Source organism: Cumulibacter manganitolerans, from assembly GCF_009602465.1.
Lineage (GTDB): Bacteria > Actinomycetota > Actinomycetes > Mycobacteriales > Antricoccaceae > Cumulibacter > Cumulibacter manganitolerans.
Genome location: NZ_WBKP01000018.1, coordinates 1 through 54,846 on the forward strand (window position 1 = coordinate 1; position 54,846 = coordinate 54,846).

The following is a 54,846-nucleotide window of genomic DNA, read 5'->3' on the forward strand; positions in this document are numbered from 1 at the left end:
GCACGGGGACGAACGCGGCGATCGTCGAGGCGTCGCACCGCGCGGCGTGCGCCAGCAGCCCGGCTTCGGCCCGCGCCAGCTCGGACGGCGTGCGGGCGCGCCGGCGCGCGGCGTACTCGGCCCGCAGTACCGCCTTCACCTCCCGCGACCGGTCCTTCATGGCGATCCCCCAGGTGACCGTGGCTTCTACGGCGTGCCAGCACGCCGGTACTCAGTAGGGTGAACGGTAGCGATCACTTCTCACGGACGGGACATTCGATGAGCTCTCCCCACAGCACGGCGCGTGAGCGCGCGCACGCCTACAAGGTAGTGATCCCGGCCGCCGGCCTGGGCACCCGGTTCCTGCCCGCGACGAAGGCGATCCCCAAGGAGCTGCTGCCGATCGTCGACACCCCCGCGCTGCAGTACATCGTGGAGGAGGCGGTGGACGCCGGCCTCAAGCAGGTGCTCGTCATCGTCGGCCGCGGCAAGGAGGCGATCATCGACCACTTCGATCACGCCCCCGAGCTGGAGGCCGCCCTCGAGAAGAAGGGCGACAGCGACCGGCTCAAGTCGGTCCAGCGCTCGGCCGAGCTCGCCGACGTGCACTACATCCGCCAGGGCGAGCCGCGCGGTCTCGGGCACGCGGTCAACTGCGCCGCCCCGTACGTCGGCCAGGAGGTGTTCGCGGTGATGCTCGGCGACGACCTCATCGATGCCCGCGACGACCTGCTCGGCCCCATGCTCGAGGTGCAGCAGGCGTTCGGCGGCTGCGTCGTCGCGCTCATGGAGGTGCCGCACGACCAGGTCTCGATGTACGGCTGCGCCGCGGTCGAGGCGGTGCAGGCGCCCGCCATCTCGGCGCCGCGGTCGATCGGGGACGTCGTGCGCATCACCGACCTGGTGGAGAAGCCCACGCCGGAGGACGCGCCGTCCAACCTCGCGATCATCGGCCGCTACGTGCTGTCGCCGGAGATCTTCGACGCCCTCGACCGCACGCCGCCGGGGCGCGGCGGCGAGGTGCAGCTCACCGACGCGATGAAGCTGCTGGCCTCCGAGGGGCACCCGATCCACGGCGTGGTCTTCACCGGCCGGCGCTACGACACCGGCGACCGAGGCGACTACCTGCGGGCGGTCGTGCGGCTCGCCGCGGAGCGCGAGGACCTCGGCCCGTCGTTCGTCGAGTGGCTCGGTGAGTTCCTGCACGAGTTCCAGACCGAGCGCTCCGTCTCGTCCTGACGGTCCCGCAAATCCGGGAGAATCCGGGCGGTCTACCGCATGATGGACCCCAGCTCACCCAACGTCACGGAGGCACCACCTAGTGCGCACAGTGGAAGAACACGTCGACGCGATCCTGTCGTCGCTGCCGACCCTCGAGTCGATCGAGCTGGCGATCCTCGATGCGCAGGGCCTGCTGTGCGGTGAGGAGGTGGTCTCGCAGACCTCCCTGCCGGCGTTCGACCACTCGGCGATCGACGGCTACGCCGTGCGGCTGGCCGACGTGCAGGCGGCGCGCCCCGACGACGCCGTGCAGCTGGCCGTGGTGGCCGAGGCCGAGCCCGGTGCCCGCGAGGCCCGCAGCCTGTCCGCCGGCACGGCGGTGCGGATCTATCCGGGGGCGATGCTGCCCGGCGGCGCCGACGCCGTCGTCCCGCTGGCCTGGACCGACCGCGGCGTCGCCCGCGTCGACATCCGCAAGGCGCCGCCCAGGGGCGCGTACATCCGCCGCGCGGGCGAGGACGTCATGCCGGGGGACACCGCCGTCTCGGTCGGTACCCCGATCGGGCCGGCGCAGGTCGGCCTGCTCGCGGCGGTCGGGCGCACCCGCGTCCAGGCCCGGCCGCGCCCCCGGGTGACGGTGCTGTCGATCGGCTCCGAGCTCGTCGACGTAGGCACCGTTCCGTCGCCCGGCGAGCTCATCGACGTCAACTCGTTCGCGCTCGCGGCGGCCGCCCGCGACGCGGGCGCGGCGGTGTACCGGGCCAGCGCCGTCCCGGCCGACAAGTCGCGGCTGATGTCGACCCTCGAGTCGCAGCTGCTGCGCACCGACCTGCTCGTGCTCTCCGGAGGGTTCGCGTCGAGCTCGTTCGACGTGGTGTCCGAATGCCTCTCCGAGCTCGGGTCGGTGGAGTACACCCGGGTCGCGATGCAGCCGGGCATGCCGCAGGGCTTCGGCGTGATCGGCGAGCGCGAGGTGCCGGTGCTGTGCTTCCCGAACGACCCGGTCAGCGCGCTGGTGTCGTTCGAGGTGTTCGCGCGGCCCGCGATCCGGTTCCTGCTAGGCAAGAAGCGGCTGTTCCGGCCGATGACCAAGGCCCGCTCGACCGAGCCGCTCGACAGCCCCGCCGGCCGCAAGCAGTTCCGCCGGGGGCTGCTGATGCGCCACCCCGAGGGCGGGTACGTCGTATCGCCGGTCGGCGGCGCGGGCGCGCACCTGCTGTTCTCGATGGCGCAGGCCAACTGCCTCATCGTGATCCCGGAGGATCAGACGCAGGTCACCGAGGGTGCCGACGTCTCCGTCATGCCCCTGGTCCTTGGCTCCTGAGCCGCGCGGCGCCGCGCGGCCGCCCTGGCGGGTGACGCTGCGGCACGGCGCCGTCACGATCCGGCCGCTGGCCTACGGCGACCGCAGCGCCTGGCGCGCCGTCCGGCTGCGCAACCGCGAATGGTTGCGCCCCTGGGAGCCGACGTCCGCCGAGAGCTGGGAGGCGCGCAGCTCGCGGCTGGCGTTCCTGCGGATGCGCCGCGACAGCGGCATCGCCGCCCACGAGCGACGGCTGCTGCCGTTCGCCATCCTGCACGGCTCGGCCTTCGTCGGCCAGGTCAACCTCGGACCGATCCAGTGGGGTCCCGTGCGGTCGGCGGACGTCGGGTACTGGGTCGACCGCCAGCGTGCTGGGCAGGGCATCACCCCGATCGCCGTGGCGCTGGCGATCCAGCACGCGTTCGACATCGGCCTGCACCGGGTGCACGCGGCCATCGCGCCGGAGAACGCCGCCTCGATCCGGGTCGCGGAGAAGCTGGGCATGCGCCTCGAGGGCCGCTACGTCCGCTACCTGGACATCAACGGGTCCTGGCGCGACCACCTCGGCTACGCGCTGACCGCCGACGACGACCTGACGGCGCTGCGCGGCCTGCTTGAGACGTAGCGGCGAGGCCGCTCGCGGCACGAATGTGCACGAATCGTTACGCCACGCGGCGCGCCTGTCCCGGCCGGCCGGCGGACTCGGAGAGACTGTCCCCAGTCGTGACGGATGTGACTGGAGGTGACTCGTGGGATCTGGGGTTTTCCTGGCCGCCGTGGTGGTGGCCTGGTTCGTGGTCCTGGTGCCCATGGTCCTCACTCGCCGCGACAGCGCGCTGGAATCGGTCATCCGAGAGAACGACACCTCGTCAGCGCGCGTGCTGCGACGTACGTCCACGGCATCCGGCCAGCGGAAAAGGAGCTTCTCGATGAGTGCACGCGAGTCTTCCCCCTCGCACGATCTCGACGACATGGTCGACACGGCCGTGCACGAGCGGATCGTCGACGCCGACCCGGCGGACGACCGGCCCCACTACGACGACGAGCCCCGCGCGGCCCGCGGCCCGCGCCGCACCGACGCCGCGCGCCAGCGGATCCTGCAGCGCCGCCGGCAGACGGTGATCGGCCTCGGCGCGTTCTTCGTGCTGGCGCTCGCGCTGGCGGTGTTCGCCGGTTCGTGGACGTGGGTGATCGCCGGCGCCGCGGGCGTCGCCGTCGCCGCCTACCTGGTGCACCTGCGCAACGAGGCACGCCGCGAGGAGGAGCGCCGGCTCACGCGGGAGATCCGCGCCAACCGCGCGCCCGCGGACAGCCGCGCCCGCCGTGAGACCCGCTCGCAGTCCAGCCTCGCCGGGAACGCCTTCGTGGCCTCCGGCATCATCGAGCCGGACGTCGTGCTGCTCGACGACGAAGACCCCGAGTTCTACGACCTCGCCGACGCGCCCGTCGCCGACTCGGTCGACCTCTCCGGACGCCGCTCGCACTCGGAGTACCAGGACTCGCCCGACTACTACGACTGGGACGACGAGTACGACGCCTACGGCGTGCACGGTGCCGCGAGCACCGACGACGACCACTTCCGGCGGGCCGTCTAGCAGCACGGCATGCGCGGGGCGCTGCTGCTGGCCTGCGGGTCGCTGCTGCTCGCCGGTTGCACCGCCGCGGCGCCGCCGAGCCCGGCGACGGACGCGTGGCAGGTCGAGGTGGTCGCCGACGGCCTCGAGCACCCGTGGGGTCTGGCCCTGCGCTCGGCGGCAAGGTGCTGCGCATCGATCCGGTGAGCGGCGCGCCACCGCCGGACAACCCGTTCGCCGGCAGCGCGGATCCGGCGACCCGCCTGGTGTACACCTACGGCCACCGCAACGTGCAGGGCCTCGCCGTCCAGCCGGGCACCGGCGCGCTCTACTCCGCCGAGCACGGGCCGGACGTCGACGACGAGGTCAACCTCCTGCGGCCCGGCGCCAACTACGGCTGGGATCCCGTCGGATCGGGGACGTACGACGAGTCACGGCCGATGACCGACACCGCCATCGACGGCGCGGTGCCCGCGGTGTGGTCCAGCGGGTCGCCCACCCTCGCCACGTCGGGCTGCGCGTTCCTGGACGGACCCGCCTGGGGCCCGCACGAGGGCGAGCTGGCGATCGCCGCGCTGAAGGCGTCCGCGCTCTACCTGCTGCGGCTCCCGGACGGCGGCGGCCCCGCGAGCCTCACGAAGGCCGCGGTGCTCGACGGCGACTACGGCCGGCTGCGCACCGTCGAGCCCGGCGGGGACGGCGTCCTGTACGTGACGACCTCGAACGGCGACGACGACAAGATCCTCCGCGTCACCGTGTGAGGCGGGGGACTATCGGTCCCAGCCCGGCCAGGCGGCGCGCAGCCGCTTCTTGTCGATCTTGCCGACGCTGGTCACCGGCAGCTCCTCGGTCTGCACGACCGCCTTCGGCAGCTCGTACTTCGCCAGCTTGTCGCGAGCGCCGTCGATGATCGACCTCTCGTCGATGCTGACCCCCTCGGCGGCGACGACGTACGCGACCACCGCTTCGCCCCAGTCGGGGTGCTCGACGCCGACCACTGCGACCTGGGTGACGCCGTCCTGCGCCGAGATGGCGTTCTCGACCGCCGTGCTGTAGACGTTCATGCCGCCGCTGATGATCATGTCGTTCTTGCGGTCGACCAGGTACACGTAGCCGTCGGCGTCCATCGTGCCCATGTCGCCGGTGTGCAGCCACCCGCCGCGCAGCGTCTTGGCCGTCGCCTCGTCGCGGTTGTGGTAGCCGACCATCTGGTAGGGCGAGCGCAGCACGATCTCCCCGGGCTCGCCGACCGGCACGTCCGCGTCGTTCTCGTCGACGATCCGCACCTGGACCAGGGCGGTCGAGCGCCCGCACGAGCGCAGCAGGTGGGCCTTCTGCGGATCGGTCGAGTGGTCGGTCTTGCCGAGCCGGGTGATCCAGTTGGGGCACTCGGTCTGCCCGTACAGCTGCAGGAACACCGGGCCCAGCAGCTGCATGCCCTGCGCGAGGCGGTCGACGGTGATCGGCGCCGCGCCGTACAGGATCGTGCGCAGCGACGACAGGTCGCGCTGCTCCGCCGCGACCCGATCCAGCATGCGGTAGATCATCGTCGGCACCATGAACAGGAACGAGGCGCCGTCCTTCTCGATGCGGTCGAGGACGACGTCGAGGTCGAAGCCCCGCTCGATGTACGCGAACGTGCCGCCGAGCATCGACGCGTTGAGCAGGAAGCCGGCCGCGTGCGGCAGCGGGGAGGTGACCAGCAGGACCTCGTCCTCGGCGAGCGCCATCGCGGGCAGGTGCGCGAGCAGGCAGATGCCGATCGTGTACTGGGTGTGGATGGCGCCCTTGGGCTGGCCCGTCGTGCCCCCGGTGTAGGCGATCCGGGCGATGGTCGACGGCTCGACCCGGACGTCGGGAAGCCCGTCGCCGGCCGCGGCGAGCACGTCCGACCAGAGCTCCGCGCCCTCGGGGGCGGGCTGGTCGTCGGCGACCAGGACGACGCGGGCGAGCTCGCCGCCCTCGGCGAGCACCTCCATCGCGGGGCCGACCTGTGAGCGCGTCGCGAGGGCGGTCTTGGCGTTGCTGTCGCGCAGGATGTAGCGGCGCTCGTCGTCGCTGAGCATGTCGTTCAGCGCGACGAGGGCGGCGCCGGCCCGCAGGATGCCCTGCTCGGCGATGATGTACTCCGCGCAGTTCGACATCATCAGCGCGACCCGGTCACCCGGCCGGATGCCTTGCGCGATGAGGGCGTTCGCCACCCGGTTGGCCTGCGCGGCGATCTCCCCGTACGTCCACGTCCGGCCGTCGGCGGCGAGCGCCGGCTTGCCGGCGAACTTGCTGAAGGCGTTGAGCACCAGGTCTCGCTGCATCACCTGGATCGGCGTGGAATCGGGCATGGAGATCTCCTGGTCGCGACGGGCACGGACCGGCTGAGGCGGGCCGCGCGGTGGTGTACGGAGCCTATGCGGCGCGCCCCGGTGCGACAATTCGACCCCGGGTGCGGCGTTTCCCGTTGTGTTGTTGCGGCTCGGGCGACGTCGCCCGAAGCGGTCACAACACAACGGGGACGGCGGGGGAGACGTAGGGTCCAACGAGGGAGCGGTCGAGATCGGGAGGTCGTGCATGGGCAGGGTCGTGGTCGTCGGAAGCGGACCGAACGGGCTGAGCGCGGCGGTGCGCCTCGCGCGCGCCGGGCACGAGGTCCGGGTGCTGGAGATGAGCGAGCGGATCGGCGGGGGCACGCGGACGTCCGAGCTGACGCTCCCGGGCCTGCTGCACGACGACTGCTCGGCCTTCCACCCGACCGGCGTGCTGTCGCCGGCGTTCGAGGACCTGTCCCTCGAGGACTTCGGGCTGCGCTGGCTGTGGCCGGAGATCGAGATGGCGCACCCGCTGGACGACGGGTCGGCGGGCCTGCTGTACCGCGACATCGACCGCACGGCCGAGGCGCTCGGCGCCGACGGCGCGGCGTGGAAGCAGGTGTTCGGGCCGATCGCGCGGCACTTCGGCAAGGTCGCCGACGACGCGCTGAAGCCGGTCGTCAGCCTGCCGCGGCACCCGTTCACGCTGACCGGTTTCGGCCTGCGCGCGGCGTGGCCGGCGACCGTGCTCGCGCGTCGGTTCTCGACCCCGCAGGCGAAGGGGCTGTTCGCCGGTGTCGCCGCCCATCAGCTCGGCCGCCTGGGCGGACCGCTGACCAGCGCCATCGCGGTCATGCTGATCGCGGCCGGGCACGCCGACGGCTGGCCGGTGGCCGAGGGCGGGTCGCGGGCGATCACCGACGCGCTCGCCGCGGCGCTCGCGTCGTACGGCGGGACGATCGAGACCGGCCACGAGGTCACCGACTTCGCCGAGGTCGCCGGCGCGGACGCCGTGCTGCTCAGCACGACGCCGCAGGCCGCCGCCCGCATCGTCGGCGACCGGCTGCCCCGCCGGGTCGCGCGGGCGTACCGCCGCTACCGCTACGGCCCGGGCGTGCACCGCGTCGAGATGGCCATCCGCGGCGACGTCCCGTGGACGAATCCCGAGTGCGGCAAGGCCGGCACCGTGCACCTCGGCGGCACGATCGACGAGATCGTCGCGGCCGAGCGGGACATCGTCCGGGGGCGGCTGCCGCGCCGCCCGTTCGTGCTGGTGGGCCAGCAGTACCTCGCCGATCCGAGCCGTTCGCGCGACGGCATCAACCCGCTGTGGGCCTACGCGCACGTGCCGTTCGGCTCGAGGGACGCCACCGAGGAGCTGATGGGGCAGCTCGAGCGGTTCGCACCCGGCGTGTCGAGCCAGATCGTCGCGACCCACGTCCGCGACACGGCGGCGATGGAGACCTACAACCCCAACTACGTCGGCGGCGACATCGCCGCGGGGGCCAACGACGCCCGCCAGGTGATCTTCCGGCCGCGGCCGGCGGCGAATCCCTACGAGACGGGAGTGCCCGGCGTCTACCTCTGCTCCTCGGCGACCCCGCCCAGCGCCGGCGTGCACGGGATGTGCGGGTGGAACGCGGCCGCCGCGGCCCTGGAGTACCTGGCGCGCTGATCCTCGCGGGGCCCGCCGCAGCTGTTCGGCTCGTCGTCCGACACACGTCGCCCCGCCGACATGTCAGGTTCAGGTCAGGTCGGTGGGCTGGTTCTCATGGACATTCACGCAACCCCGCCGAGGCGCCGCCGCGCGCTCGCGGTCACGATCCTCATGGCCACCGCCCTCGCCGCGCTGCTGCTGCCGTCGGCCGCGACCGCCGCGCCGCCCGCGCCGAAGAAGGGCGGCGAGACCGCGACGGCCGCGCCGCTCGTGATCGGCCACCGCGGTGCGTCCGGCTACCGTCCGGAGCACACGCTCGCCTCCTACGAGCTCGCCGCCCGGATGGGGGCGGACTACATCGAGCCGGACCTGGTCTCGACGAAGGACGGCGTCCTCGTCGCGCGCCACGAGAACGAGATCAGCGGCACGACGAACGTCGCCGACCACCCCGAGTTCGCCGCGCGGCAGACGACGAAGGTGATCGACGGCAAGCCGATCACCGGCTGGTTCACCGAGGACTTCACCCTCGCCGAGCTCAAGACGCTGCGCGCGAAGGAGCGGCTGCCCAAGGAGCGCCAGGAGAACACGGTCTACGACGGCCAGTTCGAGGTGCCCACCTTCCAGGAGGTGCTGCAGCTGCGCGCGGCGCTGAGCAAGGAGCTCGGGCGCGAGATCGGCGTGTACCCCGAGACGAAGCACCCGACGTACTTCAAGTCGGTCGGGCTGCCGCTGGAGCCGCTCGTCGTGGCCGCGCTGGAGAAGGCCGGCCTCAACAAGGCGAAGGCGCCGGTGTTCGTGCAGTCCTTCGAGCTGACCAACCTGCAGGAGCTGCGCACCCAGCTCGGGCTGAAGACGAAGACGGTGTTCCTCACCGGCGCGAAGGGCGCGCCGTACGACCTGGTGGCCGCGGGGGACCCGCGCACGTACGCCGACCTGACGACGCCCACGGGGCTGGCCGGCATGAGGGCGTTCGTCGACGGGCTGGGCCCGGACAAGTCGCAGGTGATCCCGCGCAACGCCGACGGCACCCTCAGCACGCCGACGTCGTTCGTCGCGGACGCGCACGCCGCGGGCCTGACGGTGCACCCGTACACGTTCCGCGCCGAGAACACGTTCCTGCCGCTGGACTACCGCAATGGGGCGAACCCCTACGACTACGGCCGGATCATCGACGAGATGAAGGCCTACCTCGCGACGGGCATCGACGGGCTGTTCACCGACAACCCGGACATCGGCGTGCTGGCGCGCGACCAGTTCGTCGCCGGAAAGTAGCCCCCGCACGATGCGGACGGCCCGCGTCCCGGTCGTCCGGGGCGCGGGCCGTCGCGTGCCGGCTCAGCGGTTGCGGTAGCGCGGCGGCCGCTTCTCCAGGAACGCCGCGGTGGCCTCCCGGCGGTCCTCGGTCATCGCGGTGAGGATCTGCTGGCGGTTCTCCAGCTCGACCGATGCGTGGAACGACGGCGTCTCGAGGGCCAGCCACATGCCCTGCTTGGTCAGCTCGACGGAGAACGGCGGGTTGCTCATGATCTCGCGCGCCTTGGCCAGCGCGACGTCCATCAGCTCGGCGCCGTCCACGATGCGGTAGAGCAGCCCGATCCGCTCGGCCTCCTCCGCGTCGAACCGCCGCCCGGTGAGCATCAGCTCGTGGGCGCGGCCGGCGCCGACGATCCGCGGCAGCAGCCACGAGGTGCCGATGTCGCAGGCCGAGAAGCCCGCCTTGATGAACGCCACGCTGAACACCGCGTCGGCGGCCGCGATGCGGATGTCGCTGGCCAGGACGACGGCCAGCCCGCCGCCGGCCGCGGGCCCGTTGATCGCGGCGATGACCGGCTTGCTGAGGTTGCGGATCTTCTCGGCCGCCGAGGCGATCTCGCGCTGCCGGGCCAGTCCGCCGCGGACCGGGCCGTAGCCGTCGTCGAAGCCGTCGTCGTACCCGTCCAGGTCGAGGCCGGCGCAGAACGCCCGCCCGGCACCGGTGATGACGACGACGCGGACGTCGTCCGCCCGGTCGGCGTAGTCCAGCGCGGCGTGCAGGTCGGTGAGCAGCTCGTGCGTCATCGTGTTCAGCCGCTCGGGGCGGTTGAGCCGCAGCAGCCGCACACCCTCCTCGGGCGACTCGACGAGGACCGTGCCGCCGGCGCTCACAGCGACACCGTCCCGGTGGGGCCCGCGATGGTCGCGCGCAGGCGAGGCTCGTCTGCGGTCACGGCGACGACGTCGATGCCCAGGTCCCGGTAGAGACCGTTCACCGCGTCGGCGTCGGGGGAGCCGACCTCGAGGTCGAGCAGCTCGGCGTGCGGGATTCCCGAGGACGCCGGATGCACCGAGTCGCCCCAGTCGATCAGGAACGGCGCCAGGCCGCCGTACGGCAGGTCGTCGGACTTGGCGAGAGTCCAGTGCAGCTCGTTGCCCTCGTTGTCGACCCGCGACATCGGGGTGAGCTTGCCGTGGTCGGCGTTGTGGCGGCGCGACTTCACCAGCGCACCGTCGATGTCGCCGGGGTGGATGCACCACGCGACGAGGCGGTCCTCGCGCAGCCGGTCGAGGTGGAAGGCGGTCGGGTGTCCGTCGGCCGCCGGGTTCTCGCCGTCCAGCGCGATGATCTCGAGGTACGACGTCGGCGACAGGCCGAGCAGGTAGTTGCGGGTGCCGTGGCCGAGGTGCCGGCCGCCCTCGACGGGGCGCACGCCGATCTGCTGCTCGATGTCGTCGACGGCCTTCTGCAGATCCAGGACGCCGTACACGAGGTGGTCGATCCGGCTGTGGGGGTCGATGTCTGTCATACGGGCATCCTGCCATTGGGGATTTCGGCCCTGGTGACCTGCGTCATGTCCGGATAGGTTCGAGGAACCGACCCGCTCACCACGGAGGCTGCCATGCCCATCGAGAACCCCTTCTACAGCCCGGAGGCGCAGGGCCCGTACGAGCTGCACTCCCTCGGCCGGTTCGAGCTCGAGGACGGCGGTGTGATCCCGGACCTGCAGCTCGCGGTCGCCACCTACGGCACGCTGAACGAGGACAAGAGCAACGCGATCCTGATCCCCACGTGGTTCTCCGGCACCCATCAGACCTGGGAGCTGGTCTACATCGGCTCCGGGCGCGCGCTGGATCCCGACAAGTACTTCATCGTCGTCGTGAACCAGATCGGCAACGGGCTGTCGACGTCCCCGCACAACACCGACGACCCGGCGATCGCGATGTCGAAGTTCCCCGACGTGCGCATCGGGGACGACGTCCGCGCGCAGGAGCAGCTGCTGCGCGAGAAGTTCGGGATCGAGCGGCTCGCCCTCGTCGTCGGGGGCTCGATGGGGGCGCAGCAGACCTGGGAGTGGGCGGTGCGGTTTCCCGACAAGGTGCTGCGCGCCGCGCCCATCGCCGGCACCGCCCAGAACACCCCGCACGACTTCCTGTTCACGCAGACCCTCATGGACACCATCACCTGCGACCCGGGGTGGAACGGCGGCGAGTACTCCTCGCCGGTGGACGTCGCCGCCGGCCTCGGCCGGCACGCCGACATCTGGGCGGTGATGGGCCTGACGACCGACTTCTGGAAGACCGAGTTCTGGCGTGGCGTCCCGCCGATCATGGAGGGGCAGAGCTGGAGCACGTTCGAGGAGTTCCAGGAGCAGTTCATGCGGACGCTGTTCCGGATGATGGACCCGAACGCGCTGCTGTCGATGGGCTGGAAGTGGCAGCGCGGGGACGTCGCGCGCAACGCCCGCGGCGATCTCGCGGCCGCGCTCGGGCGGATCACCGCGAAGATGTTCGTCATGCCGATCGACAGCGACATGTTCTTCCCGCCGCTGGACTGCGAGGCCGAGCAGCGGCTCACCCCCGGCAGCGAGCTGCGGGTGCTGCACAGCATCGCCGGTCACTTCGCGCTGTTCGGGTTCGAGGAGTCCTACATCGCGGAGGTGGACCAGCACCTGAGCGAGCTGCTCGCCGCCGACGTCGGCGCGTAGACCGGTCCGTGGGAGACGGGCCGACCGCCGTCCGCGCCCCGCCGAACGGGTGGTATTCTCGTTTGTCGCAAGGGGCTATGGCGCAGTTGGTAGCGCGTCTCGTTCGCAATGAGAAGGTCAGGGGTTCGAATCCCCTTAGCTCCACTCGAGAAACAATTGAGACAGTTGCTCGTGAGAACGGACCACCGGGGGATGCCCGGTGGTCCGTTTGCGTATGCGGAACGGCGTGCATTCCCGCGATGCAGCGTTCTTGCTGCATCGCGGGACTGCTACCGGACAGTCCACGGGCGGGCGGTGGCTCAGCGGTGGCCGGACGTCGGGTGCTGCAGCCGGTTGCGCGCCGCCAGCGCCAGGTGCGTGCCCCACGCGGACGCCCTCTCGAGCTCGCCGTCGGCGAGTGGCCCGGCCGAGTCGGTGACGTAGAACGACGTCGCCGGGGAGGCGATGTCGTAGCCGAGGCGCCGCAGCCGGCGTTCGGCCGCCCGGGCCGCCGAGCCCGGTAGGTGCGGCTTGCGGATCCGCGTGTCGAAGGCGGCGGCGAGCGTCGGCCGCGCGGGCGCGCCGGCATCGCCGAGCCAGTCGCGGATGCCGATCGCCGCCGCATGCCCGGCGTCCGCGCCCTGCTGCGCCGCGCTGGCCCGGGTGCGTGCGCGCGTCATCCCGAACGCGTGCGTCGGGCCGCCGACCAGCAGCAGCCGTACCTCGTCCGCCAGCAGCGCAGGGGCCGCCGCGACGTCGACCACCTCCGTCTCGATGCTGGGCGAGAGCCCTTGGGCGATCGCGTCGCCCACGGCGCGGGTGTCGCCCCACATGGACTCGACGATGATCAGTGCGCGCATGACGCGGTCCTTCCTCTCTGTGCCGGCTCGTTCCCTCGGCGGCGGGTTACTTGTGCAGGACGACCTTCAGGGCGCCGTTGTCGCCGGCGTGCGCGAACGTGTCGTACGCGTCGGTGAGCTCGGTGAGCTCGAAGCGGTGGGTGGCGAGTCGGTCGGTCGGCAGCTGGCCGGACCGCACCAGCCGGAGGAGGGTGGGCGTCGACCAGGTGTCGACCAGCCCCGTCGTGAGGGTGAGGTCGCGGGACCACAGCTCCTCGAGGTGCAGGGTGGCCGGTCGCCCGTGCACGCCGATGTTGGCCAGGTGCCCGCCGGGCCGGACGAGGCGCGCGCACATCTCGAAGGTCTCCGGCAGCCCGACGGCCTCGATCGTCACGTCGGCGCCCAGGTCGTCGGTAAGCACGCCGACGAGCTCGGCCGGGTCGTCGGTGTCCGGGTTGATGGCGACGTCGGCGCCGAACTGCCGAGCCGCCGTCAGCCGCGCGTCGGACCGGTCGACGACCACGACCCGCCCGGGGCTGTACAGCCGCGCGGTGAGGACCGTCGCGAGCCCGATCGGCCCCGCGCCGACGACCACCACGGTGTCCCCGGGGCGGACCGCGCCGTTGACCACACCCAGCTCGTACGACGTCGGCAGGATGTCCGAGAGCATCAGCACGGCCTCGTCGTCCAGCACCGTCGGGATCGGGTACAGCGAGGTGTCGGCGAACGGCACCCGCACGTACTCGGCCTGGGTGCCGTCGATCTTGTTCCCGAGGATCCAGCCGCCGCCCCCCAGGCACTGGCCGTAGCGGCGCTCGCGGCAGAACCGGCACCGCGCGCACGCGGAGATGCAGGACACGAGGACCCGGGTGCCCGGCGTGATGGTGGTGACCGCCGAGCCGACGGCCTCCACCGTGCCGACCGCCTCGTGCCCGAGCACCCGGCCCGCCACCACCGAGGGCAGGTCGCCGGCCAGGATGTGCAGGTCGGTGCCGCAGATCGTCGTCGTGTCCACGCCGACGATCGCGTCCGTGTCCTCGACCAGCACCGGGTCGGGGACGTCGTCCCAGCTCACCTCGCCGGGACCGTTGTAGCGCAGCGCTTTCATGGTGGCTCCAGGGGGGATGGCCCGAGCGGCGGTCAGGAGGCCGGCAGCGGGACGACGGCCACGGGGCAGCCGGCGTGGTGCAGGACGCCCTGGCTCACCGACCCGAGCAGCGTGCCCGGCAGCGCGTGGTGCCCGCGGTTGCCGACGACGAGCAGGTACTGGGCGGCGGAGATGGCGACCAGCCCGCTGACGGGATGATCACGCACCACCTCGGCGTGCACCGGGACGTCGGGGTACTCCTCGCGCCAACCGGCCATCGCCTCGGACAGCCACGCCTCGACCTGGGTGGGGACCGGCGCCGCGGGGCGCCACAGCGCCTGGGCGAGGGGATCGAGGTGCCAGCACAGCACCGCCGTCAACGGCAGCGACCGGCGGCTGGCGAAGTCGAACGCGTAGGCGAGCGCCGTCTCCGACGGTGCTCGGCCGTCGACGCCCACGACGACGCCGGCCTGCTCCTCGACCAGGCCCGCGGGGCCCCGTAGGACGACGACCGGGCAGGACGCGCGCGCCGCCACGGTGGCGCCCACCGAGCCCAGGACGATCGAGCCCACCGCGCCCATCCGCCGCGAGCCGAGCACGATGGTCCGCGCCTGCGCCGACTCGCGCAGCAGCACCTCGACCGGGCTCTCGCCGTCGTACAGCTGGGTGCGGACCGGCACGCCGGGAGCCCGGGCCGCCACCCGCCCGGCCGCGGCCTCCAGCGTCTTCGTCGCGATGTCGGTCGCGCGTTCCGAGTCGCGGGCCGACACCGGCAGCGGCGCCGCGCCGTAGAGCTGCGTCGCGAAGTAGGTGCGCGTCGGGTCGACGACGTACACCAGCCGCAGCAGCACCCCGCGCGACTGCGCCTCGGTGGTCGCCCAGTCGAGCACCGCGCCCTGCTCGGGGGAGCCGTCGAGGCCCACCAGGATCGGCAAGTGGTCGTTGCTCATGACGTCGTCCTCTCGCGTGGCACCGGAGGCGGTCGCTCCTGACCTCAGCGTCCCGAGCGCGGCGTGGTCGCGGCAGGGCCGAAGGGCCCGATACGGCGGGTACGCCGGGTACGCCGTCCGACTGCGGCACGGCGCGCCCGGTCGCGCCGCCGCGGCGCTGGCAACGCTCGCGTGGGCGGTTCATACTCGAGGTGTGGGATCGACGGCGGGGCCGGCCGGCAGCGAGGAGCTCGACCGGCCGCAGGCCTGGGAGCGGATCCGCGAGTGCCGCTACGGACGGCTCGCGGTGATCGTGCACGACACCCCGGAGATCTTTCCGGTGACGCACGTCGTCGACCACGGGACGGTGGTCTTCCGGACGGCGGTCGGCACCAAGTTGTCGGCGTGCGTCGGCCACCCCGTCGCGTTCGAGGTCGACGGGGTCGACCTCGACAGGCGGCTGGCCTGGAGCGTGGTGGTGAAGGGCCGGGCCCGCGAGATCCGTGGCACGGAGGAGATGATCGAGGCGTTGTCGTTGCCGTTGTCGCCGATCCATCCGGCGGCCAAGCCGCGGTTCGTCCGGATCGATCCGAGCGCCATCACCGGGCGGCAGTTCGCGATCGCGGCGGGCTAGCGCGGCAGGATCTCCCGTCCGGACAGGTCGTGCGGGCGGATCGCGACCCAGAACGAGGCGTCGGACGGCGGTAGCCACGCCGCGGGCGCCATCCGGTCCAGACGCTCGCACTCGGCGCGGTCGTCGACGATCGCGAAGGTGCCCTGCGCCAGGACGCTCCAGCCGGTCGCCGAGTCCGCGTCGAAGCCGTCGATCTCGAAGGCGGCCTGGCTGGACAGCTCCGCAGCCCAGTACTTGGCGCCCCAGCTGGTGCGGAACAGGATCGTCGTGCCGTCGACGACCGGGTTCACCGGCAGGATGACGATCTCGCCGTCGCTGACGAACGCGACCCGTCCGACGGTGGCCTCGCGGAGCTTGGCCGTGCACTCCTCGAGACCCATCCGGCGCAGCCCACGGTGGTCCGTCGACGCGGCGGACGGGGTGGGGTCGTTCGTGGTGGCCATGGCTCACAGTGTGGGCCGAGGGGGTCGGTGCGCGATGCTGCCGAACGGCTCCGCCGAGGGGGCAGAACGGCCGCGGAGTCCCGGGCACTTGGTCCCCGGTTTGTCGCGGGATCGGGAGACCCGGCGACCCGGGCGACCCGACGGTCTAACCTGATGCAGTGACATCCGACACAGTCGACGGCGATCGGGGGCCGGTCGCGTCCCCGGTGGGGTTCGACGCCGGCCCGCGGCTCGAGCTCGACCAGCTGCTCCGCCAGCTGATGGACCGTGCCCAGGATGTGATGTCCGCACAGGACCGGCTGCGCGAGCTGCTGGCCGCCGACCAGCTGATCATCGCCGACCTCGAGCTGCCCACCGTGCTGCGGCACATCGTCCAGGCCGCGTGCCGGTTGGTGAACGCGCGGTACGGAGCGCTCGGCGTCCTCGCGCCCGCCGGCGGGCTGTCGGAGTTCATCACGGTCGGCGTCGACGACGAGACGATCGCGCAGATCGGTCCGCTGCCCTCAGGGAAGGGCCTGCTGGGCGCGCTCATCGACGATCCGCACTCGATCCGGCTCCGGGACATGTCCGAGGACCCGCGCTCGGTGGGCTTCCCGCCCGGGCACCCGCCGATGCGCAGCTTCCTGGGCGTCCCGGTCCGGGTCCGCGACGAGGTGTTCGGCAATCTCTACCTGACCGAGGCGGCGAGTGGCGAGTTCTCGGCGGAGGACGAGGAGCTCGTCACGGCGCTGGCCGCCACGGCGGGCATGGCGATTGAGAACGCGCGGCTGTACGCGCAGGCCCAGCGCCGCCAGCGGTGGCTGCAGGCGGCGACCCAGATCACCCGGCAGCTGCTGTCGGAGGAGGGGGAGGAACCGCTGGCGGTCATCGCCCGCGAGACCCGCCACATGGCCGATGCGGACCTCGTCACGGTGGTGCTGCCGACCGGCGAGGGCAACCGGCTCATGGTCGAGGTCGCCTCCGGCACCCAGGCGGAGACCCTGGCCGGGCACACCTATCCGGTGGAGAACACCTTCGCCGGCGAAGCCTTCGAGACCGGGCGACCGGTCCTCGTCCGGGACGCGGCCGATCACCCCCAGCGCCACCTGCACCTGTCGAAGGTGCTGCCCGCCGGCCCGGTGATGATCCTGCCCCTGGTGGGCACCCAGCGGATGCGCGGCGCGCTGGCCGTCGGCCGTCGGCGGGGACGTCCGCCGTTCGAGGAGGCCGACCTGGAGATGGCGACGGCGTTCGCCAATCACGCCGCCATCGCCCTCGAGCTGGCGGACGCGCGCGACCATCAGAAGCGCCTCCTGCTCCTGGAGGACCGTGACCGGATCGCCCGGGACCTGCACGACCACGTCATCCAGCAGCTGTTCTCGGCCGGGCTGACGGTGCAGAGCGTGCTGGCCGGCCGGCACGACGGGATGCACCGCGACCGGCTCGCGAGCGTGGTCTCGAGCATCGACGACACCATCCGCCAGATCCGCACGACGATCTTCCAGCTGCGCGGCCAGCTAGGGCCGCAGGTCGGCACCGCCCGCAGCCGGATCCTCGGTGTCGTCGCCGAGCTGACGCCGGTCCTCGGCTTCCGGCCTCGTGTGCAGTTCTCCGGTCCGGTCGAGTCGGTCGTTCCCGAGCTGGTCGTCGACGACCTGGCGGCCGTCGTCCGCGAGGCGCTCACCAACGTGGCCAAGCACTCCGGCGCCGGGCAGGCGGCCGTCCTGCTCGGCGCGGACGGCGACCAGCTCACCCTCGAGGTCGTCGACGACGGGGCCGGACTGGGCAGCGCCACGCGCCGCAGCGGCATCGCCAACCTCGAGAAGCGCGCGCGCCGGCACCGCGGGACGCTGCGGCTCACCGACGCGTCGGCGCGCTATCCGACCTCGTCCGCCAGAAGAGGAGTGCACTTGTCATGGACGATCCCACTGAACCAGCCGGCGACGGCGCACCTCGCTCGATAGGCGTCTTCCTGCTGGACGACCACGAGATCGTCCGACGCGGCATCGCCGACCTCATCGGTGCCGCGGAGGACATCTCGATCGTCGGCGAGGCGAGCACCGCCACCGAGGCGGTGCGCCGGATCCCGGCGGTGCGCCCGGACGTCGCCGTCCTGGACGCCCGGCTGCCCGACGGCAGCGGGATCGACGTCTGCCGCGAGATCCGGTCCATCGCCCCCGAGGTGCGCTGCCTCATCCTCACGTCGTACGACGACGACGACGCCGTGTTCGCGGCCATCATGGCCGGCGCCTCCGGCTACCTGCTGAAGGAGGTCCGCGGCTCGAGCCTGGTCGACGCGGTGCGTCAGGTGGCGGCCGGCAAGTCGCTGCTCGACCCCAAGGTCACCGAGACGCTGCTCAACCGGCTGCGCACCGCCGAGCCGGAGGACAAGCGGCTGGCCTCGTTGACCGATCGGGAGCGCGAGATCCTCGGGCTGATCAGCGAGGGCCTGACGAACCGGCAGATCGGCGAGCGGCTGTTCCTCGCCGAGAAGACGATCAAGAACTATGTCTCCTCGCTGCTGGCGAAGCTCGGGATGGAGCGGCGCACCCAGGCCGCGGTCTACGGCGCCGACCACCACGTCCGCTAGCTCACGCGCCGTCGATCAGATCCGCGACGGCCCGCTCGACCGCCGCGAGGTGCTTGTCGGGGTCCTTCACTCGTCGCGCGAGGGTCGGTGCGATGGTCACGCCGGCCTCGTACTGATCGATCACCCGCGGGTCGATGTAGGACTTGCGGGCGATGGTCGGGGTGTTGCCCAGGTACGCCGACACCTCCTCGACCGCGGCCTTGATCGCCCGGTTGCGGGAGGCCTTCGTGTCCCCGGGCTCGTCGCTCTCCGCCAGCGCGGTCGCGGCGATGACGGTGGCGTGCCAGGTGCGGAAGTCCTTCGCCGTGAGATCCTCGGCGACCATCTGCGCGATGTACTCGTTGACCGCCGCCGCGTCGAGATCGGCCCACCGGGCGGCGCCCCGGTAGGCCAGCAGCCGGTTCGAGCCGCCGCGCCGGCGGCGCATCAGGTTCAGTGACTCGATGACCACCGGGTCGCTGATCACGATCGAGTGCTCGATGCCGGACTTGCCGACGAACGAGAACAGCAGGTCGTTGCCGCGCCGCCGCACGTGGCGGCGCTCCAGGGTGGTCAGCCCGAACGAGCCGTTGGCGTCGGCGTACGCGTCGCTGCCGATCCGGAAGTAGCCGAGGTCCAGCAGCCGGGTCGCGGTGGCCGCCGCCCGCGACAGCGGCATGCCGTCGGTGGTCAGGTCCTCGATCATCCGGCTGCGCGCCCGCGCGAGGCGGCGGCCGGCGTCCTTGACGCGGTCGAACTTCAGCTCGTCACGTTGCGTGCGCCAGGCCGGGTGGTACAGGTACTGCCGCCGGCCCGCCGCGTCAGTGCCGATCGCCTGGATGTGCCCGTTCGGGTACGGGCTGATCCAGACGTCCCGCCAGGCCGGGGGGATCGCCAACGACTTGACCCGCTCGACGTCCTCCGGCGGCAGCGGCCGGCCGTGCTGGTCGCGGTAGGAGAACCCCTTGCCCGCGCGCCGGCGGCTCCAGCCGGGCGTCCGCGGGTCAACCCGTCGCAGTCTCATGGGGCGACTCTAGAGCGCCGTGGCCGCGGCGGGCCCGACGACCGCCGCGGCGGCGCTGCGGTGCAGCCGTCCGGTCACTCCGGCGGACGGAGCGCGTAGCGCTGGACGACGTTGCCGACGCTCGTCTGCTGGGCGCCCAGGAGGGTCAGCCGGGTCAGCGGCACCGTGCCGTCGAAGAGCCGGCGTCCCTCTCCGGCGATCACGGGGTGCGTGGTCAGCACGAGCTCGTCGACGAGCCCGCCGACGAACAGTGAACGAATCGTGTCGATGCCTCCGGCCACGGAGATCTCGCCGTCCGCGTCGGAGTCCCGCAGCCGCCGCACGTAGCCGAACGGGTCGCCGCCTGCCACCACGCTGTTCCACGGCAGCTCCCCGGCCAGCGTGCTGGAGACGACGTGCTTGCGCACGGCGTTGATCCACCCGCCGAACGGATCGTCGGCGCCCGGCCAGTAGTCCTTCCATTCCTCCCACAGCCTGCGGCCGATCACCACATCGGTCGCCGGCGCGATGGTGTCGTCCATCAGCCGGCCCTCCTCGGGGCCGAACGCGTCGAACTGCCACAGGTGCGGGCTCTCCACCACGTCGTCGACGGAGTGGAACAGGTGGGCGGTGACCTTGCGGCTCATGATGGTGCCTTCCCTCGGGTGCTGGTCTCAGAGGTGTAGACCGAGCCGGAGCCGTGAAGTCATCGCGGCGGGTCGCCGCCCGGCCGCGACAGGGCGTAGATCACGTGCCGGCCGTCGTGCGCGGCCGTGTCCGGCTCCATGACGAACACGCCGGGTATGCGGGTGAAGCCGGCGCGCTGCAGCGCGCGCCAGGACCGGGTGTTGTCCGCGTGCACCGGCACGAGAATCCGCGACGCCCCGGCGTCGGTGGACCACACCTCGTCGCACGCGGCGCGGATCATCGCGGTGCCCAGGCCGCGGCCGACGGCGTCCGTCTCGCCGATGAGGTAGTCCATGCTCCACGACCCCGGCGGCAGGTCGACGTTCGCCGCGGCGAACGTCTCGACATAGTCGGTGTAGTCGTCGATGCGGTACCGGAAGATCAACCCGATCGGCTTCGCGTCCACCTCGAAGATCCGGTAGACGGTTGCGCCGTCCTCCCGCACCTCCTGCTCGATGTCGGCGAGCTCCCCGGCCGGGTCGTCGCTCCACCACTCGGCCACCCGCGGGTCGCGCATCCACCTCTCCACCATCGGAAGGTCGTCGAGGGTGAGCGGGCGCAGACCGACCGAACGATCTCGCATGCCTCCTCCTTCCAGGTCGCGGCAGCACGGCGTGACCTCACACTATTCCCCGAGGGGCGAGGCGCGGGCGATCGTCCGCCGTCACCTCGCGAAGCTCTTGGGATCGTCGGTCCGGCCGCTTACGCTGAGGTCACGCCGCCGTCGCCGCCCGAGGAGATCGCTGATGAAAGCCTGCCAGTACGTCGAGATCGGCCGCCCGCCGCAGGTCGTCGAGGTCGACAAGCCGACCCCGGGGCCCGGCGAGGTGCTGCTGCGGGTCACCGCCTCCGGCGCCTGCCACTCCGACGAGTTCATCATGTCGCTGCCGGAGAGCCGGTACGTGTACGGCCTCCCGCTCACCCTCGGGCACGAGGGCGCCGGCGTGGTCGCCGAGCTCGGCGAGGGCGCGACCGGCGTCGAGATCGGCGAATCGGTCGCGGTGTACGGGCCGTGGGGATGCGGCGTGTGCCACGCCTGCGCGCAGGGCAAGGAGAACTACTGCCGGTACGCCGCCGAGCGCGGCATCCGCCCACCCGGGCTCGGCGCGCCCGGCTCGATGGCCGAGTACATGATCGTCGACAGCCCGCGGCACCTCGTCCCCCTGGGCGACCTCGACCCGGTGGCCACCGTCGCCCTCACCGATGCCGGGCTCACGCCGTACCACGCCATCAAGCCCACGCTGCCCAAGCTGCTCCCCGGCACCGTGGCCGTGGTCATCGGCGCCGGCGGCCTGGGGCACATGGGCGTGCAGATCCTCAAGGCGCTCACCGCGGCGACGGTGATCGCCCTCGACCCCAAGGAACCCGCCCGGCAGCTGGCGCTGGACGTCGGCGCGGACCACGCGCTGCCGTCGGACGAGTCGTCCATCGAGCAGATCCGGTCTCTCTCGGGAGGCCGGGGCGCGACCGCGGTCTTCGACTTCGTGGGCATCGAGACGACCACGGCGCTCGCGGCGAGGATGGTGCACCCCGAGTCGGACATCGTGGTGGTCGGCGTCGGGGCGGGCGCCGTCCCGGTCGGCTTCTTCACCCTCCCCTTCGAGGTGCGGGTGTGGGCGCCGTACTGGGGCTCGCGCAGCGAGCTCGAGGAGGTCCTCGAGCTGGCGCGGTCCGGGGCGATCCACGTCGAGACCGAGACGTTCGGCCTCGACGACGCGCCCACCGTGTACGAGCGGATGCACGCCGGGACGATTCGCGGGCGCGGCATCGTCGTGCCGTAACGGGCGCTGCGGCGCCCGGCGCGGCGTCGCCGGGTTTGCCGCGAGGGTCGCCGGGATGCTAGGACCGAGGTGCCCGATCACCTAGCTGAGAATGAGGACCGCATGCCCGTCACCCCGTCGTTTCGGATGGACAACAAGATCGCCGTCGTGACGGGAGGGAGTCGGGGCCTCGGCCGCGAGATGGCGTTCGCCTTCGCCGAGAACGGCGCGAGCGTCGTGGTGGCGAGCCGCAAGGCCGAGAGCTGCCGCGAGACCGCCGCGGAGATCACGGCCGCGACCGGCGCCCGCGCGATCGGGGTCGGCTGCCACGTCGGCAGCTGGACGGACTGCGACCGCCTCGTGGAGACCGTGCTCGAGGAGTTCGGCCGGGTCGACGTCCTGGTCAACAACGCCGGCATGTCCCCGCTGTACGACCGGCTCTCGGGGATCTCCGAGGAGCTCTACGACAAGGTGCTCGACGTAAACCTCAAGGGACCGTTCCGCCTCGCGTCGCTGCTCGGTGAGCGGATGGCCGAGGGGGACGGCGGCGCCATCATCAACGTCTCGAGCACCGGCGCGGTGGCGCCTCGCGGCGACATCGTCCCCTACGCGATGGCCAAGGCCGGGCTCAACGCGATGACCCTCGGGCTGGCCCGGGCGTTCGCGCCGACGGTCCGGGTCAACGGCATCATGCCGGGCCCGTTCCTGACCGACATCTCGCACGCCTGGGACATGGAGGCCTTCAACGAGCGGGCCCGCACGAGCATCCCGCTGCAGCGCGGCGGCGAGCCCAACGAGATCGTCGGCGCCGCGCTCTACCTGGCCAGCGACGCGTCGTCGTACACCACGGGGACGATCATCAAGGTCGACGGCGGGTCCGCGTACGGCGCACACTGACCCCGGCGCGGTACCGGTCGGCCCGCCGGTCACGAGCAACCCTCCCGCGGGTGTCGAGAACGGCGGGCCGGCTCCGTCCCGGTAGTGGATGGGGCCACCGGGGCCGCACCGAGCGAGGAGAACCACGATGACCAAGTACCTGATGCTCAAGCACTACCAGGGCGGGCGGCCGTGCCTGAACGACGTCCCGATGGACCAGTGGGCGCCCGGGGAGTTCGACCGGCACGTGCAGTACATGCGCGACCTGGCCGACAGGCTGACCGCCTCCGGCGAGTTCGTGAGCGCCGACGCGCTCGCGCCGGACGGCGAGTGGGTGCGGTGGGACGGCGACGGCAAGCCGCCGGTGACGGACGGCCCGTTCGCGGAGACGAAGGACCTGATCGCCGGCTGGATGATGATCGACGTGGACAGCCTCGAGCGGGCCCGGGAGATCGCCGCGGAGCTGTCGGCGGCGCCCGGCGCGGGCGGCAAGCCGCTGGGGGAGTGGCTCGAGCTGCGCCCGCTGATGGACGCCCCGCCGACGGTGACGGAGTGAGGCGGTGGAGCAGGCCGCGCTGCGCGAGCTGATCCCCGCGGTGCTCGGCGTCCTCGTCCGGCGCGGCGCGGATTTCGCGTCGGCCGAGGATGCCGTGCAGGCGGCGCTCGTGCGCGCGCTGGAGACCTGGGACGGCGATCCGCCGCGCGACCCGAGGGCGTGGCTGGTGACCGTGGCGTGGCGGCGGTTCCTGGACCAGGTGCGCAGCGACGACGCGCGCCGATCGCGCGAGGAGCGCGTGGCGGCCGAGCCGGCGGCCGGGCCCGTGCGCGACGCGGACGACACTCTTCAGCTGTACTTCCGATGTGCGCACCCGGCGCTGACACGCAGCGCCGCCACGGCACTGACGCTGCGTGCGCTCGGCGGTCTGACGACCCAGCAGATCGCCGAGGCGTACCTCGTGCCGCAGGCGACCGTCGCGCAGCGCATCAGCCGGGCCAAGCGCCGGATCGCCGATCTGCCGCTCGACGGCGCGAGCGATCTGTCGACGGTCCTGGAGGTGCTGTACCTGCTGTTCAACGAGGGCTACAGCGGGCAGATCGACCTCGCGCAGGAGGCGATCCGGCTGGCCCGCCAGCTCGCCGCGCTCACCGACGCGCCGGAGGTCGGCGGCCTGCTGGCGCTCATGCTGCTGCACCACGCCCGCCGGCCCTCGCGCACCGGCGCGGACGGCCGGCTGATCCCGCTCGCCGAGCAGGACCGGTCGCGGTGGAGCACCGCCGCCATCGCCGAGGGCGTGCGCATCCTGCAGTCGGCGCTGGCGCGCGATCGCCTCGGGCCGTACCAGGCGCAGGCGGCGATCGCGGCTCTGCACGCCGACGCGCCGACGGCCGCCGAGACCGACTGGGTGCAGATCGTCGGCTGGTACGACGAGCTGCTCGCCCTCACCGGATCGCCCGTCGTCCGCCTCAACCGCGCGGTGGCCGTCGGCGAGGCGGACGGCGCCCGCGCGGGACTGGCGGCGCTGGCCGAGGTCGACCCGGCGGTGCCCCGGCACACCGCCGTCGCGGCGTACCTGCAGGAGATGGCCGGCGACACCGCCCGAGCGCGGGCGCTCTACGTCGAGGCGGCCCGCCGGGCGACCAACCGGGCGGAGCGGGACCACCTGACCCGCCAGGCCATCCGGCTGCGCGCCGCCCGAGGCTGAACGCTGCACGGTTGCGCGCGGCCGGAGGCTGAGGCCCACAGGCCGAGGCTGGCGGTGACCCACCGACCATGACGGCCCCCGACGTCTCGACGTCGCTCGTTCCTCGCTCGCTCGACGACCGTGGGGGCACCTCCCCCGCTCGCGGCTCGCGGTGTGCTCTCCCACGGTCGTCGAGCGAGCCGGAGCCGCTAGGCGCAGGCGACGTCGAGACGCAGCGCCATCCCGTGGGGACGTCTCTCCCGCTCGCCGCCGCGGGGGTGCCCTCCCGCGATTGCGCTGGAGCGAGCGCGGGGTGCTCTCCCACGGTCGTCGAGCGAGCCGGAGCCGCTAGGCGCAGGCGACGTCGAGACGTCGGGAGATCGAGGCGTCGAGATGGATCGCCAGTGGGTCAGCCGAGGCCGGCGGTGACCTCGATGTTGCCGCGGGTGGCCTTGGAGTACGGGCAGAACTGGTGCGCCTTGGCCACGAGCTCCTCGGCCTTCGCCCGCTCCACGCCGGGGATCGAGGCGGTGATCTCGACGGCGAGACCGAAGCCGGTGTCGGTCTTGCCGAAGGTCACGTCGGCCGTCACGGTCGACTCGCTGGTGTCGATGCCCTCCTGCCGGGCCACGGCGTTCAGCGCCCCGCTGAAGCACGCCGCGTAGCCGGCCGCGAACAGCGTCTCGGGATTGGCTTTCGGGTTCCTGGTCGACCCCGGCTTGCCCAGCGGCAGGTCGACGACGCCGTCCTCGCTGCGCACGGTGCCTTGGCGACCGCCCTTTGCGGTGGCCGCGATCGTGTACGCCACTTCGGTGACTTTCTCGAGGGGCATGCGATTGCCTTCCTGGTCGATGCCGGTCCCGCGGGCGCCGACCGGTCGTCGTCCACGGTAGCCAGCCCGCGGGCGGCATGAGTGAGGGATCATTGATCTCGCCATGAACACTCCTGAGCAGCACCTGCCGGCGCGGGACGCGGACGCGCCGCTGTGCGCCGGTGCCCACGCCGACCCGCTGGTCCGCGCGCCCGCGCACCGCCACGCGCACGGCGTGAGCAGCGCGGCCGACCGCCGCTACCTCACCTGGGCACTGCTGCTGCTGGGCGCCTTCATGATCGCCGAGGTGATCGTCGCGATCGTCTCGGGATCCCTGGCGCTGCTGTCGGACGCCGGCCACATGCTCTCGGACGTCGGCGCCATCGCGGTGGCGCTCGGGGCGATGCGGCTGGCCGCGCGACCGGCGTCCGGGGCCTGGACCTTCGGCTGGAAACGGGCGGAGATCCTGTCGGCAGCCGGCAACGGCATCACCCTGCTGGTGGTCGCCGGCATCATCGCGGTGGAGGCGGTCCGCCGGCTGATCAGGCCGCCGGAGGTACACGGCTCGGCGGTGCTCGTCGTCGCGCTGATCGGCATCGCGATCAATCTCCTGGTCGCCTGGCTGCTCGCCCGCGCGAACCGGTCGAGCCTGAACGTCGAGGGCGCCTACCAGCACATCATCACCGACCTCTACGGGTTCATCGCGACCCTCGTCGCGGGCGTGGTGATGCTGGTGACCGGGTGGACGCGCGCCGACTCGCTCGCCTCCCTCGTCGTGGTGGCGCTCATGCTGCACGCCGGGTGGCGGTTGCTGCGCGACTCCGGGCGGGTGCTGCTGGAGGGCGCTCCGCCGGGCACCAGCCCCGAGGAGATCCGCGCGCACCTGCTGCAGGTCGAGCACGTCCACGACGTCCACGACCTGCACGTGTGGACCGTGACCTCCGACCTGCCGACCCTGTCGGCGCACGTCGTCGTCGACGACTCGTGCTTCAGCGACGGCCACGCGCCGCGGCTGCTCGACGAGGTCCAGGCCTGCCTGCGCGGCCACTTCGACGTCGAGCACTCGACCTTCCAGCTGGAGCCGGCCAGCCACGCCGCCCACGAGGACGGCGTGCACGGCCTCGGCTAGCAGCGGAAGCGGGCTTCGGTGCCGAAAGCGGGGAAGCTTCCCCGCTCTGGCCCACGAAGCCCGCTTTCCGGCGGCCGAGGTCGACCTCACGTTTCCGCCGCGCGCCGCGTCTACCGTGTGATGACGATGAACGAACCCTTCGAGACCGCCGTACGGCGGCACGCGGCCACGGTGCTGCGGGTCTGCCGCGCAGTGCTGGGGCCCGGGGCGGACGCCGAGGACGCCTGGTCCGAGACGTTCCTGGCCGCGCTGCAGGCGTGGCCGACGCTGCCGGCCGGCACGAACGTCGAGGCCTGGCTGGTCCGCGTGGCGCAGCGCAAGGCGATCGACGTGACCCGCGGGCAGGCGCGCCGGCCGGCGCCGACCGACGTGCCGCCGGAGGCGGAGTCCAGCCTCGGCATCCCCGGCGTCGATGGGGAGGTCTGGCAGGCGGTCGCCCGGCTGCCCGAGCGCCAGCGGCTCGCCGTCGCCTACCACTTCCTCGGCGGGCTGCCGCACGCCGAGACGGCCGAGCTGATCGGCGGCACCCCCGAGGCCGTACGGCGGGCCGCCGCCGACGGCATCAAGACCCTCCGGCGCCGGTACCAGCCCGACGTCCCCACGGAAGGAGCGATCCGATGACCGCAGACCAGCAGTACGCCGAGACCCCCACGAGCGGGCCCGCGCAGATGTTCCCCGTCGACGAGGACGACGTCGCCCGGCTGCGGACGCGGCTCGCCGGAGCGGCGCAGCAGGCCGGCCTGCTCGACGTCGCCTACCGCACGATCGACAGCCCGCTCGGCCCGCTGCTGCTGGCGGCGACCGAGCACGGCCTGGTGCGGGTCGCCTTCGAGCGTGAAGGGTTCGCCGACGTCCTGCAGGCCCTCGCGACGCGGCTCAGCCCGCGCGTCCTCGAGGCGCCGCGCCGGCTGGACGCCGCCGCCGCCCAGCTCGAGGACTACTTCGCGGGCCGGCGCCGCTCCTTCGACCTGCCGCTGGACCACGCGATGTCGACCGGCTTCCGCCGGACCGTCCAGCGTTACCTGCCGCGGATCGGCTACGGCCGCACCGAGTCCTACAAGGAGGTCGCCGAGCACGTCGGGAACGCCCGGGCGGTCCGGGCGGTGGGCACCGCCTGCGCGACCAACCCGCTGCCGGTGGTCGTGCCGTGCCACCGCGTCGTCCGCAGCGACGGCGGCCTCGGCGGCTACCTCGGCGGCGTCGAGGCGAAGACGCTGCTGCTCGAGCTGGAGCGGGCGGCCTGAGATGGACGGCCTGTTCGGCGACGACGTGCTGCGCCGTCCCGCGGTCGAGCTCCCCGACGGGGCCCACCACGTGCCGCGCTGGCTCACCCTCGAGCAGCAGCGCTGGATCGTGGCCCGCTTCCGGGAGTGGAGCGCCGGCCCGGTTCCGCTGCGCGCCGCGAAGGTCCGCGGGCACGAGATGAGCGTGCGGACGGTCTGCCTCGGCTGGCACTGGCGGCCGTACGCGTACACCCGCGAGGCGGTGGACGTCAACGGCAACCGGGTGCTCGACCTCCCCGAGTGGATGGTCCACCTCGGGCGCACGGCGCTCGTGGCCGCCACCGGCGACGCGCACGCCGGGGACGAGTACACCCCGGACACCGCGCTGGTGAACTTCTACGACGCCCAGGCCCGCATGGGCATGCACCAGGACAAGGACGAGCGCTCCCTCGCGCCGGTGGTCTCGATCTCCATCGGCGACACCTGTCGCTTCCGATTCGGCAACACCGAGAACCGGGGACGTCCGTACGATGACATCGACCTCGTCTCCGGAGACCTGTTCGTGTTCGGCGGCCCGGCCCGGCTGGCCTACCATGGCGTCCCGAAGATCTACCCGGGCACCGCGCCCGAGGGCTGCGGCCTCGAGTCCGGGCGGATCAACATCACGCTGCGGGTCACCGGCCTGACCGGCTGAGCGCGCGCTCGAGCGAGGCGCCGCCGACGTACGAACGAGGGATGCGATGACCAGCGAGCAGCAACCCGGCAGCCCGCCCCAGCCGGGTGGGGTGGTCGTGGGCGAGGACGGCCTGGCTCGCCCGGCGTGGGCCAGCGTGGATCCGCTGCTGCGGGAGTACTACGACACCGAATGGGGCATGCCGGTGCGCGACGAGCGGGGCATGTACGAGCGGATCAGCCTCGAGGCGTTCCAGGCCGGCCTGTCGTGGGCGACGATCCTGCGCAAGCGCGAGGCGTTCCGGGCGGCCTTCGCCGGCTTCGACCCCGAGACCGTGGCGGCGTTCACCGAGGACGACGTGCAGCGGCTCATGGACGACGCCTCGATCGTGCGCAACCGCGCGAAGATCCGGGCCGCGATCACCAATGCGAGCGCCACGATCCGGCTGCGAGCGAAGGGCGGCCTGGTGGACTTCGTGTGGTCGTTCCGGCCCGAGCGCACCCCGATGCCGCGCACGTACGCCGACGTCCCGACCACCTCGGCGGAGTCGGTGGCGCTGTCGAAGGCGCTGCGCAAGGAGGGGTTCGCATTCGTCGGCCCGACGACCATGTACGCGCTCATGGAGGCCGTCGGCATCGTCGACACGCACCTGCTGGGGTCCCATCGGCGGGCGACGTCCGGGGTGTGGCCCGCCTGATGACCCGCGTTGGCAGCGAGCCGCGCGCCGGCCGGGCCTGGCTCGTCCCCGGCGCCGCGATGTTCGCGATCGGCTGGGGCGGCAACCAGTTCACCCCGCTGCTCGCGCCGTACCGCGAGCGCTACGGCTACTCGCAGGTCGACGTCGACGTCTTCCTCGGCGCGTACGTCGTGGGCCTCGTGCCCGGCCTGCTGATCGCCGCGGCGTGGTCGGACGCGCGCGGCCGGCACCCGGTGCTGCTGGCCGGGCTGCTCAGCGGGATGCTCGGCAGCCTCCTCCTGGCCTTCGGCGGCCCGCTCGGATACGCCGGTATCTTCGCCGGGCGAGCGCTGAGCGGCATCGCGGTCGGCATCGCGATGGCGGTCGGCACGGCGTGGGTCGTCGAGCTGTCACCCGGATCCTCCGGCGCCGCCCGGTCCACCATCGCGCTGACCGGCGGTCTGGCGATGGGGCCCGCCGCCGGTGGCCTGCTCGCGCAGTTCGCGCAGCCGCCGCTCGTCTGGCCGTACGTCGTCCACCTGCTGGTGTGCCTGCCGGCGCTCGCCCGGCTGCTGACGGGGCGGTACGCCGAGACCCGGGTCGCCCGCGACGGACCGCTGCGGTTACGGCACCGGCTGCGGGTGCCCGCGGCGCGGCATCGCCGGTTCCTGCGCGTGGTGCTCCCGATGGCGCCGTGGATCTTCGGCTCAGCCGGCATCGCCTACGCGATCGTGCCCCAGCAGGTGCAGGGCGCGCTCGGCTCGGCGGCGCTGCTGTTCACCGCCGGCCTCACCGTCGCCACCCTCGGCACCGGCGTGCTGGTGCAGCCGATCGCGCGCCGCCTCGACGACGCCTCCACCGCCCGCGCCGTGGTGGTGTCGATGGTGCTGATGGCGATCGGCGTCGCCCTGGCGGCGCTGACCGCCGTGGCGCACTCGCCGTGGCTCGCCGTGCCGGTCGCGCTCACTCTCGGCGCGGCGTACGGCATCGCCGTGGTGTCCGGGCTGCTGGAGATCCAGCGCATGGCCGAGCCCGACCAGATCGCCGGCCTGACCGGCGTCTACTACGCGATCGCGTACGTCGGGTTCCTGCTGCCGGCGGTGCTGGCCGCGCTGAGCAGCAGGTTCGGCTATCCGGCGATGCTCGGCGTCCTCGCGCTGGTCGCCGTCGGGTGCGCGGCGATCTGCGCGAGCGGCTGGTCGCGGCACCTCCCGGAGGCCGTTCGGCCGTCCTGAGCCGCGCTCGGTCCGTACGATGGGAGACCCTCTTCCTCCGCCGAGCGCGCCGTCCGGCCGCCGGCGCGCGGGCGGGGGTGATGACTGCAGGACCCGAACGAGACGAGGAACATGGCCGTAGGTGGCACCCTGGACCGATCGTCCTTCCAGCGCTGGCTGGCGCGTCAGATCGGCGCCAAGTCGGTGGCGGCGCTGGCGCTGAAGGCGGCATTGGCGGCGGCGATCGCCTGGTCGCTCATCCGTCCCTTCGGCGGCGTGGCCGACCAGTACGCGTACTACGCCCCGCTCGGCGCGGTGGTCGTGGTGTCGTCGAACCTTGCGGAGTCCGTGCACTCCTCGGTGGCGACGGTGGCCGCGATCGCGCTCGGCACCACGCTGGCCCTGGGAGTGCGGGAGCTGCCGGTGCCCGGCGTGGTGTCGCTGGCCATCGTGGTCGGCGTGGGCACCGTCCTGGGCGCCTGGCGCCGGCTGGGCGCGATGTCTGGGTGGGTGCCGATCGCCGGGTTGTTCACTCTCGTCGTGGGCGGCGCCGATCCGGAGCGGTACATGTTCGCCTACCTCGGGCTGACCGGCTTCGGCGCGCTCATCGGCGTGCTGGTCAACCTCATCGCGCCGCCGCTGCCGCTGTCGGCGACGCGCGAGATGCACGAGGCGCTGCGTGGCATCCTCGCCGACCGGCTGGACTGGATCGCCGAGCAGTTCGAGGGCGACGAGCTGCCGGTCGGCGACGAGTGGACCATGGGGCGCGATGCGACGGAGGAGGATCGGCGCCGGGCCGAGGACCTCATCTCGCGCACCATGCAGCTGTCGCGGGTCAACTGGCGGGCCCGCAGGTGGCGGGACACGGCACATCGCCAGGAGCTGCAGGGCCAGGCCCTGGGGCGCCTGGTGTTCCTCGTGGACAACCTGGTCGATCTGCTGGCCCGGATGGAGAAGGCGCACGAGAAGATCGCGCTCGGCCCGAAGCTGCGCATGGGCACCGCCGAGGCGGTGCGCGCCACCGCGGCGGCCGTCCGGTCCATCGAGGGCGCGCAGGCCGAGCGCGAGCTGCTGGACGAGGCCGAGCGGGCGACCGAGGCGCTGGCCGCGGCGATCCGGGAGAGCTCGGCGGAGGACGGCGACGACCGGTTCGTGGCCGGCAACCTGGTGGTGACCCTGCGCCGGGTCCAGGTGATGCTGGAGCCGTCGTGAGGCTGGTGCATCCGGCGTACGACGGGCGCCCGCAGCTCGCCGACGTGCTCGCCTTCCCGCCGCGCGAGCAACCGGCGGCACGGGCCTGGGTGCGCGCGGTGTTCGTCGCGAGCCTCGACGGAGCGGCCACGCTGCACGGGCGCGCCGGAGGGCTCGGCAACGACGCCGACCGGCGGCTGTTCGCCCTGCACCGCAGCCTCGCGGACGTCGTCCTGGTGGGCGCGGGGACGGTCCGCGTCGAGGGCTACGGCCCGGCCGAGCAGGACGCCGAGTGGGCGGAGCTGCGCCGCGGCCGGCCCGCGGCGCCGCCGATCGCCGTCGTCTCGCAGCATCTCGACCTCGATCCGCGCGCGCCGCTGCTGAGCGGCGCACCGGCGGACGCCCGCACCATCGTGATCACCTGCGAGGCCGCTCCCGCGGGCCGGCGTGCCGAGCTCGCGTCGGTCGCCGACGTGATCGTCGCGGGCGGTGAGCAGGTCGACCTCGCCGCCGCCGTGCAGGCGCTCGCGGCCCGCGGCCTGAGCCGCATCACCTGCGAGGGCGGTCCCACCCTGCTGGCCCACCTCTCGGCCGCCGGGACGCTGGACGAGCTGTGCCTGACGCTCAGCCCGGTGCTGCTCGCCGGTCGAGCGCTGCGGATCACCGACGGACCGATCCTGCAGCCGCCGCTGGCGCTGGCGCTGCGCTCGGTCCTCGAGGACGACGGCTACCTGTTCCTGCAGTACACCGCCGCCTGATCTGGGTTACCCCGTGGGTGCCGACGTCGATGCCGGGTGCCTCCGCCCGGTAGCGATGGCGCCGAACAGCTCGATGCTGAGGGTGAGAAGGTGGCGGTGCGGCGTGCGTCGACGGCCCGGTCGGCCGCCGCGAGCGCGTCCGCGGCGGGACGATCACTCACCGATCTGCCGGAGGGCGTCGAGAACGGGCTCGGTGGTGCGGCCCAGCGCGGCCCCGAGCTCGTCGAGGCGCCCCTCGTCCGGGACGCCCGACCACTCGTCCATGAAGGTCTTCTTGAACTCCAGCGCCAGCACGCAACCGATCCCGGGGTAGCGCTCGTGCACCCAGCGGGCGAGGTGGGCTCCCGTGAACCGCACGTTCTCGCGGACGTCGAGCGGCCCACTGCCGGTCGGCGCGCTCGACAGGCTCCCGATGAACGCCTCGACCGCCGGCGACCAGTAGTCGCGATCGAGCGACCCGGTGCCGACGTTGACCTCCGGGTTGTCCTCGGCCGGCGCCGACGGGCGGTCCACGCCGTCTCGGCGATGGTTGTACGAGTGCACGTCGTACAGCACGAACGGGCCACGCGCGGCCACCCGGTCCAGGCGCGCGGCCAGCCGCGCGTAGAAGCCGTCGTACGCGGCGAGCGACCCGTCCACGAGCCGCTGGGCCAGCGGCGTGTGCCGCCACACCTCGAGCCCCCAGCAGTCATCGGGGGTGCGGTAGACCGCCTCGTCGCGGCCGCGGTTGAGGTCGACCTCGAAGCGCGAGCGGTGCACGAGCACCCGGTCCGGCACCCGCCGGGCGATGCGGGCCGTGAACGGGTCCTCCTCGCGCAGCCGCACGTCCTCGTCCAGGCTCATCGCCCGCGCGATCGGGCCGCTCAGCTCGTGCCCGTCGTGGATCGCGGTCGCGACGACCTGGCTGCGCCAGTCGCCGACGAAATCGCACACGGGCTCATCGAGGTGCCGTTGATTCATACCCCAGACATATCAACCCACCGCGTTCGACGTCCGTGAAATATCGAATAGTCGACCGTGGGCTCACTCACCCCACACGTCGATCACCCGTGCGGTGCGCGCACGTAGGCTCGAACGGTGCACAACTTCGACGCCGCGATGGCTCTCCAGGCGGTCGGCGACCGGCGGCTGCGTGGGCGCACCACGGAGCCGTACGCCAACATGGTCGGCCCGTTCGGCGGCGTGACCGCGGCCGTGCTGCTGCGGGCGATCGAGCGGCAGGACGACCGGCTCGGCGACCCGGTGACGTTGAGCGTGAACTTCGTCGCCGCGGTGGCCCCGGGCGAGTTCGAGGTCGTCCCGCGCTGCGTGCGCACCAACCGCTCCACGCAGCACTGGTACGTCGAGATGCAGCAGGACGGCCAGGTCGTCGCGAGCGCGACCGCCGCCGCGGCACGTTTCGATCGGGGCTTCTTCGACCAGTCGGCGCGGCTGTGGGGCTCCGGGGACGTGCTGCTGGCCTCGAGCCATCAGATCGTCTACTACAAGGGCTGAGGAGGCTCCCATGTGCGGAATCGTGGCGATCTACGACCCGACGCCCGGAGCGGACCACGCGGCGACCGGCGAGCGCATGCTGACCCGCATCCGGCACCGGGGACCGGACGGCGTCGGCAGCCGGCAGGTCGGGCCGACCTGGCTCGGTCACGTGCGACTGGCCATCGTCGATCTCGCGGAAGGCGACCAGCCGCTGGAGGGGCCCTCCGGGTCGTGGATCGTGGCCAACGGCGAGATCTACAACCACGAGGAGGTTCGCGCGAGCACCGACTACCCGTTCGTGACCGACTCCGACAGCGAGGCCGCGCTCGCCGCCGCCCTCAGCGGCGAGATCGACGCCCTCGGGCACCTGCGCGGCATGTTCGGGTTCACCGTCGCCGACGAGAACGGCGCGGTGCAGGTCGTCCGCGATCCGCTCGGCGTGAAGCCGCTCTACTGGGCCGTCCGCGACGGGGCCGCGTACTTCGCCTCCGAGCTGGGCGCGTTCGATGCGGACCTGCGCGGGGCGGTCCGGGAGTTCCCGCCCGGTTTCCGGTGGACCCCCGCCGACGGGCTGGTCAGGTTCCGCGAGCTGCACGTGGACGGCCCGGAGATCACCGACCGCGACGAGGCGGTCCGGCTCATCCGCGAGACGCTGATCGACTGCGTCCGCCGCCGCATGATGGCCGACGTGCCGGTCGGCGTGTTCCTGTCCGGCGGCCTGGACTCCAGCCTGGTCGCCGCGGTCATGGCCCGGGTGTACGACGGCGGGCACGGCCCGCTGCACTCGTTCGCCGCCGGCACCGCGGACTCGAGCGACCTCGCCGCCGCGCGCCGCGTCGCCGAGCACCTCGGCCTGCAGCACCACGAGATCGTCTACACCGCCGACGACGTGGTCGACGTGCTGCCCGACGTCGTGCGCTGCATCGAGTCCTACGAGCCGTCGCTGGTACGCAGCGCCGTCCCGAACTACCTGCTCGCCCGCGAGACCGCGCGTGTGGTGAAGGTCGTGCTCACCGGGGAGGGCTCCGACGAGCTGTTCGCCGGGTACGCCCACCACCGCGAGCTCGCCGACCTCGACGCGCTGCGCGACGCCCTCGTCGCGGAGATCTCCGGGCTGCACAACCTCAACCTGCAGCGCGCCGACCGGACCTCGATGGCGCACGGCCTGGAGGCCCGGGTGCCGTTCCTGGACCGCGACCTGGTCAACCTCGCCGCCCGCATCCCGACCGAGTGGAAGGTCGCGACCCGGCACGGCCAGGAGAAGGCGCTGCTGCGCGATGCGTTCGCCGGCTGGCTGCCCGAGGACCTGCTGTGGCGGCCCAAGGAGCAGTTCGGCGACGGCTCGGGCACCGCCGACGTGATGCTCGAGCGCGCACACGAGCTGGCGCCCGAGGACGACTGGCAGCAGCATCGGGTCGCCGGCCTGCCCGCGCCGCGCAGCCGCGAGGAGCTGGCCTACCAGCGGCTGTTCGCCGAGCATCTCGCCGGCGTCGACCCCACTGTGCTGGGGAGGTTCGCGACCGCATGAGCGTCCGGCTCCCCAGCGCGCCGGCCCGGATGCTCGCCCCGCACGCGGCCGCGCCGCTCCCGCTCCCGCAGGTGCTGTCGCTGATCGACGAGCGCGAGCCGGTGATCAATGCCTTCGTGCACGTCGACCCCGAGGCCGTCGCCGGCCCCGGTGCGGGCCCCGGCCGGCTCGCCGGGCGCATCGTCGCGGTCAAGGACAACATCGCCGTGGCGGGCGCGCCGTGGGCGGCCGGCAGCGCCAGCCGCCTCGATCACCCGGCCTCGCGGGACGCCGAGGCCGTGCGCCGCCTGCGTCACGACGGCGCGACGGTGATCGGCACGACGAACCTCGACGAGTTCGCGATGGGCGCCTCGACCGACTCGTCGTACTGCGGCACCACCCGCAACCCGTGGGACGTCTCGCGGACCGCCGGCGGGTCGTCCGGCGGCAGCGCGGCCGCCGTCGCGGCGTACGGCGTGCTCGCCGTCGGCACGGACACCGGGGGCTCCATCCGCGAACCGGCGTCCCAGTGCGGTGTCGTCGGCGTCAAGCCCAGCAGCCGGGCGATCCCGCTGGACGGCGTGGTGCCGTTCGCGAGCAGCTGCGACGCCGTCGGTCCGCTCGGCCCGGACGTCGCCGGCACCGCCGTCCTGGACGACGTGCTGCGCGGCACGGACCACCTCTGGCACGCGGCGCGGCGCGGTGCCCGGAGCGCCCGGCTGCCCGGGCTGCGGGTCGGCGTCGTCCTGCAGCAGAGCGACGGTCGCAACACCGCCGAGGTGCGGCGCTGCTTCGAGCGGGCACTCGCGTTGCTGGCCTCCTCGGGTGCCGACCTGGGCGAGGTGTCCTTCCCCAGCATCAGCCAGTCGCTGGCCGTCTACATGGATGTCACCTCGGCCGAGGCCGTGCGGGTGCTCTCCGCGCACGAGCATCGTGGGGGAGGGCTCGGTGCCGAGGCCGCGCGGCGGCTCGAGCACGGCCGCTCGATCCGCGGGACCCGCCGGCTGCGGCGCGCGCAGCAGGACCGCGCGACGATCCGTCGGCAGCTGCTGGCCGCCGCGGACCGCTACGACGTGCTGGTGAGCCCCACGATGCCCGTCGTGGCGCCCCGGCTGGGCGCCAGCGGGGTCGACGACCCGCTGGGCGTGCCGCGGACCGACTGGTGGACCGTCGAGGCGAACCTCGCCGACCTCGGCGCGTTGTCGGTGCCCGCGGGGCTGGGCGTGGACACCGGGCTGCCGGTCGGCCTGCAGGTGATGGCCGCGCCCGGCCGCGACGAGCGGCTCTACCGGGTGGCCGGCTGGCTCGAGGCGCGCGGCGTCGGCGACCCCTGCTGAGCGACGGCGGCGACGCTGCGCTCAGACGGCGGCGAGGACCTCCCGCTCCAGGCGCGCGTAGCTGGTCTCCATGCCGTCGGTCATCCCGGTCGCGAGGATCATGTCCCGTACGTCCGCGCTCGGGTAGGTGATCACCACCGACAGCAACGTGCCGTCGGTGAGCGGCGTCAGCGTCAGCTCGTTGGTGGTGCTCGGGCCGTCGGTGCCGATCATCTGCTCCGAGGTGACCTCGTGCTGCGGCGGCAGCGACTCGAGCAGCTCGCCGGTGAAGCCGAAGCGCTCGCCACCACCGTCCTGCTCCCACTCGTAGCGGTAGCGGTCGCCGACGTTCCGCGCGACCTCGCACACCGGCATCGTCCAGCCGTCGGGGCCGAGCAGCCAGCGCTTCAGCAGGTCGGGCTCGTGGTGGGCGCGCCACACCTGCTCGAGGCTGCCGCGGATGAGCCGGCTGACGCGCACGCGGGTGTCGCTGAGGATCTGGGTCGTCGTCGCCTGACCGGCCGCGAACGACCGCAGGTCGGCGATGACCGCGTCCATCTGGCCCATCGCCGCGGTCATCCCTTCCTCCATGCCCATGCCGAGCAGCTGCTCGAGCTCCTCCACCGAGTTGAAGTACGACGTGATGACCACCCGCGACCCCTGGTCGGTCTCCTCGAACTGGCACGCCATGCGCGTCGTCGGCAGGTCGTGGTTGGGGGAGCCGTCCGCCTGGGCGAACCCGTCGAGCACCTCGAAGCTGCGCTGCGGGTCGACCGACAGGAACTCCCAGTAGCCGCCCGCCGACTCGCCGCCCGGCCCGGTCATCACGTAGTGCGAGCGGCCACCGGGCGCCATGTCGTGCCGATAGAAGATCGCGGGCCACTCCGGCGGCCCCCAGAACCTCTCCAGCTGGCGTGGGTCGGCGTACGCGTCCCACAGCCGGTGCAGCGGCGCGGGGAACTCGGCGACGACCGTCATGGTCAGCGCCTTCGGGTCCTTGGTGACGGAGGTGATGGGCATGGCTGCTGCCTTCCTAGGTGGGGTCGGTCTCGGCGATGAGGTCGTCGAGCCGCGCGATCCGCGAGCGCCAGATCTGCTCGTAGGCGTCGAGCAGGGTCTGTGCCCGGCGGATCGCGTCGGGATTGCCGCGAACGAGCCGCTCGCGGCCGTGCGGGCGCTTGCTCACAAGCCCCGCTCCTTCCAGTACTGCGACGTGCTTCTGGACCGCGGCGAACGACATGTCGTACGTCGCCGCGAGCTGCGAGACGGTGGCCTCACCGGCGAGGGTGCGGCGCACGATGTCGCGACGGGTGGCGTCGGCGAGGGCGCGGAAGATCCGGTCCACCGCGGCGTCACTGAGGCTGAGGTCCTGCTGACGTATAACCATTTGGTTGTACGTTAGCGCGGCCGCCGAGCGCTGTCCAGCGGTCGGTCGCGCTTGGGCAAAGGTGACTCACGTGTCAAGATGACGTGGACCGAACACACGGGCCGCGTCCAGCGGCCTCCAGAGCCGAGGTGAGCGATGGGTCAACAGCGCGACGAGCTCGACGAGTATGCCGCGACGATCGCCGAGTACTGCCGCGAACGCCTTCCGCGCAAGACCACCGCGCGACCGGGCGTGATCCGTGACCCGGAGGCCGCCCGCTCGGGCTGGCACGCGATGTGCGCGGACCTCGGGATCGGCACGCTGCTCGTCGCCGAGGAGCTCGGCGGAGCGGGCGCCACCCTCGTCGAGGCGACCCGGGTGGCGCAGGCGCTGGGCGCCGAGCTGGCCCCCGTGCCGCACCTGTCGTGCGGCGTCCTGGCCGCCACGCTGCTCGGCTCCCTCGCCGCCGGAAGCCCCGACGGTCCCGCCGCGTCCCTGCTGCGCCGCCTCGTGGACGGCGCCGTCGTGACCGTGGCCTGGGCGACGAGCGACCCCGGCACGCCGGCTCCCGAGCCGCTGCTGGCCTTCGACTCCGGGGTCGTCTCCGGCGCCTTCCGGTACGCCGTCGACGCCGACCTCGCCGACGTCGTGGTCCTGATCGGCGAGGACGGGCGCCAGATCGCCGCTGTGGAGCGCGAGCACCTGCAGATCACCGCGCGCCCGGCGTTCGACCTCGCTCGCGGGTTCGCCGACGTGACGGCCGATCGCGCACCCGCGACGGTCCTCGCGCACGGCGACCCCGCCCGCGCCGCGTTCGACGAGATGCTGGTCGCCGGACGCCTGGCGGTCGCGGCCGAGAGCGCCGGCGGCGCGCGCGCCGCGCTCGACACGGCCGTCGCCTACGCGCAGCAGCGCGTGCAGTTCGGCCGCGAGATCGGCAGCTTCCAGGCGATCAAGCACCTGCTCGCCGACGCGTTCGTGGACGCCGAGTCGGCGCTGTCGGTCGCGCGGCTCGCGACCGACGCCTACGTCGCCGGGGAGCCCGACGCCGAGGAGCTCGTCGCGGTCGCCGCGTTCTACTGTGCCGACCGGTACGCCGACGTGGCGGCCACCGGCATCCAGGTTCACGGCGGGATCGGGTTCACCGTCGAGACCGCCCCGCACCTGTACCGGCGCCGCGCGGAGGCCAATCGCCACATCCTCGGGGAACCGGCGCAGCTGCGCGCGGCGTACGTCGATGTGCTGAGCAGCAAGGAGGTCGTCGCATGAGCATCCGGGACGAGGTACGCGCGTGGCTCGCCGAGAACTGGCGCCCCGGTGACGATCCCCGTGCGTTCCGCGAGAAGGCGGTCGACACCGGGTGGCTCGCGCCGAGCTGGAGCACCGACTGGTTCGGCAAGGGGCTCAGCGCGCACGACGCCGAGGTGGTCGGCGAGGAGTTCCAGCGGGTCGGCGCCCCCGGGCGGCTCGACCGCGACCACCTGCACGCGCGCGTCATCTACGAGCTGGGGACCGAGGAGCTCAAGCGCAGCTACCTGCGGGGCCTGCTCACCGACCAGCTCGAGGGCTGCCTGCTGTACTCCGAGCCCGGTGCCGGATCGGACCTGGCCAGCGTCCGCACGACCGCCGTCCGCGAGGGCGACCAGTGGCGGGTCAACGGGCAGAAGGTCTGGACCTCGCACGCCCGCGAGGCCGCCTACGGCCTGCTGATCGCGCGCACCAACGCCGACGTGCCCAAGCACCGCGGCCTCACCTACTTCGTGATCCCGATGAAGCAGCCCGGTATCGAGGTGCGGCCGCTGACCCAGATCACCGGAGACGCGCACTTCAACGAAGTGTTCTTCACCGACGCGGTCGTCGACGACGCCAACCGGCTCGGCGACGTCGACGCCGGGTGGTTCGGCCTGATGACCGCGCTCGGCTACGAACGGCTCGTGCTGGGCGCGCGCGGGGTCGGGTCCCGGGCCTACGATCCCCGCTACATCGGGACCGCCGACGACCTGATCGAGCTCGCGCGCCGCCACGACCGGCTCGAGGACACCGCGATCGCGGAGCGCATCGCCGACACGTACGCCGAGCGCACCGCGGCCCGGCTCAACGCAGCCCGCTACGCGGCGGAGGGACGCGGGCACGACGCCGCGGCGATGTCTCTCGGCAAGCTGATGATGTCGCGGATCCTGCACCGCACCGCGCGGCTGCGCCGGGACATCATCGGCGCCGACGTGCTCTACGACGACCGCACCGATCCGCCGAGTGACGCCGAGGTCGCGAACTTCTTCACCCTCGACGCGTACTTCACGTCCATCGGCGGCGGCACCGACCAGGTGCAGCGCAACATCCTGGCCGAGCGCATGCTCGGGCTGCGCAAGGAGGCCGACCCGTCCAAGGACATCCCGTTCCGAGAGGTGCGCAAGTGAACCAGGCCCATCAGCGGGGCGAGGTGCTCTGGACGCCCGACGAGCGGGACGTCGCCGACAGCGAGCTCGGACGCTACCTCGGGTGGCTCGCGCGCACCCGCGGGATCGAGCTCACGACGTACGACGAGCTGTGGCAGTGGTCGGTGCGCGACCTCGAAGGCTTCTGGCAGTCGGTCTGGGACTACTTCGACATCGCCGCGGGCACGCCGCCGACCGCGGTCCTCGGCGCACGCGAGATGCCCGGCGCCCAGTGGTTCCCCGGATCGACGCTCAACTACGCCGAGCACGCGCTGCGTCACCAGGGCGAGCGCACGGCGGTCGTCGCCGTCTCGCAGACCCGCGACCGCCGCGAGCTCACCGGCACCGAGCTCACGGCGCTCGTCGGGCGGGCGCGGGAGGGGTTCCGCCGGCTCGGGCTGCAGAAGGGCGATCGTGTCGCGGCGTACCTGCCGAGCATCCCGGAGACCGTCGCGGCGTTCCTCGCCGCCGCCAGCCTCGGCGTGGTGTGGGCCGCGGTCGCCCCGGAGTTCGGCACGGACAGCGTGATCGACCGGCTCTCGCAGATCGAGCCGAAGGTGTTGCTGACCGTCGACGGCTACCGATACTCGGCGAAGGACGTCGACCGGCGCTCGGAGTCGGCGACCATCCGCGCGGCGCTGCCGACCGTCGAGACGATGGTCGCCATCGACTACCTGGGCCTGGGCGCCGATTTCGCCGACATGTCGTGGGATCAGCTCGTCGACAACGATGCGCCGTTCGAGGTCGACCGCGTCGAGTTCGACCACCCGCTCTGGATCCTGTTCTCCTCCGGCACGACGGGGCTGCCCAAGCCGATCGTGCACTCGCACGGCGGAATCGTGCTCGAGCAGCTCAAGACCCTCGGCCTGGCGGCCGGGCTCGGGCCGCAGGACCGCAACTTCATCTACGCCACGACGGCCTGGGTGATGTGGAACATGCTCGTGTCGTCGCTGCTGACCGGCGCCTCGATCGTCCTGTACGACGGCAATCCCATGTACCCCGATGCGCTCCGGCTGTGGGAGGTGGCCGCCGAGACGGAGGCGACGGCGTACACCTGCGGTGCGCCGCTGTTGACCGCCGCCCGCAAGTCTGGGGTCGACGTCGCCGAGCGCTACGACCTGTCGCGGCTGCGCAGCATCTCCTCGACCGGTGCGCCGCTGCCCGCAGAGGACTTCCGCTGGGTCTACGAGACCTTCGGATCGGACATATACCTCCAGTCCGGCTCGGGCGGTACCGACGTCGCCTCCGGCTTCGTGGGCGGCTCGAAGATGCTGCCGGTGCGCGCGGGGGAGATCACCGCCCGATGCCTGGGTGTCGACGCGAAGGCGCTCGATCCGCAGGGCAACCCGGTCGTGGGCGAGCCCGGGGAGCTGGTGATCTCGCAGCCGATGCCCTCGATGCCCGTCTTCTTCTGGAACGACCCGGGCGGTGAGCGGTACCGCGACAGCTACTTCGACATGTACCCCGGGCAGTGGCGCCACGGGGACTGGATCACCTTCTACGAGGACGGCTCGAGCGAGATCACCGGCAGGTCCGACGGGACGCTCAACCGCGGCGGTGTGCGCCTCGGCACCAGCGAGTTCTACAACGTGCTCGACGAGTTCCCGGAGGTCGAGGACGCCCTCGCCGTCCACCTGGAGGGCCGCGAAGGCCTCGGGACGCTCGTGCTGTTCGTGGTGCTGCGCGGCGAGCAGCAGCTCGACGACGCGCTGAAGCAGCGGATCACCAAGGAGCTGCAGCGGCGGCTCTCCCCGCGGCACGGCCCCGACGACATCCGCCAGGTCGGCCAGATCCCCTACTCGCTGACCGGCAAGAAGCTCGAGATCCCGGCGAAGCGGCTGCTGCAGGGCCGACCCCGCCAGGGCCTGGTGAAGGAAGGGTCGGTGCGCAACCCCGACGCGCTGGACACCTTCGAGGAGCTCGCCGGTGAGTTCGCCGACCGCTAGCGCCTCAGCCCCGTGGCACGAGCGCGAGCTGCCGGCTCTGCGCGATCATCCGGCCCTCGTCGTCCCACACCAGGCCGTCCTCCTCGAGGAAGCCGTTGCTGACGAAGCGCGAGGTGAACTCGCACCGCAGCCACTCGGTCCGCGGGCGTGCCCGCACGTGCACGGTGAGCTCCACGGTCGGCGTCCACGACACGGGCAGGGCCGCGTTGAAGATCGTCGGTGGGAAGGCGTCGGTGGCCAGCAGCAGCGTCAGGGTGTCCATCGGCTCGTCGTCCAGCAGCCGGAACCACCCGCGCACGAGCGCCTTGCCGTGCGGGCGGCCGTCGAGGAACCCGGTGTCGTCGGGGTGCAGGCGCAGGTCGAAGTTGCGCATCACCGGCGGCGGGAAGTCCTTCGCCGGCACCGCGCGGATGCACTGGTCGGGCGGCGGCAGCTCCGGAGGCGCGCCGAGGACGCGCTCGATCTGCCCGTGCACCGCAGAGACGTCGCCGAACTCGCCGGTGGCGTGCAGCAGGATGCGCTCACCCGCGTACATCTCGGCTGTGACGGTAGCGAAGCTGCGGCCGGACTTCAGCACCCGTGGGCTGATCCGCACCTCGCCGGGCTTGCCCGGCGAGAGGTAGTGGGCGGTCATCGCGACGACGTCCGGGCGACCGGATGCGTCCCGCATCGCGCGGCCGAGCAGCGCGAGCAGGTACCCGCCGTTGGCGTTGCCCACGATGTCCCACCCCTCGTGGACGGCGCCCGCCCACGTGCCGTCGTCCTGTCGGCGGGAGGCGGTCGCAGCGTGGAAGCGCCCGGCTGCCGGGCTCGCGTTCGCAGTCATATCCGCAGTCTAGACACCACCGGTGGCGCGCCCCGCGGCGCCGGAACCGCTCAGTACCGGCCGCCGGCCGGCCCAACCATGTGGAGGAATTCGTGTACCCAGGCGCGTACGTCAACAGCACACCGGACAAGCCGGCGATCATCATGGCGGGCTCCGGTGCCCAGCTGACCTACCGGGAGCTCGAGGAGCAGTCGGCGAAGCTCGCTCGCGCGCTGCACGACCTGGGGCTGCGCAAGGGTGACGTGATCGCCATGCTGTCGGACAACCAGGCAGAGTGCTTCGTGATCTACTGGGCCGCGCTTCGCTCGGGGCTCTACATCACCGCGATCAACTTCCACCTGACGGCGGAGGAGGCCGCCTACATCGTCGCCGACTGCGAGGCGAAGGTGCTCTTCGCGAGCGGCTCCATCGCGCCGCTGGCGCTGGACGTGGCGGCCCAGTCGCCGGCGGTCGGGCACCACTTCGCCTTCGCCGGCGACATCGCGGGCTTCGCCTCCATGAGCGAGCTGATCGCCGGCGCGGGAGAGCCGCTCGCCGAGATGCCCTCGGGCGCCGACATGCTCTACTCCTCCGGCACCACCGGGCGCCCCAAGGGCATCAAGGCCGCGCTGCCCGACCGGACCATCGACGAGCCCGGCAACCAGCTCGTGGCGCTGGCGACGACGTACTTCGGGATGTCCTCGGACTCGGTGTACCTCAGCCCCGCGCCGGTCTACCACGCGGCGCCGTTGCGCTGGAGCGCGACGGTGCAGGCCATCGGCGGCACGGTCGTCATGCTCGAGCGTTTCGACGCACAGGCGATGCTCGAGGCCATCGAGAAGTACCGCATCACCGCGACCCAGGTCGTGCCGACGATGTTCGTGCGGATGCTGCAGCTTCCGGCGGAGGTGCGCGAGACGTACGACCACTCGAGCCTGCGGCTGTGCATCCACGCCGCCGCGCCGTGCCCTCCGGAGGTCAAGGCGAAGATGATCGACTGGTGGGGACCGGTGCTCGTGGAGTACTACGCCTCCACGGAAGGCGCAGGCATGACGATCGTGACCTCGGAGGACTGGCTGCACAAGCCCGGGACCGTCGGCCGGGCGGCGCTCGGGATCATCCGGATCTGCGACGACGAGGGCACCGAGCTGCCTACCGGCGAGGCGGGGATGGTCTACTTCGAGCGCGACGAGCCCACCTTCGAGTATCACAACGCCCCCGAGAAGACCTCCGAGTCGCGGCATCCCCGGCATCCGGAGTGGACGACGGTCGGCGACATCGGCTACGTCGACGAGGACGGCTACCTGTTCCTGACCGACCGCAAGGCATTCATGATCATCAGCGGCGGGGTGAACATCTACCCCCAGGAGGTCGAGAACGTCCTCGCGCTGCACCCCGCGGTGTACGACGTCGCCGTGATCGGCGTCCCGGACGACGAGATGGGCCAGCAGGTGAAGGCGGTGGTGCAGCTGCGCGACGGCGTGCAGCCCAGCGACGAGCTCGCCGCGGAGATCATCGACTACGTCCGCGCCCGGATCGCCCGGTTCAAGGCGCCGCGCTCGGTCGACTTCATCGACGAGCTGCCCCGGACGCCGACCGGGAAGCTGGTCAAGGGCAAGCTCCGCGAGCTCTACGCCCCCCAGCGGTAGGCCGGCGCCGCGCTTCCGCGATCGTCGGGCGCCTCCCACGGTCGTCGTGGACTCCCCACGGTCGTCGAGCGCCTCCCAGGGTCGTCGTGGACTCCCCACGGTCGTCGAGCGCCTCCCACGGTCGTCGTGGACTCCCCACGGTCGTCGAGCGAGCCGGAGCCGCTAGGCGGAGGCGACGTCGAGACGCGGTGCGGTGGTCTGTGGGGTTGCGGCGTCTCGACGTCGCTCGTTCCTCGCTCGCTCGACGACCGTGAGCGGGACGTCGCGCTCGCTCGCTCGAAACGGTGAGCGGACGGGAGGGGGCTCAGGCGGGCGGCGGGGAGGTGGCTGCCTGGCCGGCCGCGGGAACGCGGGCGGCCGGGCCCTCCGGGCGCTCGGCAGGCCCGGCCATCCACAGCACGGCGGCGCCCACGATCGAGAGGCCGCCGGCGACCAGGTAGGACACCAGGTACGAGCCCGAGACGTCGTGCAGCCAGCCCAGCAGGAACGGGCCTCCCGCGGTGCCGAGCATGACGAACAGCTGCAGGCGGCTGAACAGCCGCGCGTAGTCGCGCACGCCGAAGCGCTGGCTGATCAGCAGCGACTGCATCATGAGCACGTTGCCGACGGTGAGGCCGAACAGCACCAGGACGCCGAAGAACCAGACGCCGTAGGTCGCGGCCAGCAGCATCAGCATCAGGCCCTGCAGGACGCCGATGACGACGGTGAAGGTGGTCATCGCGACACGGTGCAGCGAGCGGCCGGCGAGCAGCCGACCGACGACCGAGGCCGACGACACGGCCAGGGTCGCGAACGCCGCGGCGATCGCCCCCGTGCGGTCCTCGGCCAGCTTCACGATCTGCTGGAGGCCGCCCACCTGCGCGGCCATCAGCAGGATGAAGGCGGCGGTGAGCATCCAGAAGAACCGCGACGTCACCGCCTCCCGGAACGGGGTGCCCTCCGCGGCCGCGGTGACGGTGGACGGCGCGCGTCGCTCGCCGTCCGGCATCCAGCCCAGCGCCTCCGGATCGGGCTTGATCAGCAACAGGATCACCGGCACCGTGCCGATCAGCCAGATCGCGCCGAGGATCGGTGTCGCGGTCGCCATGTGGACCTCGTCGGCGAGCCACTTGGCGAACGGGGTGAGCAGCATGCCGCCGACCGACAGACCCGCCGACGCGTTCGCCAGGGCGACCGCCCGGCGCGCGACGTACCACCGGGTGACGATGGTGCTCACCGGTATCAACCCGGTGGCCGAGAACCCGACCGCCAGCAGGACGTAGTCCAGGTACACCATCCAGACCGAGGTCGCGTGCCCCAGCAGCGCGAGGGCGGCCGCCCCGGACACCGCGCCGACCAGCATCACCCGGCGGGCGTCGTAGCGCGCGATGAGCCGCGCGACGGCCAGACCGACGAGCCCACCGGTCGCGAAGAACACCGTCGTGGCGAAGGAGATGGACGACAGCGACCAGCCGCGTTCCTTGGTGAAGGCGTTCAGGTAGACGGCGATGCCGTAGAACGACAGGCCGGACGTGACCGAGAGCGCCAGGAACCCGCCGAGGACGACCCGGGGGCCGGGAAACTTCGCAGTGCTCACGAAATCCGACTCTACGTCACATGTGCCCCCGGTCGGCGGCACTCGGCCGCCGACCGCGGGCGCTAGGCGGAGTAGTGGTCACGCAGGGCGCGCTTGTTGATCTTGCCGACCGCGGTCTGCGGCAGCTCCTCGTGGATCTCGATCACCTTGGGCGTCTGCACCGGGCCCTTGAGCTCGCGCACGTGCTCCACCAGCGCGTCCGGGGTGACCGAGCCGCCGGGCTTGAGCACCACGGCCGCCGTGACCTGCTCGCCCCACTTCTCGTGCGGGACGCCGAACACCGCCGCCGCCGCGACGTCGGGGTGGGAGGTGAGCGCGTCCTCGACCTCGCGCGGGAACACGTTGAACCCGCCCGAGATGATCATGTCCTTCTTGCGGTCGACGATGTACAGGTAGCCCTCGGCGTCCACCTTGGCGATGTCGCCGGTGTGCAGCCAGCCGCCGGCGCGCGCCTCCTCGGTGAGATCGGGGCGCTTCCAGTACCCGTCCATCGCGCTGCTGCCGCGCACGCACAGCTCGCCGGCGGTGCCGACCGGCACCTCGTTGTTCGCCTCGTCGCGGATCGTCACGTCGACGCCGACGACCGGCTTGCCGCAGGACAGCAGCCGGTCCGGGTTGGCGAGGTCGTGGTCCTCCTTGGTCAGCATCGAGACCGGGTAGCACTCGGTCTGCCCGTACAGCTGCGCGAAGACCGGACCGATCTTCTCGATCCCCTCGCGCAGCCGGCTGACCGACATCGGCGACGCGCCGTACAGCACGAGCTCCAGCGAGGACAGGTCGCGGGTGGCCAGGTCGGGATGATCGAGCAGCGCGTAGATCATCGTGGGGACGAACAGCGCGGTGGTGATCCGCTCCTGCTCGATCGTCTCCAGGATCTTGCCGGGATCGAACCCGTTCATCAGGTGCACGGTGCCGCCGTTGATGAGCGTCGGCATGATCTTGGTGCCGGCGACGTGGCTCATGGGCGCGACCATCAGGTACTGCGCGCCGTGCGGGATGTTGAAGTCGGTGAGGACGTCGATCGCGCCCTGCACGACGTTGCGCTGCCGCCGCTCGGCGCCCTTGGGCCGGCCGGTGGTGCCGCCGGTGTAGTTGACGATCGAGCGGTCGTCCGGCTCGCCGATCGTGAGGAACGGCTGGTCGCCGACCGCGGCGGCGGCCGACGTCAGGTCGTCGGCGTACGGCGCCGCGCCCATCGTCCAGACCTGCAGGCCGCGCTGCGTGGCCTCGGCGGCCAGCTGCTCCGAGCGCTCGGCGTAGTGCGTCTCGTCCAGGACGACGGCGCTGACCTCGGCGTCCTCGATCTGGAACAGCTGGTCGGACAGCCCGCCCATCGGGTGCAGCCAGGTGACGTACAGGCCGAGGGCCTGGATGGCGGTGCCGATCGCCCACACCTCGAAGCGGTTGCCGCCCAGCGCAGCGACCCCCTGGCCGCGCTGCAGGCCGGCGTCGGCGAGCACCTTCTGGTAGCGCCCGACCGTCGCCTTGACCTCGGCGTAGGTGACGCTGCCGCCGTCCCACGCGAACGCGGTGCGGTCGGGGTGGCCGTCGAGCGTGCGGAGCGCGAGCCGTCCGAGCGACGGTCCGCCCTGGTGCGCGGCGAGCTGCATGGATCCTCCTGCGGTGATGCGGTTCAGTGCGTGGTCAGGGTGTTGAGCCGGGCGCCGGCCGCGGCGTACTCGGTGGCGATCTCGTCGACGATCCGCGCGACGGGTGCGACCTCGTGCACGGCGGACACGCTGTGCCCGGCGCTCCAGATGTCCTGCCAGCGCCGCGGCCCGTCCGACGGCGCCCCGAACAGCCGGCCGGCCATGTCGGGGGAGATCGCCTCGTCGAGGCGCGCCGGGTCGATGCCGGCGGCCTCGATCGACGGGATGAGCATGTTGGTCTGCAGCCCGGTGAAGGCGCGGGTCAGCAGGACGTCGTCCATCGAGGCGTCCACCAGCATGCTGCGGTAGCCCTCGCTCGCGTCGCTCTCGTCCGCGGCGATGAACCGGGTGCCGAAGTAGCCCGCGTCGTACCCCGCGACCTGCGCGGCGAGCAGCGACGCTCCGCCGGACATGCCGCCGGCGACGACGAGGTGGCCGTCGAAGAACTCCCGGACGGCGGCCACGAACGAGAACGGGTTGAGCCACCCGGTCTGCCCGCCCGCTCCGGCGGTCAGCAGCACGAGGCCGTCGGCGCCGGCCTCCGCCGCGCGCCGGGCGTGGGCGACGCTGCCGACGTCCGCCAGCACGAGCGTGCCGGCGTCGTGCAGCGGCGCGATGACCGGTGCGGGGGAGCCGACGCTGGTGATCACCAGGCGGGTCCGGTGCCGCAGGATCAGCTCCAGGTGCTCGCGCATCGTCGGCGCCTTGATGATCAGGTTGGGGCAGTACGGCGCGGCGCCGTCCTCCTGCTGCACGTCGTCGAGCGTGCGCAGCCACTCCTCGAGCCGCTCCGGGGTGCGCGCGTTGACCGTCGGGAACGCGCCCACCACCCCGGCGCGGCAGGCCGCCGCGGCGAGCCGGAGGCCGGAGATGCGCAGCATCGGAGCGGCGATGGCGGGCAGCCGAAGGCCGCGCAGGACGGTACGCAGGTCGTCGCGCATGGGCCTCCTCGGGTGTCCACGCCACGATATGACACGCGAGTCAGGTTTCCAAGCGCGGGCAACCGCCGGACCTGGCCGCTTCGGCATGCGTAGGGTTGGTGGCGACACCGGAGAAGGAGCACCCCAAATGGCGCGAAGGACCATCGTCGTGGACGATCTCGACGGAAGCGAAGACGCTCGCGAGGTGACGTTCTCCCTCGACGGCGAGACCTGGCGGATCGACCTGTCGGAGGCCAACCGGCAGCGGCTGCGCGCGGCGCTGGGCGAGTTCATCGAGGCCGGGGTGAAGGTCGGCGCCCGCGGCGGCCGACCGACGGCCGCAGCCAGGCAGTCCTCGTCCGCGGGTGGCGGCGACACCGCGGCGATCCGCGAGTGGGCCCGGGCCAACGGCTACGACGTCAACGACCGCGGCCGGATCCCGGCCTCGGTGGTCGAGGCCTACGAGGCCGCGACGAGCTAGACCTCGGTGATGCCCGCCTTGTGCCGCTGGGCCAGGTCGCGGTAGGTCTGCTGGTTCGTCGTCGCCCAGCGCTTCGGCTCGCCGGCGATCTCGCCCTTGTCCTTGGCCGGCGCGCCGACGGCCAGCCGGTCGGCGGCCAGGGTGACGTTCGGCGTCACGGTCGCGCCCGCGGCGACCAGCGTGCCGTCGCCCACCACCGCGCCGTCGAGCACGATCGAGCCGTTGCCGACCAGCGCCTCCTTGCCGATGCGGGCGCCGTGCACGACGCAGTTGTGGCCGATCGTGGCGCCCTCGCCGACCTCCGTGCCGTTCGGGCCGCCGTGCAGCGTCGAGTTGTCCTGGACGTTCGCCCCGCGGCGGATCCAGATCGGCCCGAAGTCGGCGCGCAGCACGGTGCCGTACCAGACCGAGGCGCCTTCCTCGACCGTGACGTCCCCGATGACGCTCGCGGTCGGCGCGATGAACGCCGTCTCGTGGATCTGCGGGGACGTACCTTCGAACTCGAACAGCGGCATCGGCGGGCTCCTCGTGCGTGGGGGACTTCGGTGGCGCCACCATAGCGCCGGGCGGCGGTCAGTCGACGGGAACCAGGTCGAAGCGCGGCCCGAGCAGCCGCACCGGCCGGTCGATCTCGAACTTGGGCAGCAACGCCAGCACCTCACGCTCGAGGACGTCGAGGTCGGTCGTCGGCTCCGCGAGCTTGTGCGACTTGGTGCGGGTGTAGAACGTCGACGTGCGGATCGTGACGGCCACCCGGAACACGACGCGGCGCTCGGCCAGGATCTGCTCACGCAGCTCGGCGGTGAGGCGCACGAGCTCGCGTTCGATCTCGTGCGGCTCGGCGAGGTCGCGGGCGAACGTCTCGACCTTGCTGTGCGACTTCGCGGCCTCCGGCCTGGTGACGATGCTGCGATCGCCCCAGCCGCGGCACAGCACGTAGAGCCAGCCGCCCTGGTGCGGGCCGAACGCGGCGACCAGGTCGTCTCGGTCGGTCGCGATGAGCTCGTTGACCGTCCGGACGCCGAGGCCGGCCAGGCGCTGGGCGATCCGCGGCCCGACGCTCCACAGGTCGATGCAGGGCCGCTCGCCCATCAGCTCGAGCCAGTTGCCGTCGTCGAGCACGAAGTACCGCTGCTCGGACTTCTTCGCGAACCCGGTGGCCATCTTGGCCCGCTGCTTGTTGTCGCTGATGCCCACCGCGCTCGGGAGGCCGGTCGCGTCGGCGATCGCGGCGCGGACGGCGGCGGCCAGCGCGACCGGGTCGCCGTCGCACCCGGCGAACGCCTCGTCCCAGCCCCACACCTCGACCGCCGGCGCAGTGGCCCGCAGGGCGCTCATCACTTGTGCGGACCACTCGTCGTAGGTGGCGTGGTCGGTCGGCAGCCACACCGCGTCCGGGACCTTGCGCGCGGCGGTGCGCAGCGGCATGCCCGCGTGCACCCCGAGCGCGCGCGCCTCGTAGGACGCGCAGGTCACGACCTTGCGCGGCTCCTGCGGATCGCCGTTGCCGCCGACCACCACGACCCTGCCGATGAGCGACGGGTCGCGCTGCCGCTCGACCGAGACCTGGAACTGGTCGAGATCGACGTGCAGGATCCGGGGGAAGTCCCGGGACTCGGCGGGCATGCCTCGATCCTGCCTCGCTCAGACGGCGGAGTCGACGTCCTCCGGGCGCGACGGCCACCGCGGCACGACGTCGGTGAAGTCGCGGCTCGCCTTGAGCGGGAACTCCGGAGCGCGCTTCTCCAGGAACGACATCACGCCCTCGGCGACGTCGGCGCCCTGGCCGAGCTCGTAGATCGCCTTGGAGTCGGCGCGGTGCGCGTCGAACGGCGACTCCTTGCCGAGCATCGACCACAGCAGCTGCTTGGAGAGGGCGACCGACACCGCCGAGGTGTTCTCGACGATCTCGGCGGCGATGGCGCGCGCCGTGGGCAGCAGGTCGGCGTCCGGGACGACCCGCGAGACCAGGCCGCCGGCCAGCGCCTCCGACGCGGGGAACACCCGGCCGGTGGCGACCCACTCCATGGCCTGCGAGATGCCGACGACGCGCGGCAGGAACCAGCTGGACCCGGCCTCGGGGACCAGGCCGCGGCGCGCGAAGACGAACCCGAACTTGGCCGACTCGGCGGCGATGCGGATGTCCATCGGCAGCGTCATCGTGGCGCCGATCCCGACCGCGGGGCCGTTGATCGCGCCGATGATGGGCTTGCGGCAGGCCGCCGCGTTCATGGTGACGATGCCGCCGCCGTCCCGCGGCACGCCGTCGATGGTGCCGAAGTCGGCGCGCTCGCTCTTGCGGCTCTCGTCGTTGGCGTTGAAGGTGTTGCCGCCACGACCGAGATCCGCGCCGGCGCAGAACCCGCGGCCGGCGCCGGTCACGATGACGACGCGGACGTCGTCGTCGGCGTCGGCGGCCCGGTAGGCGTCCGACAGCTCACGCGCCATGGTCGTGGTGAAGGCGTTCAGCCGGTCCGGCCGGTTGAGGGTGATGGTGGCGACGCCGTCCGCGACGTCGTAGATGATCTCGGTGTACTCGCTCATGTGTGCCCTTCGCTGGTGAACCGGTGGTCGGTGTGGGACGCCGTTGGGCGCCCCTCCTGCGCATGGTAGACAGCACAGGAGACTTCTATAGAACCAAGGAGCCCACGTGAAGACCAAGATCACCGAGATGCTCGGCATCCAGTACCCGATCGTCCAGGGCGGAATGCACTACGTCGGGTTCGCCGAGCTCGCGTCCGCCGTGTCCAACGCGGGAGGGCTCGGCACGATCACCGCGCTCACCCAGAAGAGCGCCGGCGACCTGGCGAACGAGATCGCGAAGTGCAAGGACATGACCGACAAGCCGTTCGCGGTCAACCTGACCTTCCTGCCGACCCTCAACCCGCCGGACTACCCGGCCTACGTGCAGGCCGTCATCGACGGCGGCGTGAAGATCGTCGAGACCGCGGGCAACAACCCGGCGAAGTGGCTGCCGATCCTGAAGGACAACGGCATCAAGGTCATCCACAAGTGCACCACCGTGCGTCACTCGCTCAAGGCCCAGGAGATCGGCTGCGACGCGGTGAGCGTCGACGGGTTCGAGTGCGGCGGCCACCCGGGTGAGGACGACATCCCGAACATGATCCTGCTGCCGCGCGCGCAGGACCAGCTGGAGATCCCGTTCATCGCCTCCGGCGGCCAGGCGGACGGCCGCTCGCTCGCCGCGTCGCTGGCGATGGGCGCCGACGGCATCAACATGGGCACCCGCTTCATGGCGACCAAGGAAGCGCCGATCCACGACAACGTCAAGCAGGCGCTGGTGCAGGCCACCGAGCTCGACACGCGGCTGGTCATGCGACCGCTGCGCAACACCGAGCGCGTCCTGCGCAACGACGCGGTGGATCGCCTGCTGCAGAAGGAAGGCGAGCTCGGCAAGGACATCACCTTCGAGGACATCGCGCCCGAGGTGGCCGGGGTGTACCCGAAGGTCATGATCGAGGGCGACATGGACGCCGGCGCCTGGTCGTGCGGCATGGTCGCGGGCCTGATCTACGACATCCCCACCGTCAAGGAGCTCATCGACCGGACGGTCGCGCAGGCCCGTGAGATCACCACGCAGCGCCTCGCCGCGATGTTCGCCTGAGCCGAGGAGAGCACCGTGCGCGCCCTCGTTGTCGGTGAGTACGCACCGCTGGATCGCCTTGAGATCAGCGATGCACCGGTTCCCGAGCCGGGTGAGGGCGAGGTGCTGATCCGGGTGGCCGCCGTCGGTCTCGGGTTCGTCGACGGGCTGAAGGTGCAAGGCAAGTACCAGACGAAGGATCCGCTGCCGTTCGTGCCCGGCTCGGAGATCGCCGGCGTCGTCGAGGCAGTCGGTCCCGGCGCGGGGCTGCGGACGGGCGATCGGGTGACCGCCAACGTGTCGCGCGGCGGCCTCGCCGAGTACGCCGTCGCCCCGGCGGCGGCGACGGAGGTGCTGCCCGACGCCGTGTCGTTCGCCGTGGCGGCGGCCGTCCGGGTCAACTACCTGACGGCGCTCTTCGCGCTGCGGCACCGCGCGGAGGCGCGCCCGGGCGAGACGCTGCTCGTCCTGGGGGCCGCCGGCGGCACCGGCACCGCGGCGATCGCGGTCGGCCGGTTGCTCGGGCTGCGGGTGCTCGCCGGCGCCTCGACGGAGGACAAGCGGCAGTACGCCGTCCGGGCCGGTGCGGACGAGGCCGTCGACACCGCCGATCCCGGCTGGCGGGCCGCGCTGAAGGAACGCGGGCTGGACGTCGACGTCATCTTCGACCCGGTCGGCGGCGCGCTCGGTGAGGAGGCGTTCCGGGCGCTCGCCTGGCGCGGCCGGCATCTGGTGATCGGCTTCGCGTCGGGAGACATCCCGTCCGCCCGGTACAACATCGCGCTGCTGAAGGGCGCCTCGCTGGTCGGTGTGGACATCGCGCAGGTGCAGCGCCGCGAGCCGGAGACCTGGCAGCAGATGAACGCGCAGATCGCGACCTGGCTGGCGTCGGGCGAGCTGAACCCGGCCATCGACGACCTGGTCGACCTGGACGACGTCGGCGAGGCCTTCCGCCGGATGGCCGAGCGGCGCGCGGTCGGCAAGGTCGTCGTCCGGGTGGCCGACATCGACGCTACACACCGAAAGTAGGAGCACATGGGAATGTCGGTATCCGAGGCCGTCGCGGCCCGCAAGTCGGTCCGCGCGTTCACCTCGCAGCAGGTCGACCCGGCCGACCTCCGCCGGCTGCTGGTCGACGCCGCGCAGGCGGCGTCCGGCGGCAACGTGCAGCCGTGGCGGCTGTGGGTGCTGACCGGCGAGGTGCTGGAGACCTTCCGGGCGAAGGTGCGCGGGCTGCGCGAGGAGTTCCCGATGGGCCAGGAGCCCGAGTACGACGTGTACCCGCCCGACCTGTGGGAGCCCTACCGCTCGCGCCGCTTCAAGAACGGGCAGGACCTGTACGCCGCCATCGGCATCCCGCGGGAGGACAAGGCCGGCCGGCGGGCCCAGTTCGGCAACAACTTCGACTTCTTCGGCGCACCGGCGGCGGTGCTGGTCGGCATCGACCGGCGGATGGGTCCGCCGCAGTGGTCCGACGTCGGCATGTACCTGCAGAACGTGATGCTGCTGGCCGTGGAGCGCGGCCTGGCGACCTGCCCCCAGGAGACCTGGACCAGCTGGCACAAGGTCGTCTACGAGACGCTCGACATCCCCGAGGACGTCATGCTGTTCTGCGGTCTGGCGATCGGCTACGAGGACCTCGAGCACCCGATCAACACCTGGCGCTCCGACCGCGCCGATCCGAGCGAGTGGATCGACGACGCGACGCTGCGCGCCCAGTAGCATTCCACGGTCGTCGAGCGAGGGCGAGGAACGAGCCCGACGTCGAGACGTCGCACCTACACGGTCGTCGAGCGAGGGCGAGGAACGAGCCCGACGTCGAGAGTCGCACCTACACGGTCGTCGAGCGAGGGCGAGGAACGAGCCCGACGTCGAGACGTGCCGGCTGTGCGGTGCTCGTGATTCCGGGCGGCTTGCGTCGTCTCGACGTCGCTGCGCCTATCGGCTCCGCTCGCTCGACGACCGTGAAAGGGGG

Annotated in this window: 56 protein-coding genes and 1 tRNA gene; 36 read left to right on the top strand and 21 right to left on the bottom strand. The window is 72.4% G+C overall.

The features are described from left to right. The first annotated feature begins 258 nt into the window (after window positions 1-258). The 6 genes from F8A92_RS08590 (at window position 259) to F8A92_RS08610 (ending at window position 4,838) form a co-directional block, all read left to right on the top strand. Window positions 259-1,218 carry a UTP--glucose-1-phosphate uridylyltransferase gene (locus F8A92_RS08590; protein WP_153504753.1) on the top strand — a complete coding sequence of 320 codons (960 nt, stop codon included), beginning with the start codon at window positions 259-261 and terminating at the stop codon, window positions 1,216-1,218. An 82-nt stretch (window positions 1,219-1,300) separates the two neighbouring features. Beyond that, the gene (glp, locus tag F8A92_RS08595; RefSeq protein WP_153504754.1) at window positions 1,301-2,524 is read left to right on the top strand and encodes a molybdotransferase-like divisome protein Glp; all 1,224 of its coding nucleotides are present in this window, start codon (window positions 1,301-1,303) and stop codon (window positions 2,522-2,524) included. 31 nt (window positions 2,525-2,555) lie between these two features. Beyond that, window positions 2,556-3,128 (top strand): GNAT family N-acetyltransferase, encoded by a 573-nt coding sequence (locus tag F8A92_RS08600; RefSeq protein ID WP_194291418.1) that lies wholly within the window; start codon window positions 2,556-2,558, stop codon window positions 3,126-3,128. 124 nt (window positions 3,129-3,252) lie between these two features. Further along, window positions 3,253-4,098, top strand: a complete 846-nt coding sequence (gene sepX / locus F8A92_RS08605) for a divisome protein SepX/GlpR (protein ID WP_456064328.1) — start codon at window positions 3,253-3,255, stop codon at window positions 4,096-4,098. A gap of 9 nt (window positions 4,099-4,107) precedes the next feature. Beyond that, on the top strand, window positions 4,108-4,284 hold the full coding sequence (locus F8A92_RS18990; protein ID WP_228389305.1) for a hypothetical protein: 177 nt from the start codon (window positions 4,108-4,110) through the stop codon (window positions 4,282-4,284). Beyond that, window positions 4,233-4,838 carry a PQQ-dependent sugar dehydrogenase gene (locus F8A92_RS08610; protein ID WP_228389306.1) on the top strand — a complete coding sequence of 202 codons (606 nt, stop codon included), beginning with the start codon at window positions 4,233-4,235 and terminating at the stop codon, window positions 4,836-4,838. The genes F8A92_RS18990 and F8A92_RS08610 overlap by 52 nt, the downstream gene beginning before the upstream one ends. 9 nt (window positions 4,839-4,847) lie before the next feature. Here the strand turns inward: F8A92_RS08610 and F8A92_RS08615 are convergent, their stop codons facing one another. Continuing rightward, window positions 4,848-6,416 carry an AMP-binding protein gene (locus F8A92_RS08615; protein ID WP_153504758.1) on the bottom strand — a complete coding sequence of 523 codons (1,569 nt, stop codon included), beginning with the start codon at window positions 6,414-6,416 and terminating at the stop codon, window positions 4,848-4,850. A 226-nt stretch (window positions 6,417-6,642) separates the two neighbouring features. Between F8A92_RS08615 and F8A92_RS08620 the strand changes: the two genes are divergently transcribed. Continuing rightward, the gene (locus F8A92_RS08620) at window positions 6,643-8,055 is read left to right on the top strand and encodes a phytoene desaturase family protein (RefSeq protein WP_153504759.1); all 1,413 of its coding nucleotides are present in this window, start codon (window positions 6,643-6,645) and stop codon (window positions 8,053-8,055) included. A gap of 96 nt (window positions 8,056-8,151) precedes the next feature. After that, on the top strand, window positions 8,152-9,309 hold the full coding sequence (locus F8A92_RS08625) for a glycerophosphodiester phosphodiesterase (protein ID WP_228389307.1): 1,158 nt from the start codon (window positions 8,152-8,154) through the stop codon (window positions 9,307-9,309). 63 nt (window positions 9,310-9,372) lie between these two features. Here the strand turns inward: F8A92_RS08625 and F8A92_RS08630 are convergent, their stop codons facing one another. Both F8A92_RS08630 and F8A92_RS08635 read right to left on the bottom strand, forming a co-directional pair. Then, the gene (locus F8A92_RS08630) at window positions 9,373-10,182 is read right to left on the bottom strand and encodes an enoyl-CoA hydratase/isomerase family protein (RefSeq protein ID WP_153504760.1); all 810 of its coding nucleotides are present in this window, start codon (window positions 10,180-10,182) and stop codon (window positions 9,373-9,375) included. Next, on the bottom strand, window positions 10,179-10,820 hold the full coding sequence (locus F8A92_RS08635; protein WP_153504761.1) for a VOC family protein: 642 nt from the start codon (window positions 10,818-10,820) through the stop codon (window positions 10,179-10,181). Before F8A92_RS08635 ends, F8A92_RS08630 begins: the two co-directional genes overlap by 4 nt. 93 nt (window positions 10,821-10,913) lie before the next feature. Between F8A92_RS08635 and F8A92_RS08640 the strand changes: the two genes are divergently transcribed. After that, complete coding sequence (locus F8A92_RS08640; RefSeq protein ID WP_153504762.1) at window positions 10,914-11,999, top strand: alpha/beta fold hydrolase; 1,086 nt, start codon at window positions 10,914-10,916, stop codon at window positions 11,997-11,999. Between the two features lie 71 nt (window positions 12,000-12,070). Beyond that, window positions 12,071-12,143 (top strand) — tRNA-Ala (locus tag F8A92_RS08645). Window positions 12,144-12,298: 155 nt separating this feature from the next. On the opposite strand, the gene F8A92_RS08650 is transcribed toward F8A92_RS08645, so the two are convergent. Genes F8A92_RS08650 through F8A92_RS08660 form a run of 3 tightly spaced genes read right to left on the bottom strand, consistent with a single transcriptional unit; the run spans window position 12,299 to window position 14,854 of the window. Further along, complete coding sequence (locus F8A92_RS08650) at window positions 12,299-12,838, bottom strand: flavodoxin family protein (protein WP_153504763.1); 540 nt, start codon at window positions 12,836-12,838, stop codon at window positions 12,299-12,301. Between the two features lie 46 nt (window positions 12,839-12,884). After that, window positions 12,885-13,925: a zinc-dependent alcohol dehydrogenase family protein gene (locus tag F8A92_RS08655; RefSeq protein WP_153504764.1), complete on the bottom strand. Its 1,041-nt coding sequence runs from the start codon at window positions 13,923-13,925 to the stop codon at window positions 12,885-12,887. Window positions 13,926-13,957: 32 nt separating this feature from the next. Beyond that, complete coding sequence (locus tag F8A92_RS08660) at window positions 13,958-14,854, bottom strand: universal stress protein (RefSeq protein WP_153504765.1); 897 nt, start codon at window positions 14,852-14,854, stop codon at window positions 13,958-13,960. A gap of 193 nt (window positions 14,855-15,047) precedes the next feature. On the opposite strand from F8A92_RS08660, the gene F8A92_RS08665 reads away from it, so the two are divergent. Beyond that, window positions 15,048-15,467, top strand: coding sequence for a pyridoxamine 5'-phosphate oxidase family protein (locus F8A92_RS08665; RefSeq protein ID WP_228389308.1), 420 nt, complete (start codon window positions 15,048-15,050; stop codon window positions 15,465-15,467). On the opposite strand, the gene F8A92_RS08670 is transcribed toward F8A92_RS08665, so the two are convergent. Beyond that, window positions 15,464-15,910, bottom strand: a complete 447-nt coding sequence (locus tag F8A92_RS08670; RefSeq protein WP_153504767.1) for a pyridoxamine 5'-phosphate oxidase family protein — start codon at window positions 15,908-15,910, stop codon at window positions 15,464-15,466. The genes F8A92_RS08665 and F8A92_RS08670 overlap by 4 nt on opposite strands. A 158-nt stretch (window positions 15,911-16,068) precedes the next feature. On the opposite strand from F8A92_RS08670, the gene F8A92_RS08675 reads away from it, so the two are divergent. Both F8A92_RS08675 and F8A92_RS08680 read left to right on the top strand, forming a co-directional pair. After that, complete coding sequence (locus F8A92_RS08675; protein ID WP_153504768.1) at window positions 16,069-17,853, top strand: sensor histidine kinase; 1,785 nt, start codon at window positions 16,069-16,071, stop codon at window positions 17,851-17,853. Beyond that, window positions 17,805-18,479 (top strand): response regulator, encoded by a 675-nt coding sequence (locus tag F8A92_RS08680; protein WP_153504769.1) that lies wholly within the window; start codon window positions 17,805-17,807, stop codon window positions 18,477-18,479. The genes F8A92_RS08675 and F8A92_RS08680 overlap by 49 nt, the downstream gene beginning before the upstream one ends. Before the next feature lies 1 nt (window position 18,480). On the opposite strand, the gene F8A92_RS08685 is transcribed toward F8A92_RS08680, so the two are convergent. From F8A92_RS08685 to F8A92_RS08695, 3 genes are all read right to left on the bottom strand, one after another. Next, a complete protein-coding gene (locus F8A92_RS08685; protein ID WP_153504770.1) occupies window positions 18,481-19,482 on the bottom strand; it encodes a DNA topoisomerase IB in 1,002 nt (333 codons plus the stop codon). Between the two features lie 74 nt (window positions 19,483-19,556). Further along, complete coding sequence (locus tag F8A92_RS08690) at window positions 19,557-20,108, bottom strand: dihydrofolate reductase family protein (RefSeq protein WP_153504771.1); 552 nt, start codon at window positions 20,106-20,108, stop codon at window positions 19,557-19,559. A gap of 59 nt (window positions 20,109-20,167) precedes the next feature. Then, the gene (locus tag F8A92_RS08695; protein ID WP_153504772.1) at window positions 20,168-20,731 is read right to left on the bottom strand and encodes a GNAT family N-acetyltransferase; all 564 of its coding nucleotides are present in this window, start codon (window positions 20,729-20,731) and stop codon (window positions 20,168-20,170) included. A gap of 163 nt (window positions 20,732-20,894) precedes the next feature. Here F8A92_RS08695 and F8A92_RS08700 point away from each other — a divergent pair, with 163 nt between their 5' ends. The 4 genes from F8A92_RS08700 (at window position 20,895) to F8A92_RS08715 (ending at window position 24,487) form a co-directional block, all read left to right on the top strand. Beyond that, entirely contained in the window at window positions 20,895-21,929 is a 1,035-nt protein-coding gene (locus tag F8A92_RS08700; RefSeq protein ID WP_153504773.1) for an NAD(P)-dependent alcohol dehydrogenase, read from the top strand. 102 nt (window positions 21,930-22,031) lie between these two features. Then, entirely contained in the window at window positions 22,032-22,805 is a 774-nt protein-coding gene (locus F8A92_RS08705) for an SDR family NAD(P)-dependent oxidoreductase (RefSeq protein WP_153504774.1), read from the top strand. 127 nt (window positions 22,806-22,932) lie between these two features. Then, window positions 22,933-23,340 carry a YciI family protein gene (locus tag F8A92_RS08710; protein WP_153504775.1) on the top strand — a complete coding sequence of 136 codons (408 nt, stop codon included), beginning with the start codon at window positions 22,933-22,935 and terminating at the stop codon, window positions 23,338-23,340. Between the two features lie 4 nt (window positions 23,341-23,344). After that, window positions 23,345-24,487 (top strand): RNA polymerase sigma factor, encoded by a 1,143-nt coding sequence (locus F8A92_RS08715; protein WP_153504776.1) that lies wholly within the window; start codon window positions 23,345-23,347, stop codon window positions 24,485-24,487. Between the two features lie 388 nt (window positions 24,488-24,875). Here the strand turns inward: F8A92_RS08715 and F8A92_RS08720 are convergent, their stop codons facing one another. Next, entirely contained in the window at window positions 24,876-25,298 is a 423-nt protein-coding gene (locus F8A92_RS08720; protein ID WP_153504777.1) for an organic hydroperoxide resistance protein, read from the bottom strand. A 103-nt stretch (window positions 25,299-25,401) separates the two neighbouring features. Between F8A92_RS08720 and F8A92_RS08725 the strand changes: the two genes are divergently transcribed. From F8A92_RS08725 to F8A92_RS08760, 8 genes are all read left to right on the top strand, one after another. Beyond that, window positions 25,402-26,406 carry a cation diffusion facilitator family transporter gene (locus F8A92_RS08725; protein ID WP_153504778.1) on the top strand — a complete coding sequence of 335 codons (1,005 nt, stop codon included), beginning with the start codon at window positions 25,402-25,404 and terminating at the stop codon, window positions 26,404-26,406. Between the two features lie 126 nt (window positions 26,407-26,532). Beyond that, window positions 26,533-27,027 carry an RNA polymerase sigma factor gene (locus tag F8A92_RS08730; RefSeq protein ID WP_153504779.1) on the top strand — a complete coding sequence of 165 codons (495 nt, stop codon included), beginning with the start codon at window positions 26,533-26,535 and terminating at the stop codon, window positions 27,025-27,027. After that, window positions 27,024-27,650, top strand: coding sequence for a methylated-DNA--[protein]-cysteine S-methyltransferase (locus F8A92_RS08735; protein WP_153504780.1), 627 nt, complete (start codon window positions 27,024-27,026; stop codon window positions 27,648-27,650). Before F8A92_RS08730 ends, F8A92_RS08735 begins: the two co-directional genes overlap by 4 nt. 1 nt (window position 27,651) lies before the next feature. Next, window positions 27,652-28,323: an alpha-ketoglutarate-dependent dioxygenase AlkB family protein gene (locus tag F8A92_RS08740; RefSeq protein ID WP_153504781.1), complete on the top strand. Its 672-nt coding sequence runs from the start codon at window positions 27,652-27,654 to the stop codon at window positions 28,321-28,323. 46 nt (window positions 28,324-28,369) lie between these two features. Next, complete coding sequence (locus F8A92_RS08745; protein ID WP_153504782.1) at window positions 28,370-28,999, top strand: DNA-3-methyladenine glycosylase I; 630 nt, start codon at window positions 28,370-28,372, stop codon at window positions 28,997-28,999. Next, window positions 28,999-30,213, top strand: a complete 1,215-nt coding sequence (locus tag F8A92_RS08750; RefSeq protein ID WP_153504783.1) for an MFS transporter — start codon at window positions 28,999-29,001, stop codon at window positions 30,211-30,213. The genes F8A92_RS08745 and F8A92_RS08750 overlap by 1 nt, the downstream gene beginning before the upstream one ends. Before the next feature lie 111 nt (window positions 30,214-30,324). Then, window positions 30,325-31,404: an FUSC family protein gene (locus F8A92_RS08755; RefSeq protein ID WP_153504784.1), complete on the top strand. Its 1,080-nt coding sequence runs from the start codon at window positions 30,325-30,327 to the stop codon at window positions 31,402-31,404. After that, a complete protein-coding gene (locus tag F8A92_RS08760) occupies window positions 31,401-32,141 on the top strand; it encodes a pyrimidine reductase family protein (protein WP_228389309.1) in 741 nt (246 codons plus the stop codon). Before F8A92_RS08755 ends, F8A92_RS08760 begins: the two co-directional genes overlap by 4 nt. Before the next feature lie 153 nt (window positions 32,142-32,294). On the opposite strand, the gene F8A92_RS08765 is transcribed toward F8A92_RS08760, so the two are convergent. Continuing rightward, complete coding sequence (locus tag F8A92_RS08765; RefSeq protein ID WP_153504785.1) at window positions 32,295-33,101, bottom strand: N-formylglutamate amidohydrolase; 807 nt, start codon at window positions 33,099-33,101, stop codon at window positions 32,295-32,297. 117 nt (window positions 33,102-33,218) lie between these two features. On the opposite strand from F8A92_RS08765, the gene F8A92_RS08770 reads away from it, so the two are divergent. The 3 genes from F8A92_RS08770 to F8A92_RS08780 are packed head-to-tail and all read left to right on the top strand — an operon-like array spanning window position 33,219 to window position 36,461. Next, window positions 33,219-33,635, top strand: a complete 417-nt coding sequence (locus F8A92_RS08770; RefSeq protein ID WP_228389310.1) for an acyl-CoA thioesterase — start codon at window positions 33,219-33,221, stop codon at window positions 33,633-33,635. Window positions 33,636-33,645: 10 nt separating this feature from the next. Continuing rightward, window positions 33,646-35,145: an asparagine synthase-related protein gene (locus F8A92_RS08775; protein WP_153504786.1), complete on the top strand. Its 1,500-nt coding sequence runs from the start codon at window positions 33,646-33,648 to the stop codon at window positions 35,143-35,145. Beyond that, the gene (locus F8A92_RS08780; protein WP_153504787.1) at window positions 35,142-36,461 is read left to right on the top strand and encodes an amidase; all 1,320 of its coding nucleotides are present in this window, start codon (window positions 35,142-35,144) and stop codon (window positions 36,459-36,461) included. Before F8A92_RS08775 ends, F8A92_RS08780 begins: the two co-directional genes overlap by 4 nt. Window positions 36,462-36,482: 21 nt before the next feature. Here F8A92_RS08780 and F8A92_RS08785 read toward each other — a convergent pair whose 3' ends face one another. Continuing rightward, window positions 36,483-37,460: an SRPBCC family protein gene (locus F8A92_RS08785; RefSeq protein WP_153504788.1), complete on the bottom strand. Its 978-nt coding sequence runs from the start codon at window positions 37,458-37,460 to the stop codon at window positions 36,483-36,485. 13 nt (window positions 37,461-37,473) lie between these two features. After that, entirely contained in the window at window positions 37,474-37,827 is a 354-nt protein-coding gene (locus F8A92_RS08790; protein ID WP_153504789.1) for an ArsR/SmtB family transcription factor, read from the bottom strand. A 135-nt stretch (window positions 37,828-37,962) separates the two neighbouring features. Here F8A92_RS08790 and F8A92_RS08795 point away from each other — a divergent pair, with 135 nt between their 5' ends. The 3 genes from F8A92_RS08795 to F8A92_RS08805 are packed head-to-tail and all read left to right on the top strand — an operon-like array spanning window position 37,963 to window position 42,187. After that, window positions 37,963-39,075, top strand: a complete 1,113-nt coding sequence (locus F8A92_RS08795; RefSeq protein WP_153504790.1) for an acyl-CoA dehydrogenase family protein — start codon at window positions 37,963-37,965, stop codon at window positions 39,073-39,075. After that, window positions 39,072-40,223 carry an acyl-CoA dehydrogenase family protein gene (locus F8A92_RS08800; protein ID WP_153504791.1) on the top strand — a complete coding sequence of 384 codons (1,152 nt, stop codon included), beginning with the start codon at window positions 39,072-39,074 and terminating at the stop codon, window positions 40,221-40,223. Before F8A92_RS08795 ends, F8A92_RS08800 begins: the two co-directional genes overlap by 4 nt. Next, the gene (locus tag F8A92_RS08805) at window positions 40,220-42,187 is read left to right on the top strand and encodes an acetoacetate--CoA ligase (protein WP_153504792.1); all 1,968 of its coding nucleotides are present in this window, start codon (window positions 40,220-40,222) and stop codon (window positions 42,185-42,187) included. The genes F8A92_RS08800 and F8A92_RS08805 overlap by 4 nt, the downstream gene beginning before the upstream one ends. Window positions 42,188-42,191: 4 nt before the next feature. Here the strand turns inward: F8A92_RS08805 and F8A92_RS08810 are convergent, their stop codons facing one another. Next, window positions 42,192-43,013, bottom strand: a complete 822-nt coding sequence (locus F8A92_RS08810; protein WP_153504793.1) for a thioesterase family protein — start codon at window positions 43,011-43,013, stop codon at window positions 42,192-42,194. A 92-nt stretch (window positions 43,014-43,105) separates the two neighbouring features. Here F8A92_RS08810 and F8A92_RS08815 point away from each other — a divergent pair, with 92 nt between their 5' ends. Then, entirely contained in the window at window positions 43,106-44,641 is a 1,536-nt protein-coding gene (locus F8A92_RS08815) for an acyl-CoA synthetase (protein WP_153504794.1), read from the top strand. 304 nt (window positions 44,642-44,945) lie between these two features. On the opposite strand, the gene F8A92_RS08820 is transcribed toward F8A92_RS08815, so the two are convergent. From F8A92_RS08820 to F8A92_RS08830, 3 genes are all read right to left on the bottom strand, one after another. Continuing rightward, on the bottom strand, window positions 44,946-46,217 hold the full coding sequence (locus F8A92_RS08820) for an MFS transporter (RefSeq protein ID WP_194291419.1): 1,272 nt from the start codon (window positions 46,215-46,217) through the stop codon (window positions 44,946-44,948). A gap of 62 nt (window positions 46,218-46,279) precedes the next feature. Next, the gene (locus F8A92_RS08825; protein ID WP_153504796.1) at window positions 46,280-47,827 is read right to left on the bottom strand and encodes an AMP-binding protein; all 1,548 of its coding nucleotides are present in this window, start codon (window positions 47,825-47,827) and stop codon (window positions 46,280-46,282) included. A 23-nt stretch (window positions 47,828-47,850) separates the two neighbouring features. After that, entirely contained in the window at window positions 47,851-48,807 is a 957-nt protein-coding gene (locus F8A92_RS08830) for an NAD(P)H-dependent flavin oxidoreductase (RefSeq protein ID WP_153504797.1), read from the bottom strand. Between the two features lie 127 nt (window positions 48,808-48,934). On the opposite strand from F8A92_RS08830, the gene F8A92_RS08835 reads away from it, so the two are divergent. Further along, the gene (locus tag F8A92_RS08835) at window positions 48,935-49,267 is read left to right on the top strand and encodes a histone-like nucleoid-structuring protein Lsr2 (protein WP_153504798.1); all 333 of its coding nucleotides are present in this window, start codon (window positions 48,935-48,937) and stop codon (window positions 49,265-49,267) included. Here F8A92_RS08835 and F8A92_RS08840 read toward each other — a convergent pair. From F8A92_RS08840 to F8A92_RS08850, 3 genes are read right to left on the bottom strand one after another with little or no spacing between them, the layout of a single operon-like run. Further along, a complete protein-coding gene (locus F8A92_RS08840) occupies window positions 49,264-49,782 on the bottom strand; it encodes a gamma carbonic anhydrase family protein (protein WP_153504799.1) in 519 nt (172 codons plus the stop codon). The two genes, F8A92_RS08835 and F8A92_RS08840, sit on opposite strands and share 4 nt — an antisense overlap. A gap of 58 nt (window positions 49,783-49,840) precedes the next feature. Next, window positions 49,841-50,893, bottom strand: a complete 1,053-nt coding sequence (locus tag F8A92_RS08845) for a DNA polymerase IV (protein ID WP_153504800.1) — start codon at window positions 50,891-50,893, stop codon at window positions 49,841-49,843. A gap of 18 nt (window positions 50,894-50,911) precedes the next feature. Continuing rightward, window positions 50,912-51,811: an enoyl-CoA hydratase-related protein gene (locus F8A92_RS08850; protein ID WP_153504801.1), complete on the bottom strand. Its 900-nt coding sequence runs from the start codon at window positions 51,809-51,811 to the stop codon at window positions 50,912-50,914. 106 nt (window positions 51,812-51,917) lie between these two features. On the opposite strand from F8A92_RS08850, the gene F8A92_RS08855 reads away from it, so the two are divergent. Genes F8A92_RS08855 through F8A92_RS08865 form a run of 3 tightly spaced genes read left to right on the top strand, consistent with a single transcriptional unit; the run spans window position 51,918 to window position 54,593 of the window. Beyond that, the gene (locus tag F8A92_RS08855; RefSeq protein WP_153504802.1) at window positions 51,918-52,892 is read left to right on the top strand and encodes an NAD(P)H-dependent flavin oxidoreductase; all 975 of its coding nucleotides are present in this window, start codon (window positions 51,918-51,920) and stop codon (window positions 52,890-52,892) included. Between the two features lie 15 nt (window positions 52,893-52,907). After that, the gene (locus F8A92_RS08860; protein ID WP_153504803.1) at window positions 52,908-53,900 is read left to right on the top strand and encodes an NADPH:quinone oxidoreductase family protein; all 993 of its coding nucleotides are present in this window, start codon (window positions 52,908-52,910) and stop codon (window positions 53,898-53,900) included. 12 nt (window positions 53,901-53,912) lie between these two features. Next, a complete protein-coding gene (locus F8A92_RS08865) occupies window positions 53,913-54,593 on the top strand; it encodes a nitroreductase (RefSeq protein WP_153504804.1) in 681 nt (226 codons plus the stop codon). Window positions 54,594-54,846: the final 253 nt, after the last annotated feature.

What these genes read in the sequence shown, in the direction of transcription:
- F8A92_RS08700 (WP_153504773.1), top strand. Translation starts at nt 20,895, where the DNA reads ATGAAAGCCTGCCAGTACGTCGAGATCGGCCGCCCGCCGCAGGTCGTC.
- F8A92_RS08650 (WP_153504763.1), bottom strand. Translation starts at nt 12,838, where the DNA reads ATGCGCGCACTGATCATCGTCGAGTCCATGTGGGGCGACACCCGCGCC.
- F8A92_RS08830 (WP_153504797.1), bottom strand. Translation starts at nt 48,807, where the DNA reads ATGCGCGACGACCTGCGTACCGTCCTGCGCGGCCTTCGGCTGCCCGCC.
- F8A92_RS08725 (WP_153504778.1), top strand. Translation starts at nt 25,402, where the DNA reads ATGAACACTCCTGAGCAGCACCTGCCGGCGCGGGACGCGGACGCGCCG.
- F8A92_RS08865 (WP_153504804.1), top strand. Translation starts at nt 53,913, where the DNA reads ATGTCGGTATCCGAGGCCGTCGCGGCCCGCAAGTCGGTCCGCGCGTTC.
- F8A92_RS08810 (WP_153504793.1), bottom strand. Translation starts at nt 43,013, where the DNA reads ATGACTGCGAACGCGAGCCCGGCAGCCGGGCGCTTCCACGCTGCGACC.
- F8A92_RS08730 (WP_153504779.1), top strand. Translation starts at nt 26,533, where the DNA reads ATGAACGAACCCTTCGAGACCGCCGTACGGCGGCACGCGGCCACGGTG.
- F8A92_RS08710 (WP_153504775.1), top strand. Translation starts at nt 22,933, where the DNA reads ATGACCAAGTACCTGATGCTCAAGCACTACCAGGGCGGGCGGCCGTGC.
- F8A92_RS08780 (WP_153504787.1), top strand. Translation starts at nt 35,142, where the DNA reads ATGAGCGTCCGGCTCCCCAGCGCGCCGGCCCGGATGCTCGCCCCGCAC.
- F8A92_RS08840 (WP_153504799.1), bottom strand. Translation starts at nt 49,782, where the DNA reads ATGCCGCTGTTCGAGTTCGAAGGTACGTCCCCGCAGATCCACGAGACG.
- F8A92_RS18990 (WP_228389305.1), top strand. Translation starts at nt 4,108, where the DNA reads ATGCGCGGGGCGCTGCTGCTGGCCTGCGGGTCGCTGCTGCTCGCCGGT.
- F8A92_RS08640 (WP_153504762.1), top strand. Translation starts at nt 10,914, where the DNA reads ATGCCCATCGAGAACCCCTTCTACAGCCCGGAGGCGCAGGGCCCGTAC.
- F8A92_RS08795 (WP_153504790.1), top strand. Translation starts at nt 37,963, where the DNA reads ATGGGTCAACAGCGCGACGAGCTCGACGAGTATGCCGCGACGATCGCC.
- F8A92_RS08680 (WP_153504769.1), top strand. Translation starts at nt 17,805, where the DNA reads ATGGACGATCCCACTGAACCAGCCGGCGACGGCGCACCTCGCTCGATA.
- F8A92_RS08655 (WP_153504764.1), bottom strand. Translation starts at nt 13,925, where the DNA reads ATGAAAGCGCTGCGCTACAACGGTCCCGGCGAGGTGAGCTGGGACGAC.
- F8A92_RS08695 (WP_153504772.1), bottom strand. Translation starts at nt 20,731, where the DNA reads ATGCGAGATCGTTCGGTCGGTCTGCGCCCGCTCACCCTCGACGACCTT.
- F8A92_RS08625 (WP_228389307.1), top strand. Translation starts at nt 8,152, where the DNA reads ATGGACATTCACGCAACCCCGCCGAGGCGCCGCCGCGCGCTCGCGGTC.
- F8A92_RS08765 (WP_153504785.1), bottom strand. Translation starts at nt 33,101, where the DNA reads ATGAATCAACGGCACCTCGATGAGCCCGTGTGCGATTTCGTCGGCGAC.
- F8A92_RS08775 (WP_153504786.1), top strand. Translation starts at nt 33,646, where the DNA reads ATGTGCGGAATCGTGGCGATCTACGACCCGACGCCCGGAGCGGACCAC.
- F8A92_RS08670 (WP_153504767.1), bottom strand. Translation starts at nt 15,910, where the DNA reads ATGGCCACCACGAACGACCCCACCCCGTCCGCCGCGTCGACGGACCAC.
- F8A92_RS08615 (WP_153504758.1), bottom strand. Translation starts at nt 6,416, where the DNA reads ATGCCCGATTCCACGCCGATCCAGGTGATGCAGCGAGACCTGGTGCTC.
- F8A92_RS08685 (WP_153504770.1), bottom strand. Translation starts at nt 19,482, where the DNA reads ATGAGACTGCGACGGGTTGACCCGCGGACGCCCGGCTGGAGCCGCCGG.
- F8A92_RS08690 (WP_153504771.1), bottom strand. Translation starts at nt 20,108, where the DNA reads ATGAGCCGCAAGGTCACCGCCCACCTGTTCCACTCCGTCGACGACGTG.
- F8A92_RS08790 (WP_153504789.1), bottom strand. Translation starts at nt 37,827, where the DNA reads ATGGTTATACGTCAGCAGGACCTCAGCCTCAGTGACGCCGCGGTGGAC.
- F8A92_RS08750 (WP_153504783.1), top strand. Translation starts at nt 28,999, where the DNA reads ATGACCCGCGTTGGCAGCGAGCCGCGCGCCGGCCGGGCCTGGCTCGTC.
- F8A92_RS08745 (WP_153504782.1), top strand. Translation starts at nt 28,370, where the DNA reads ATGACCAGCGAGCAGCAACCCGGCAGCCCGCCCCAGCCGGGTGGGGTG.
- F8A92_RS08590 (WP_153504753.1), top strand. Translation starts at nt 259, where the DNA reads ATGAGCTCTCCCCACAGCACGGCGCGTGAGCGCGCGCACGCCTACAAG.
- F8A92_RS08720 (WP_153504777.1), bottom strand. Translation starts at nt 25,298, where the DNA reads ATGCCCCTCGAGAAAGTCACCGAAGTGGCGTACACGATCGCGGCCACC.
- F8A92_RS08660 (WP_153504765.1), bottom strand. Translation starts at nt 14,854, where the DNA reads ATGAGCAACGACCACTTGCCGATCCTGGTGGGCCTCGACGGCTCCCCC.
- F8A92_RS08620 (WP_153504759.1), top strand. Translation starts at nt 6,643, where the DNA reads ATGGGCAGGGTCGTGGTCGTCGGAAGCGGACCGAACGGGCTGAGCGCG.
- F8A92_RS08835 (WP_153504798.1), top strand. Translation starts at nt 48,935, where the DNA reads ATGGCGCGAAGGACCATCGTCGTGGACGATCTCGACGGAAGCGAAGAC.
- F8A92_RS08705 (WP_153504774.1), top strand. Translation starts at nt 22,032, where the DNA reads ATGCCCGTCACCCCGTCGTTTCGGATGGACAACAAGATCGCCGTCGTG.
- F8A92_RS08635 (WP_153504761.1), bottom strand. Translation starts at nt 10,820, where the DNA reads ATGACAGACATCGACCCCCACAGCCGGATCGACCACCTCGTGTACGGC.
- F8A92_RS08850 (WP_153504801.1), bottom strand. Translation starts at nt 51,811, where the DNA reads ATGAGCGAGTACACCGAGATCATCTACGACGTCGCGGACGGCGTCGCC.
- F8A92_RS08785 (WP_153504788.1), bottom strand. Translation starts at nt 37,460, where the DNA reads ATGCCCATCACCTCCGTCACCAAGGACCCGAAGGCGCTGACCATGACG.
- F8A92_RS08735 (WP_153504780.1), top strand. Translation starts at nt 27,024, where the DNA reads ATGACCGCAGACCAGCAGTACGCCGAGACCCCCACGAGCGGGCCCGCG.
- F8A92_RS08825 (WP_153504796.1), bottom strand. Translation starts at nt 47,827, where the DNA reads ATGCAGCTCGCCGCGCACCAGGGCGGACCGTCGCTCGGACGGCTCGCG.
- F8A92_RS08845 (WP_153504800.1), bottom strand. Translation starts at nt 50,893, where the DNA reads ATGCCCGCCGAGTCCCGGGACTTCCCCCGGATCCTGCACGTCGATCTC.
- F8A92_RS08740 (WP_153504781.1), top strand. Translation starts at nt 27,652, where the DNA reads ATGGACGGCCTGTTCGGCGACGACGTGCTGCGCCGTCCCGCGGTCGAG.
- F8A92_RS08800 (WP_153504791.1), top strand. Translation starts at nt 39,072, where the DNA reads ATGAGCATCCGGGACGAGGTACGCGCGTGGCTCGCCGAGAACTGGCGC.
- F8A92_RS08755 (WP_153504784.1), top strand. Translation starts at nt 30,325, where the DNA reads ATGGCCGTAGGTGGCACCCTGGACCGATCGTCCTTCCAGCGCTGGCTG.